Origin of the sequence: Gardnerella sp. KA00127 (assembly GCF_049244125.1) — a bacterium.
Classification (GTDB): Bacteria; Actinomycetota; Actinomycetes; order Actinomycetales; family Bifidobacteriaceae; genus Bifidobacterium; species Bifidobacterium swidsinskii.
This window is the reverse complement of record NZ_CP058377.1, coordinates 1,614,802-1,672,472: the sequence shown is the minus strand read 5'-3', so window position 1 is coordinate 1,672,472 and position 57,671 is coordinate 1,614,802. Positions and strand designations below refer to the sequence as shown.

The 57,671-nt window shown below is 41.7% G+C and carries 58 protein-coding genes and 1 tRNA gene (2 of these 59 only partly in view); 47 read left to right on the top strand and 12 right to left on the bottom strand.

Annotation, left to right across the window (positions count from 1 at the left end):
• Nucleotides 1–450: the final stretch of a transcription termination factor Rho gene (gene rho / locus HXT48_RS06960; protein ID WP_012913736.1), read on the top strand. It extends 1,521 nt beyond the left edge of the window; the window shows 450 of its 1,971 coding nt (coding positions 1,522–1,971); its start codon lies beyond the left edge, outside the window; its stop codon occupies nucleotides 448–450.
• Between the two features lie 96 nt (nucleotides 451–546).
• Here rho and HXT48_RS06955 read toward each other — a convergent pair whose 3' ends face one another.
• Nucleotides 547–1,752, bottom strand: a complete 1,206-nt coding sequence (locus tag HXT48_RS06955; protein ID WP_102155529.1) for a pyridoxal phosphate-dependent aminotransferase — start codon at nucleotides 1,750–1,752, stop codon at nucleotides 547–549.
• 282 nt (nucleotides 1,753–2,034) lie between these two features.
• On the opposite strand from HXT48_RS06955, the gene HXT48_RS06950 reads away from it, so the two are divergent.
• From HXT48_RS06950 to nucS, 24 genes are all read left to right on the top strand, one after another.
• Complete coding sequence (locus HXT48_RS06950; RefSeq protein ID WP_004105907.1) at nucleotides 2,035–2,496, top strand: Lrp/AsnC family transcriptional regulator; 462 nt, start codon at nucleotides 2,035–2,037, stop codon at nucleotides 2,494–2,496.
• Nucleotides 2,497–2,501: 5 nt separating this feature from the next.
• Nucleotides 2,502–2,843: a chorismate mutase gene (locus tag HXT48_RS06945; protein WP_004110050.1), complete on the top strand. Its 342-nt coding sequence runs from the start codon at nucleotides 2,502–2,504 to the stop codon at nucleotides 2,841–2,843.
• Nucleotides 2,844–2,989: 146 nt separating this feature from the next.
• The gene (fbaA, locus tag HXT48_RS06940) at nucleotides 2,990–4,045 is read left to right on the top strand and encodes a class II fructose-bisphosphate aldolase (protein ID WP_012913738.1); all 1,056 of its coding nucleotides are present in this window, start codon (nucleotides 2,990–2,992) and stop codon (nucleotides 4,043–4,045) included.
• A gap of 115 nt (nucleotides 4,046–4,160) precedes the next feature.
• A complete protein-coding gene (locus HXT48_RS06935; RefSeq protein WP_004110044.1) occupies nucleotides 4,161–5,462 on the top strand; it encodes an adenylosuccinate synthase in 1,302 nt (433 codons plus the stop codon).
• A 95-nt stretch (nucleotides 5,463–5,557) separates the two neighbouring features.
• On the top strand, nucleotides 5,558–6,061 hold the full coding sequence (locus HXT48_RS06930) for a fluoride efflux transporter FluC (protein WP_102155526.1): 504 nt from the start codon (nucleotides 5,558–5,560) through the stop codon (nucleotides 6,059–6,061).
• Nucleotides 6,061–6,471 carry a fluoride efflux transporter FluC gene (locus HXT48_RS06925; RefSeq protein ID WP_004110041.1) on the top strand — a complete coding sequence of 137 codons (411 nt, stop codon included), beginning with the start codon at nucleotides 6,061–6,063 and terminating at the stop codon, nucleotides 6,469–6,471. Before HXT48_RS06930 ends, HXT48_RS06925 begins: the two co-directional genes overlap by 1 nt.
• A gap of 39 nt (nucleotides 6,472–6,510) precedes the next feature.
• Complete coding sequence (locus HXT48_RS06920; protein ID WP_004110037.1) at nucleotides 6,511–7,878, top strand: ClC family H(+)/Cl(-) exchange transporter; 1,368 nt, start codon at nucleotides 6,511–6,513, stop codon at nucleotides 7,876–7,878.
• 123 nt (nucleotides 7,879–8,001) lie between these two features.
• On the top strand, nucleotides 8,002–9,177 hold the full coding sequence (locus HXT48_RS06915) for an ATPase (protein WP_033888545.1): 1,176 nt from the start codon (nucleotides 8,002–8,004) through the stop codon (nucleotides 9,175–9,177).
• Nucleotides 9,164–10,240, top strand: coding sequence for a CpaF family protein (locus HXT48_RS06910; protein ID WP_004110032.1), 1,077 nt, complete (start codon nucleotides 9,164–9,166; stop codon nucleotides 10,238–10,240). Before HXT48_RS06915 ends, HXT48_RS06910 begins: the two co-directional genes overlap by 14 nt.
• 29 nt (nucleotides 10,241–10,269) lie before the next feature.
• Nucleotides 10,270–10,845: a type II secretion system F family protein gene (locus HXT48_RS06905; protein ID WP_004110029.1), complete on the top strand. Its 576-nt coding sequence runs from the start codon at nucleotides 10,270–10,272 to the stop codon at nucleotides 10,843–10,845.
• A gap of 3 nt (nucleotides 10,846–10,848) precedes the next feature.
• Complete coding sequence (locus HXT48_RS06900; RefSeq protein ID WP_004110027.1) at nucleotides 10,849–11,496, top strand: type II secretion system F family protein; 648 nt, start codon at nucleotides 10,849–10,851, stop codon at nucleotides 11,494–11,496.
• A 138-nt stretch (nucleotides 11,497–11,634) separates the two neighbouring features.
• Nucleotides 11,635–11,910 (top strand): DUF4244 domain-containing protein, encoded by a 276-nt coding sequence (locus HXT48_RS06895; protein ID WP_033888546.1) that lies wholly within the window; start codon nucleotides 11,635–11,637, stop codon nucleotides 11,908–11,910.
• 29 nt (nucleotides 11,911–11,939) lie between these two features.
• Nucleotides 11,940–12,320 (top strand): TadE/TadG family type IV pilus assembly protein, encoded by a 381-nt coding sequence (locus tag HXT48_RS06890; protein WP_033888547.1) that lies wholly within the window; start codon nucleotides 11,940–11,942, stop codon nucleotides 12,318–12,320.
• Complete coding sequence (locus HXT48_RS06885) at nucleotides 12,317–12,721, top strand: Rv3654c family TadE-like protein (protein WP_004574187.1); 405 nt, start codon at nucleotides 12,317–12,319, stop codon at nucleotides 12,719–12,721. The genes HXT48_RS06890 and HXT48_RS06885 overlap by 4 nt, the downstream gene beginning before the upstream one ends.
• A 105-nt stretch (nucleotides 12,722–12,826) precedes the next feature.
• Entirely contained in the window at nucleotides 12,827–15,232 is a 2,406-nt protein-coding gene (locus tag HXT48_RS06880) for a DNA polymerase III subunit gamma and tau (protein WP_102155524.1), read from the top strand.
• A 6-nt stretch (nucleotides 15,233–15,238) separates the two neighbouring features.
• Nucleotides 15,239–15,847, top strand: a complete 609-nt coding sequence (gene recR, locus HXT48_RS06875) for a recombination mediator RecR (RefSeq protein ID WP_004105782.1) — start codon at nucleotides 15,239–15,241, stop codon at nucleotides 15,845–15,847.
• A gap of 129 nt (nucleotides 15,848–15,976) precedes the next feature.
• Entirely contained in the window at nucleotides 15,977–16,741 is a 765-nt protein-coding gene (locus HXT48_RS06870) for an aspartate kinase (RefSeq protein ID WP_004109991.1), read from the top strand.
• 63 nt (nucleotides 16,742–16,804) lie between these two features.
• Complete coding sequence (locus tag HXT48_RS06865; protein ID WP_004105778.1) at nucleotides 16,805–17,374, top strand: ACT domain-containing protein; 570 nt, start codon at nucleotides 16,805–16,807, stop codon at nucleotides 17,372–17,374.
• A 101-nt stretch (nucleotides 17,375–17,475) separates the two neighbouring features.
• Nucleotides 17,476–18,543 (top strand): aspartate-semialdehyde dehydrogenase, encoded by a 1,068-nt coding sequence (locus HXT48_RS06860; protein ID WP_004109990.1) that lies wholly within the window; start codon nucleotides 17,476–17,478, stop codon nucleotides 18,541–18,543.
• A gap of 52 nt (nucleotides 18,544–18,595) precedes the next feature.
• Nucleotides 18,596–19,216 carry a DUF5701 family protein gene (locus HXT48_RS06855; RefSeq protein WP_076002574.1) on the top strand — a complete coding sequence of 207 codons (621 nt, stop codon included), beginning with the start codon at nucleotides 18,596–18,598 and terminating at the stop codon, nucleotides 19,214–19,216.
• Nucleotides 19,217–19,325: 109 nt separating this feature from the next.
• Nucleotides 19,326–20,027, top strand: coding sequence for an ABC transporter ATP-binding protein (locus HXT48_RS06850; protein ID WP_004105770.1), 702 nt, complete (start codon nucleotides 19,326–19,328; stop codon nucleotides 20,025–20,027).
• A gap of 13 nt (nucleotides 20,028–20,040) precedes the next feature.
• Nucleotides 20,041–22,794, top strand: coding sequence for an FtsX-like permease family protein (locus tag HXT48_RS06845; RefSeq protein ID WP_421793051.1), 2,754 nt, complete (start codon nucleotides 20,041–20,043; stop codon nucleotides 22,792–22,794).
• 237 nt (nucleotides 22,795–23,031) lie between these two features.
• Nucleotides 23,032–24,465 (top strand): amino acid permease, encoded by a 1,434-nt coding sequence (locus HXT48_RS06840; protein WP_100066729.1) that lies wholly within the window; start codon nucleotides 23,032–23,034, stop codon nucleotides 24,463–24,465.
• Nucleotides 24,466–24,501: 36 nt separating this feature from the next.
• Nucleotides 24,502–25,209 (top strand): endonuclease NucS, encoded by a 708-nt coding sequence (nucS, locus tag HXT48_RS06835; protein WP_064621458.1) that lies wholly within the window; start codon nucleotides 24,502–24,504, stop codon nucleotides 25,207–25,209.
• Between the two features lie 97 nt (nucleotides 25,210–25,306).
• Here the strand turns inward: nucS and HXT48_RS06830 are convergent, their stop codons facing one another.
• Nucleotides 25,307–26,296: an FKBP-type peptidyl-prolyl cis-trans isomerase gene (locus HXT48_RS06830; protein WP_004109977.1), complete on the bottom strand. Its 990-nt coding sequence runs from the start codon at nucleotides 26,294–26,296 to the stop codon at nucleotides 25,307–25,309.
• 79 nt (nucleotides 26,297–26,375) lie between these two features.
• On the opposite strand from HXT48_RS06830, the gene HXT48_RS06825 reads away from it, so the two are divergent.
• The 4 genes from HXT48_RS06825 (at nucleotide 26,376) to HXT48_RS06810 (ending at nucleotide 30,918) form a co-directional block, all read left to right on the top strand.
• Nucleotides 26,376–28,172, top strand: coding sequence for a hypothetical protein (locus tag HXT48_RS06825; RefSeq protein ID WP_421793050.1), 1,797 nt, complete (start codon nucleotides 26,376–26,378; stop codon nucleotides 28,170–28,172).
• On the top strand, nucleotides 28,165–29,229 hold the full coding sequence (locus HXT48_RS06820; protein ID WP_004109972.1) for a hypothetical protein: 1,065 nt from the start codon (nucleotides 28,165–28,167) through the stop codon (nucleotides 29,227–29,229). Before HXT48_RS06825 ends, HXT48_RS06820 begins: the two co-directional genes overlap by 8 nt.
• Before the next feature lie 41 nt (nucleotides 29,230–29,270).
• Nucleotides 29,271–30,296, top strand: a complete 1,026-nt coding sequence (locus HXT48_RS06815) for a tetratricopeptide repeat protein (RefSeq protein WP_076002576.1) — start codon at nucleotides 29,271–29,273, stop codon at nucleotides 30,294–30,296.
• Nucleotides 30,297–30,579: 283 nt separating this feature from the next.
• The gene (locus tag HXT48_RS06810) at nucleotides 30,580–30,918 is read left to right on the top strand and encodes a hypothetical protein (protein WP_004109968.1); all 339 of its coding nucleotides are present in this window, start codon (nucleotides 30,580–30,582) and stop codon (nucleotides 30,916–30,918) included.
• A 735-nt stretch (nucleotides 30,919–31,653) separates the two neighbouring features.
• Here HXT48_RS06810 and HXT48_RS06805 read toward each other — a convergent pair.
• Nucleotides 31,654–32,202, bottom strand: coding sequence for a hypothetical protein (locus HXT48_RS06805; protein WP_231130963.1), 549 nt, complete (start codon nucleotides 32,200–32,202; stop codon nucleotides 31,654–31,656).
• A 77-nt stretch (nucleotides 32,203–32,279) separates the two neighbouring features.
• On the opposite strand from HXT48_RS06805, the gene HXT48_RS06800 reads away from it, so the two are divergent.
• Entirely contained in the window at nucleotides 32,280–32,402 is a 123-nt protein-coding gene (locus HXT48_RS06800; protein ID WP_255358933.1) for a hypothetical protein, read from the top strand.
• A gap of 408 nt (nucleotides 32,403–32,810) precedes the next feature.
• Here the strand turns inward: HXT48_RS06800 and HXT48_RS06795 are convergent, their stop codons facing one another.
• Together HXT48_RS06795 and HXT48_RS06790 are read right to left on the bottom strand one after the other, a co-directional pair.
• Complete coding sequence (locus HXT48_RS06795) at nucleotides 32,811–34,103, bottom strand: MFS transporter (RefSeq protein WP_076002578.1); 1,293 nt, start codon at nucleotides 34,101–34,103, stop codon at nucleotides 32,811–32,813.
• Nucleotides 34,087–34,581 (bottom strand): hypothetical protein, encoded by a 495-nt coding sequence (locus HXT48_RS06790; protein ID WP_009993953.1) that lies wholly within the window; start codon nucleotides 34,579–34,581, stop codon nucleotides 34,087–34,089. The genes HXT48_RS06795 and HXT48_RS06790 overlap by 17 nt, the downstream gene beginning before the upstream one ends.
• A 378-nt stretch (nucleotides 34,582–34,959) precedes the next feature.
• On the opposite strand from HXT48_RS06790, the gene HXT48_RS06785 reads away from it, so the two are divergent.
• A complete protein-coding gene (locus tag HXT48_RS06785; RefSeq protein WP_162861110.1) occupies nucleotides 34,960–35,325 on the top strand; it encodes a hypothetical protein in 366 nt (121 codons plus the stop codon).
• A 115-nt stretch (nucleotides 35,326–35,440) separates the two neighbouring features.
• On the opposite strand, the gene HXT48_RS06780 is transcribed toward HXT48_RS06785, so the two are convergent.
• The 4 genes from HXT48_RS06780 to HXT48_RS06765 form a co-directional block, all read right to left on the bottom strand.
• Entirely contained in the window at nucleotides 35,441–37,549 is a 2,109-nt protein-coding gene (locus HXT48_RS06780) for an LPXTG cell wall anchor domain-containing protein (RefSeq protein WP_231875305.1), read from the bottom strand.
• Nucleotides 37,525–38,841 (bottom strand): hypothetical protein, encoded by a 1,317-nt coding sequence (locus HXT48_RS06775; protein ID WP_064622092.1) that lies wholly within the window; start codon nucleotides 38,839–38,841, stop codon nucleotides 37,525–37,527. Before HXT48_RS06775 ends, HXT48_RS06780 begins: the two co-directional genes overlap by 25 nt.
• A 185-nt stretch (nucleotides 38,842–39,026) precedes the next feature.
• The gene (locus tag HXT48_RS06770) at nucleotides 39,027–40,085 is read right to left on the bottom strand and encodes a hypothetical protein (RefSeq protein ID WP_004109958.1); all 1,059 of its coding nucleotides are present in this window, start codon (nucleotides 40,083–40,085) and stop codon (nucleotides 39,027–39,029) included.
• 198 nt (nucleotides 40,086–40,283) lie between these two features.
• Nucleotides 40,284–41,117 (bottom strand): tyrosine-type recombinase/integrase, encoded by an 834-nt coding sequence (locus tag HXT48_RS06765; protein ID WP_033888551.1) that lies wholly within the window; start codon nucleotides 41,115–41,117, stop codon nucleotides 40,284–40,286.
• 159 nt (nucleotides 41,118–41,276) lie between these two features.
• Between HXT48_RS06765 and HXT48_RS06760 the strand changes: the two genes are divergently transcribed.
• Nucleotides 41,277–41,528, top strand: a complete 252-nt coding sequence (locus HXT48_RS06760) for a helix-turn-helix domain-containing protein (protein WP_116285258.1) — start codon at nucleotides 41,277–41,279, stop codon at nucleotides 41,526–41,528.
• On the opposite strand, the gene HXT48_RS06755 is transcribed toward HXT48_RS06760, so the two are convergent.
• Nucleotides 41,488–41,561: transfer RNA gene (locus tag HXT48_RS06755), tRNA-Met, on the bottom strand. The genes HXT48_RS06760 and HXT48_RS06755 overlap by 41 nt on opposite strands.
• Before the next feature lie 155 nt (nucleotides 41,562–41,716).
• Here HXT48_RS06755 and HXT48_RS06750 point away from each other — a divergent pair.
• The 13 genes from HXT48_RS06750 (at nucleotide 41,717) to HXT48_RS06690 (ending at nucleotide 54,167) form a co-directional block, all read left to right on the top strand.
• Entirely contained in the window at nucleotides 41,717–42,748 is a 1,032-nt protein-coding gene (locus HXT48_RS06750) for a homoserine O-succinyltransferase (protein ID WP_076002579.1), read from the top strand.
• 202 nt (nucleotides 42,749–42,950) lie between these two features.
• Entirely contained in the window at nucleotides 42,951–43,805 is an 855-nt protein-coding gene (gene atpB, locus HXT48_RS06745; RefSeq protein ID WP_421793049.1) for a F0F1 ATP synthase subunit A, read from the top strand.
• A 70-nt stretch (nucleotides 43,806–43,875) separates the two neighbouring features.
• Nucleotides 43,876–44,109 carry an ATP synthase F0 subunit C gene (gene atpE, locus HXT48_RS06740; RefSeq protein WP_004109950.1) on the top strand — a complete coding sequence of 78 codons (234 nt, stop codon included), beginning with the start codon at nucleotides 43,876–43,878 and terminating at the stop codon, nucleotides 44,107–44,109.
• A 55-nt stretch (nucleotides 44,110–44,164) separates the two neighbouring features.
• Nucleotides 44,165–44,707 (top strand): F0F1 ATP synthase subunit B, encoded by a 543-nt coding sequence (locus HXT48_RS06735; protein ID WP_004109948.1) that lies wholly within the window; start codon nucleotides 44,165–44,167, stop codon nucleotides 44,705–44,707.
• Between the two features lie 99 nt (nucleotides 44,708–44,806).
• Complete coding sequence (locus HXT48_RS06730; RefSeq protein ID WP_004574172.1) at nucleotides 44,807–45,388, top strand: F0F1 ATP synthase subunit delta; 582 nt, start codon at nucleotides 44,807–44,809, stop codon at nucleotides 45,386–45,388.
• 16 nt (nucleotides 45,389–45,404) lie between these two features.
• Nucleotides 45,405–47,066, top strand: coding sequence for a F0F1 ATP synthase subunit alpha (gene atpA / locus HXT48_RS06725; RefSeq protein ID WP_004574171.1), 1,662 nt, complete (start codon nucleotides 45,405–45,407; stop codon nucleotides 47,064–47,066).
• A 3-nt stretch (nucleotides 47,067–47,069) separates the two neighbouring features.
• Nucleotides 47,070–48,074, top strand: coding sequence for a F0F1 ATP synthase subunit gamma (locus tag HXT48_RS06720; RefSeq protein ID WP_004574170.1), 1,005 nt, complete (start codon nucleotides 47,070–47,072; stop codon nucleotides 48,072–48,074).
• Between the two features lie 6 nt (nucleotides 48,075–48,080).
• Complete coding sequence (gene atpD / locus HXT48_RS06715; RefSeq protein ID WP_421793048.1) at nucleotides 48,081–49,568, top strand: F0F1 ATP synthase subunit beta; 1,488 nt, start codon at nucleotides 48,081–48,083, stop codon at nucleotides 49,566–49,568.
• A 2-nt stretch (nucleotides 49,569–49,570) separates the two neighbouring features.
• Nucleotides 49,571–49,885: a F0F1 ATP synthase subunit epsilon gene (locus HXT48_RS06710; protein ID WP_033888552.1), complete on the top strand. Its 315-nt coding sequence runs from the start codon at nucleotides 49,571–49,573 to the stop codon at nucleotides 49,883–49,885.
• 737 nt (nucleotides 49,886–50,622) lie between these two features.
• Nucleotides 50,623–50,808, top strand: coding sequence for an antitoxin VbhA family protein (locus tag HXT48_RS06705; RefSeq protein WP_012913757.1), 186 nt, complete (start codon nucleotides 50,623–50,625; stop codon nucleotides 50,806–50,808).
• A gap of 18 nt (nucleotides 50,809–50,826) precedes the next feature.
• Complete coding sequence (locus HXT48_RS06700) at nucleotides 50,827–51,546, top strand: Fic/DOC family protein (RefSeq protein ID WP_102155513.1); 720 nt, start codon at nucleotides 50,827–50,829, stop codon at nucleotides 51,544–51,546.
• Between the two features lie 264 nt (nucleotides 51,547–51,810).
• Nucleotides 51,811–53,121, top strand: a complete 1,311-nt coding sequence (locus HXT48_RS06695; protein WP_102155511.1) for a Fic family protein — start codon at nucleotides 51,811–51,813, stop codon at nucleotides 53,119–53,121.
• A 23-nt stretch (nucleotides 53,122–53,144) separates the two neighbouring features.
• Nucleotides 53,145–54,167 carry an FAD:protein FMN transferase gene (locus HXT48_RS06690; RefSeq protein WP_174182821.1) on the top strand — a complete coding sequence of 341 codons (1,023 nt, stop codon included), beginning with the start codon at nucleotides 53,145–53,147 and terminating at the stop codon, nucleotides 54,165–54,167.
• Nucleotides 54,168–54,495: 328 nt separating this feature from the next.
• Here HXT48_RS06690 and HXT48_RS06685 read toward each other — a convergent pair whose 3' ends face one another.
• The gene (locus tag HXT48_RS06685; RefSeq protein WP_421793047.1) at nucleotides 54,496–55,905 is read right to left on the bottom strand and encodes a sensor histidine kinase; all 1,410 of its coding nucleotides are present in this window, start codon (nucleotides 55,903–55,905) and stop codon (nucleotides 54,496–54,498) included.
• A 6-nt stretch (nucleotides 55,906–55,911) separates the two neighbouring features.
• The gene (locus HXT48_RS06680) at nucleotides 55,912–56,613 is read right to left on the bottom strand and encodes a response regulator transcription factor (protein WP_174182794.1); all 702 of its coding nucleotides are present in this window, start codon (nucleotides 56,611–56,613) and stop codon (nucleotides 55,912–55,914) included.
• A gap of 139 nt (nucleotides 56,614–56,752) precedes the next feature.
• Between HXT48_RS06680 and HXT48_RS06675 the strand changes: the two genes are divergently transcribed.
• Together HXT48_RS06675 and HXT48_RS06670 are read left to right on the top strand one after the other, a co-directional pair.
• Entirely contained in the window at nucleotides 56,753–57,517 is a 765-nt protein-coding gene (locus HXT48_RS06675) for an ABC transporter ATP-binding protein (protein WP_102155503.1), read from the top strand.
• A protein-coding gene (locus HXT48_RS06670) for an ABC transporter permease (RefSeq protein ID WP_421793046.1) crosses the window boundary here: on the top strand, nucleotides 57,514–57,671 show its 5' portion. The gene runs 568 nt beyond the window's last position; the window shows 158 of its 726 coding nt (coding positions 1–158); its start codon is at nucleotides 57,514–57,516; the stop codon falls past the right edge of the window. The genes HXT48_RS06675 and HXT48_RS06670 overlap by 4 nt, the downstream gene beginning before the upstream one ends.

Sequence of the window (57,671 nt, the reverse complement as noted above, 5' to 3'; positions counted from 1 at the left end):
CTTTCCGGTGGTGTTGATGCTCAGGCGTTGTACCCACCAAAGAAGTTCTTCGGTGCTGCTCGAAATATTGAAGACGGCGGCTCTTTGACGATTATTTCTTCTGCATTGGTTGAAACCGGCTCTAAGATGGATGAAGTAATCTTCGAAGAGTTTAAGGGCACTGGAAATATGGAATTGCGTTTGAGTAGAGATTTGGCTGATAAGCGTCTCTTCCCAGCAGTAGATATTAATGCTTCTGGAACTCGTCGCGAGGAGTTAATTACTCCAGCTGCAGATTTGCCAGTTATTTATCGTTTGCGCCGTCTCTTTGGTGGTCTTGAGGCAGAGCAAGCGTATCAGACTTTGATTCCTCGATTGAAGAAAACTGCTTCAAACCGTGATTTCTTGGCTGCCATAACTCAACAAACTGGCACTGCTACGAATAATTCTTCTTCTACGACTATTGCGTAGTTCTTATTTCGTAAGGAATTAAAATTATTGCCCTTTGGATTATCTACCAAGGGGCAATAATTTTATTTATATTTATATTCGTTAATAACTAATATTTTATGCAGCATGTAAAGCTTGTTGCGCAAGTGCAAATTTGCTTATGCGCGCTACGCCTTCTTTAAGTTCTTCTGCTTTCCCAGCGTAAGATAGTCGCACGAATCCGCTTCCTTCTGCGCCAAAGGCTTCTCCTGGCACAACAGCAACTTTTTCTTCATCTAAAAGTTTTTTGCTAAATTCTTCTGAACTTAAACCAGTTGGTCGAACGTCAACAAAAACGTAGAATGCACCTTGAGGCTCTATAAGACGCAATGCATTGCAATTTGCCAATCCGTCTATAACAAGCTGACGTTTTGCGCGATATTCTTCTCTCATTTCGCGCACGTGATCTTGCGGACCTGTTAATGCAGCTACGCCGCCATATTGTGCGGTAGAATTTACAGAAGAATGCATCATTTCTGCAATTTTGCTGGTTTGCTCAATAACTTGACTTGGTGCAAGAATATATCCAATTCTCCAGCCTGTCATGGCGTAAGTTTTCGATAAACTTTCTACAATAATGGTTCGTTCGTGCATTCCTTCAGCTGCTGCAATAGATGGTGCTACAGCATTTCTGCAAGGTTCAGTTTCTGGATTGCTTGCGAATACGAATGGATGGTAGACTTCGTCAGAAATTACCCAAAGATCAAATTCTTGGCATAATTTTGCAATTTTTTCGAGTTCTTCTGCGGTTGTTACTGCACCGGTTGGGTTGCATGGAGAATTGATAATGATGGCTTTAGTGCGTGGTGATATAGCTTTGCGTATTTCTTCTGCATTAATATGCATTCCATGTTCTGGCTTAAGGGCTACAGTTACTGGAATTCCTTCGCACATTAGCACTTCTGCATCGTATGATGTGAAGTATGGAGATGGAATAATAACCTCATCTCCCGGATCTATTACTGATTTAATAGCTAAATATAATCCAATAGTAGCGCCGTCAACGGCTTGAATTTCTGTGTCTGCGTTGTAGTTTAAACCTTTTACTCTATTCGTATAATTTGCAGCTGCCTCGCGGAATTCTGGTATGCCTAAAACGTCTGTGTATTTTGTTTTTCCCTCTCGTAATGAGTTGCACGCGGCTTCAACAATGTGTGAGGAAGCAGTTTCGCCTGGTTCTCCTAGGCATAGTGAAATAGCGTCTGGTATTTGTTCTACACGGTCAAATACATCTCTAATACCTGAACGAGGTATTGAAATTGCATGTTTCGCTACTTTTGCCATGCTGTGCTCCTTTTTGATTGTTGGTTTTGATTTTATAAGAATAATCTTTAAAGGTTATAGGTTTCGTTTATACGCTTATTATGCGAATTGTACAACACTATTACGGCTGATGTTAAAAGAAAAAATTATTTTTAATGTAATAATTTGTATTTTTTATTATTTTTTGAATAAATTTGTTCTTTTTCTGTAAAAAATACTGTACCATAAAAGAGACTGCAATGTGGCGCTACATAGATTCGTTTTAGATTCTCAATTCAGCGTCGACTGGAGAATGGAGGACGTATGGCTGGAAATCCTCATAAAGCTGAAACTAGTATAGCTATGGATTCAACTGATGCAATCATTGTTGATATTCTCGAACATGATGGTCGAGCGACGTTAACTCGTTTGGCTAAGGCTTCGGGTTTGTCTGTTTCTGCGGTTCAATCTCGAGTGCAAAAGCTTGAGCGTAAAGGTGTTATTACCGGTTATCGCGCGTTAATTGACTATGAGCGTCGTGGTTTACCTGTAAGCGCATTTGTGTCTGTTACGCCACTTGATTTTGGGCAGGAAGCTACAATACCTAACAAATTGCGTGATATTTCTGGTATTGAAGCTTGCTATTCGATTACTGGTAGTCCAAGTTTTATGCTGGTAGTGCGTGTTGCTACGCCAAGCAAATTGGAAGAACTTATTAATACCATTCATCGCATAGTCCCTGTCAGTACAGAAACAACTATGGTTCTGCAAACATATTTCGATTAAATAATATGTGTGATTTTTCTGAAACAACGGTTGACGCGCGCGATACATCTCTTACGACATGTTGCAAAGTTGCTGCCGAAGAGATTATTGTGTTGCGTCAATCTGTTGATAATTTTGATAATGCAATAATTGCGCTGCTTGCTGAGCGGTTTAAAACTACGAAACGAATTGGTGAGTTGAAGGCTGAAGCTGGATTTGCTCCTGAGGATTCTAAAAGAGAGCAGCAGCAAATAGAAAGTTTGCTAAATATTGCGGAAAATGCCGGATTAGATTCTTCGATTGCGTTGAAATATCACGAGTTTGTTGTTACTGAGGCTAAGAAACGTCATCAGCAAATGCAGTCTTGAGATTAGATATTTCTGTTATTTTAATTGCGTTGAACTATGAATCACAATCAGTTTGTAGATTTTGAAAATAGATTTTCGCATATCGGTATGTAATGTTTTTGTGCATATGCGTGGCTATCTGAGTAATAAAGGCGGATAATACAAGTATGACTATTGCAACTGTTGAACGTTATGCGCATATGCTTGATGCTGCAAGTCGAGGTGGCTACGCATACCCTGCTATCAATGTTACTAGTACGCAAACTCTTAATGCAGCTTTGCAGGGATTTGCTCAAGCTGAATCTGATGGCATTATCCAAGTTTCTGTCGGTGGCTCTGCTTATTTTTCGGGTCAATCTCTCAATAATCGTGTTGTTGGTTCAATAGCATTTGCAAAATTTGCGCACGAAGTAGCAGCTCAATATCCTAATATCACTATTGCGCTTCATACAGATCATTGTGCTGAGCAATATTTAGATGATTGGATTCAACCACTAATTTCTTATGAAACAGAACAAGTCAAAAAAGGCGAAGAACCATTATTTCAGTCGCATATGTGGGATGGCTCAACGGTGCCTTTGCAACATAATCTAGACGTTGCAGAACAGTTGCTGGATGCTTCGCAAAAATCTCGCACAATTCTTGAAATTGAGATTGGTGCTGTTGGTGGAGAAGAAGACGGGCATCGTGCTGATATTGACGAGAGATTGTATTCTACGCCTGAAGATGCTTTGCGTGTTGTAGATAAACTTGGCTTGGGTGAACGTGGCAGGTATATGGCAGCGTTTACTTTTGGCAACGTTCATGGAGCCTATAAGCCTGGCGTTGTAAAACTGCATCCTAAATTATTGCAAGAAATCCAAAAAACTGTATATCAGAACTATCAAAATATTTGTGATACTCGCACCTTTGGCGCTTCTAAAAAGCCGTTCCTGCTGGTATTTCATGGCGGATCTGGCTCTACTGCTCAAGAGATTGCTGAAGCTGTGCGTTACGGCGTAATTAAAATGAATATAGATACCGACACTCAATACGCTTTTACTCGTGCAATCGCTGGTCACATGTTCAGCAATTATGACTCTGTTCTTAAAATAGACGGAGAAGTTGGCGAAAAGAAGTTGTATGATCCTCGATCTTGGGGTCGTGAAGCCGAAAAAGCCATGGCTCAGCGTGTAGCAGAAGCTTGTGTGCAGTTAGGTTCTGCTGGTAAAGCACTGAAATAGTAAATTTTTAATTTTATATATTTCATTTTCTTATTCGGTAGGGGCATAGAGATAGTCTTAACAGGTAAGGATTGTGCTTATTTGAGCAGCGTTAGCTCAAAAATGGAGGTGCGGCATGCCTGGTATTGTGCTTATTGGAGCTCAATGGGGTGACGAAGGTAAAGGCAAAGCAACAGATTTAATTGGTTCAAAGGTTGATATTGTCGCACGTTTTAATGGCGGTAATAATGCTGGGCACACTGTCGTTGTTGGCGATAAATCTTATGCATTACATTTACTTCCAAGCGGAATTATCAGCCCTAATGTTACGCCTGTAATTGGTAATGGTGTTGTTGTTGATCCAGAGGTATTGCTTGAAGAAATTGACGCTTTGGAATCTCGCGGTGTAGATTGTTCGCGCTTGCTTGTGAGCGAAGCTGCGCATGTTATTACTCCGTATCATCGAGTTATTGATAAAGTAACTGAGCGTTTTCTTGGCAAACACAAGATCGGCACGACTGGTCGTGGTATTGGACCTACTTACGCAGATAAAATTAATCGTGTTGGTATTCGAGTGCATGATTTATTTAATGCTGATCATTTGCGCGACAAAGTTGAAGCAAGTTTGCATCAAAAGAATCAAATGCTTGTAAAACTTTATAATCAACATCCTATTGATATTGATGCAGTTACTGCTCAACTTGTGGAGCTTGGCAAACGCTTGAAGAAATATGTTGCTGATACTTCATTAGTATTGAATGAAGCAATGGATGAAGGCAAAACTGTGCTGTTTGAAGGTGGACAAGCCACAATGCTTGACGTCGATCATGGCACTTATCCGTTTGTAACTTCTTCAAACCCTACTGCTGGTGGCGCTTGCACGGGTACTGGTGTTGGTCCTACTCGTATTACGCGCGTAATTGGAGTAGCGAAAGCGTATATTACTCGTGTTGGTGAAGGTCCATTCCCAACTGAACTTTTGGATGAGCAGGGTGACTGGTTGCGTGAGCAAGGCCATGAATATGGTGTTACAACTGGTCGTCCTCGTCGTTGTGGATGGTTTGATTCTGTAGTAAGCCGTTATGCAACTCGCGTAAATGGTTTGACGGATATTGTTCTTACTAAGCTTGACGTTTTGACTGGTTTGAAGGAAATCCCAGTTTGCGTAGCTTATGATGTGACTTTGTCTGATGGAACAGTTCAGCGTATGGAAGAAATGCCTGTAGATCAATCACTGTTTGCTTCTGCGAAACCAGTATACGAGATGCTTCCAGGCTGGAATGAGGATATTTCTCAAATTCATAAGTTTGAAGATTTGCCTCAAAATACGCAAAGTTATGTAAAGCGTTTGGAAGAGCTTTCTCATTGCCGTATTTCTGCTATTGGAACTGGTCCGCAGCGTGATCATATCATTAGTGTTCACTCACTAACTGACTGAAATTGTTTATTATTTTATGATCAACTTAGCAAAACGGCACTTCTCGATTGGGAGTGTCGTTTTGGTTTATGACGATAATTTCAAAAAGAGTGAAAATGAGTAAAATAAGCGGAAAAAATAAAAAAAATAATTGTCGATTATATTTTTTAGTTTTTATTGGTGGTACATGTGGAGCTTTCGTGCGTGCAGTAATTTCTTCTTATGCGCACACGATTCACCAAGTAGACGGACAATCATTTATATTTGGTCAGCTTACTTTAGGGACTTTTTTGTCGAATATGATTGCATGCTTTATTTTTGCTCTTGTTACTGCAATATCTGTTAAAGCTTTAACGCAAGAAAAGCAAACTTTGTATAAATATGCGCTAGGAACAGGCTTTTGTGGCGGATTGTCGACTATGTCTACTTTCGCGTTTGAAAGTGCAATGTCTTTTATGTCTCCACGCATGACGCTTGTTGTTTTGGGCATGCTTTTTTCGCTGCTTTTTGGCGTTTTTATGGCTTTTGTTGGTAATTGGGTTGGAACAGGAATTGCGAATTGCATGAACAAAAAGCAAAGTCAATCTGTTGCAGAAGCTAATACTAAGGTGATGAAGTGATGAATTCTTTATACGTTTTTATTATGTTTATTTTGCCTTGCTTTTTTGGCGGTTTAGGTGCTGTTTTAAGATGCGCAATGACTAAAAAAATTTCAGCTGCTCATAAAAGCGAAGTTCCAGTTGCAACGCTATTTATCAATTGCGTTGCTTCATTTGCTATAGGTGTTATGTCTAATGTTTTCATGGTTGCAGCCGCAATATGTGGAGTACGTTTTGCTTATTTGATGATTTTGGGATTTTTGGGTGGATTTTCCACGTTTTCTACTGCAATTTTTGAAGGTGTGGATCTTATTCAAAGAAAGCGCATAAAAGATGGAGTGTTCTTGCTTTTTGCAGAACTTATTGTTCCATTCTTTGCTGCTTCTGTTGGGTATATTGTTTCGCAAATATTGTTACTGTACGTAATTTAGTATTTAGAAGTTAAGTGTTGTGCGCAGAATCGAGTTGTAGTGAAGTTTAAGAATGCATTGAGCTTTTTGAGTAATAACTTAAAGCAAATATCAAAAACTTTTTGCCAGCTTCGTTGGAAAGTAATATTAGCTGGGATATTTGTCGGCGTTGTTTCTGGTTCATTAGTAGCTTCTTACAGGCTTGGTATTGAATACGGTACAGATTTTGCGCGTTGGATGTATTTACAAATCCGGCATAACGCATGGTGGATTTTGCCATGCTTAATTTTTGCTGTAATTGCAGGTTTAATTATTGGCTGGATGAGTCGTAAAGAAAGTATGGCTTCTGGAAGTGGTATTCCTCAAGTCGTGGGATATGTTAATCGCGGTTTGAATATGCGATGGCACACGATTCTGCCAGTGCGTTTTGTTGGCGGTTTACTTGGTTCTTTATTTGGATTGTCTCTTGGACGTGAAGGTCCATCTATTCAAATAGGTGCATGTGGTGCTCAGATGTTGTCTCGAATTTTTCGTAAAGGTAGGCGTGACGATATTAAAGAGCATTATGTGGTAACTGCTGGAGCTGCAGCCGGTTTATCTGCTGCGTTTTCTGCGCCACTTTCTGGAGTTATGTTTGCTATGGAGGAGATTCAGCACGGCTTAACTTCAATTGTTCTTATAGGAGCTGCTGCAGCTGCTTTATGTGCTGATTTTGTTTCGCAAACTTGTTTCGGGTTGCGTCCAGTTCTTGATTTTGGTCAGATTCCAGATTTGCCAATGAACTTGCATATTTGGATTATTCCTCTTGGTATTTTTGCAGGTTTTGTAGGTTCGATAATGAATCGTTCGTTACTTGGTTTGCAAACATTATACGGATATTTGCCAAAGTGGATGCCTGTTGCCATTGCTTGCTTAATTGCAATACCAGTTGGCTTGTTCCTGCCTGAAGTTCTTGGTGGCGGATCTAATTTAGTGCGACTTTCTGAATATGGAAAAGCAAGTCTTGCAATGCTTTGTTTGCTATTTGTGGCAAAAATGTTGTTTACTTCTACGAGTTTTGGTTGTGGCGCTCCCGGTGGTATTTTTATGCCTATTCTTGCAGTAGGTGCGCTCGCAGGTGGTGTTGCTGCGCGCTGGATTACTAGCGTTTCAGCATTTGGCATTGATACAAAATTTGTATCTGTGTTTGCAGTTTGCGTTATGGCTGGTACGTTGTCTGCATCTGTAAAAGCTCCACTCACTTCGATTTTGCTTACTGTTGAAATGTCTGGAACTATGATTCATACGCTTCCAGTTGCAGCTTCTGCATTTATCGCATTGCTTATTTCGGATATTCTAAAAACTAAGCCAATTTATGGTGAGTTACTTGAACGCTATATGAAAGTTAATAAAGATTTAGTATTGCCATCTGTAAATTCTGTAAAATAGATGTTTTTATAGATAATTTTTGTGCAATATTTGCTTATTCTTAATATTTCCTGAGCTTTTAACCACATTGCATGAATATTGTTGAAAACTCATTGCTGTATGCGTTTCAATAGGCGCATGAGTATGAATATGAGTGTAAGCAACAAATCAATTGGCGTTAAGCAGATTGATAAAAATTATAACAATGGCGAAGCTGTAGGCGCATTTAGAGATGTTAAACGTTATGTTTATCCTCCTCAAGTTGCAGATAAATCTATATACGAATCTGCGTCTAATGGTGTAAAAAGCACGCCTTGTATAGCTGACGATCATACTGTTATGACTCTTTTGCCTAAGAGTTCTCAAGATGTGGAGAGTTTTCAACACACTGAACGCTCACAAGATATTTCTATTAAGCATAAGTCTTGCATGTTTAATAATTCTGAAGAAGATAATCTTATTGCGCGTGATTCTTTAGATCCGTTGCCTAAAAATATTTTAGTTGGAATGTCTGCTGCAGATGGCATTGGGCTAAGCACTTCGCTATCTATTCTTTCGCGCTATATAAGTGAACAAGGTCATAGTGTTGCTCTTGTAGATGCTGATTTGACTCATGGTGGTTTAGACGTTCTGCTTGGTTTGGAATCAGATGAAGGCCGCAGGTTGCAAGAAGTTGATGCTTCTTTAGGTAAATGCGATGGCTATGTGTTACGCAATGAGCTATTGCATTGGGACAATGTGGATGTTTTAGCATTTTCTCCATGGCATGGTAAGTATCCTGAACCTTGGGTTTTAGAGGCTGCTATTAGAGGTTTAGCTGATGCTGTTGATGTAGTTATTGTAGATATAGGTTCTGGCGAGACTGCTATGAAGTCTTACCATAATATTCCGCAATTTATTGACAGTGCGACTCTTGCTGCTGTTGAGCTATCTGTGCTTGATTTAGCAAGGTTTAGAGCGTTGCTACAAAAATTAGATACTTTGTGTGATTCTGAAGTAAAGTTTAATAAATTTGCTGTTGTTGGATTGTCTCCTCGTGGTTTAACGCAAAAATCTTATGTTTTAAGTATCGATGAAGCTTCTGAATATCTATCAACTACATTTCTTGGTTCTTTGCAACACGATGCTCGCATGTACGCCGACATTATAGGGGGATATGGTATTCGAAATGTGCCATCTTCAATGAAGGAAACCATGAAACGCATAAATAATTGGCTTATCGGAGATGTTATATCAAATACAAAAAATGCTGTAACTAAATATCGTCGTTCGCAATATCGTCGTTCGAAATACTCAAGAGGTAAATATGATCGTAAATAATATTCGTGATATCGATTTTGGAATTCTGCAGGAATTTGCCAATGATGTAAGAGTTACAGACATGGTTGTAAGTGAGTCCGGTCGTGTGTGGGTAGATTGTGGGCAAGGTCTCAAGGAACGCGCAACTCGAGTTCCGCTTAACAACCCTGCTTTGTTAAGAGAATATGCTGTATGGCTTTGTGCACAATTAGGCAAAAGACTGGATGATGCGTGTCCTATTGCTGATGCTTCAAGTACTTCTGGCATTCGCATACATGCTGTTTTAGCACCACTTGTATCTCAAGGAGCAGCATTGTCAATTCGTTTTCCTTCAGTTAATCGTTATGATCTTGTTTCTTTAAGCGATCAAGGCATGTTTCCAAAAGAATTGTCTTGTATTCTAAGCGTTTTAGTTAAAAAGCGAGCAAATATAATGATCACTGGAAGTACTGGATCTGGGAAAACCACACTTATGAAGGCTTTGTTGGCTGCTGCTGATTGCGAAGATCGTATTGTATCTGTTGAAGAAATTAGAGAGCTCGGCGAGTTGACACAAAATCATGTTTCGTTAAGTGCGCGAGAAGCTAATGTAGAAGGTGTAGGAGAAATTGGCTTATCTCAATTAGTAAAAGCAACATTAAGAATGCGCCCGGATCGCATTATTCTTGGTGAATGTCGTGGGGAAGAAATTGCTGATTTGTTGAGAGTGTTTACTTCCGGGCATAAGGGTGGAATGACAACTCTTCATGCAGATGAAATAGAAAAAGTTCCCGCTCGTCTTATGGCATTAGGGTTATTGGCTGGGTTGGAGCCTGCAGCTTTATGTGCTTTAGCTGCTGGAGCATTCGATGTTGTTATTCATGTAGAGAGATCCTCTAACGGGCGTCGAATGATCAAAGAACTCGGTATTTTGCAATACGCTTCTAGCGCTTCGTTGCTGTGTGGCATTCCAGTTTTGCAATTATCTTGTGGAATTGACGGCAGTATTGTCATGAAATTTTTGCCTGCATGGGTTAAGTTTTCAAATTATTGGAATCTTCCCGAAAATATGGCCAACATATGTGTTGACAGTTCAAATAATTAGTAGTCGATTGTGTTGCTTGGAGCGTAAAAATGGATATTGAAGAAGTTCTTGCTGGAATGATTGCTGCATTACGTTCTGGTTCTACTTTTGCAATGATTGTTCACAGTGACTCTAAGTCTCAACAATGTATTTGCAGTAGTGCAGTTAATACAAAAATTATTTATAAATGGCTTTATGAACGTTGTTTTCCAAAGAACCGCAATATGAATAAGAATCAACGTCGTCAGCTTGAAAAACATATGCATACTGTTTCTGAAAGTCTTATGGCTTCATATGAATTGAGTAATACTCTTGGTTGTGCTATGGCAGAATGTGTGGAAGCTACGGCAGCGTCATATCATGCTCAGAAGCGTGCAGAAGATTTACGTGCTGACGTAGCTGCAATGCCAAAAGCAACAATAAAACTACTTACTGCTCTACCTATTTTGGCTCTTTTTGCTGGTGAATTATTAGGTGGGCACCCTATTTTGATGTTAATTACAACAGTAAATGGATGGATTTTATTAACAATAGGTGGAATATGTTATGGATTGGGTTTGGCATGGGTTAGTTCTATGTTGCAAATATCTCAGCATGCAATGGATGCTGCTTCGCTGGAAGGATGATTTATGGAATCCACAAAGCAGCTTTTGTTTATCATCCCATTGTTTGTGGTAATTGTTTGGCAATGGGTGAGTTTGAAATTAGAGTGCGATTCATTAGATAATCGTATGCGTTTTAACAGTAAAATTATGCTAGTTAAATACGAATGGCGTAACTCCAAAGTTTCATATGTAGATCCTCTTCTTGGTTTACATATGATTATTGTTTCACTTCGTAGTGGTGTTGCTATTACTAGGGCTCTTAGTGCTGTTGGAGAAGTGTTTCCTTGTGGTCAAGGCATGTGGCTTTGCTCTGTTTCCAATGCTTTACTTGCAGGAGATACGTGGCATGAAGCATGGTCTTCTACTTATACTAAACAAGATAATTTTGAATTAGAAAATAAATCAAAATTTACTAATCGTAAAAACTTAGATTCTTCAGAAATATTAGCTAGATGGTTAATGACATCTTTAAAAGAATCATGGTGTTATGGTTCATCTCCAGTTCCTGTATTGTCTGCACTTGCTCAACATTATGAGATAAATATGGCCAATATTGCTAGACAAGAAAGTTCTAAGTTGTCTGTGCGATTGCTGCTTCCTGTTGGATTATGTTTTTTGCCGTCTTTTATATGCATAGGAATTTTGCCAACAGTTATGTCGCTTATGCGCTAGCTTTTTAAAAATAAATTTTTAGAAAAATAAATTAGCTTTTATCCACAATGCAATTTTTTTATTTTCATTCGCAAAACAAGTTGTAATAATATTTCTATCCGAAAATTTCGGATAGTTTGAAGTGAAAGGTACAAGATGATGGTTGGGATAATGCAAAAACTTGTTGCACGATACGCTGTGTCTATGCTTCAAGTAAATGAACAATTAGTGAATATTGAGTCACGTTTGTGTCAAAAAAGAAAACTGTACGCTGAAGGTCTTAAAAATAAGGATTCTGGAGCTGTAACAGCTGAGTATGCAGTAGTTATTATTGCTGCTACTGGTTTTGCTGCACTGCTAGTTGCTATTTTGAAATCAGATACGGTTCGCACAACGTTGACAGATTTAGTGAAAAAAGCATTGAAAATCGGCTAACGGCATGTTTTAGCAGATGAAATGAGCTTATGATGCGGAAAGTTATTGTGTGCAAAAGATTGTTGCGCAAAATTAGTGATTATGACAGAGGGACGGTAACTGCTGAATTTTCTATTGTTTTGCCTTGTGTATTAATACTGTTATTTGTATTAATTGGCATAGGTAGAGCAGTTGTATGTACTATGAATTGTCATGATGCTGCTGCGCAAGTTGCGTATTATCTTGTGACTCATAAGGACGATAAAGCTGCCGCAAGTATTGTGCAGTCGGTCGCAGGTCAAGGAGCGTCGGTGAAAATAAGTCGTAGCAATAATATGGCGAATATTGTTGTTAAATGTCCTCTTATTCCCGATCCTCTTCATATTTTGCCGCCTCTAGTGGAAAGTCATGTAAGCCAGGTTTTAGTATGAGTAGGCGCAAGAATTTTGTGAAGCATTCAATAAATTTCATTCATAAGCGATGTAAGGGCATTGACTGCGGTTCTGGCACTATGCTTGGCATTATGCTAGTGATCGCAGTCTGCTCAATACTAGTGCTTTCTGCTATTTTATGTAATGTTCTCGGAGCTAAACATCAAGCTTATGCTGTTGCAACTTCTGCTGCTTTATCTGGTGCTTCTGCGTTGCAAAGGATGGAGGATAATGCGTGTGAGGTTGTTGCGCGTACTGTTGCTTCAAGCAATGCTTTTTTGAAATCTTGCAACTCTACTAGTAATGATGTAACTGTTCGTGTTTCTGTTGGGCTAAATATTCCATTTGCTTCTAACGTGGAAGTTTCTGCTAGAGCAGGACTAGAAGATTGCAATAAGTAGTAAGTAGCAAAAACGAATATAAATATCAGCAGTCGGGTGGCGGCTGCTGATAGTCTTAACTAAGATATATCGGGGAAATAGTTAGGTCGCGGTAGGTTAGGAAACATGGCACTTGCACTGTATCGTAGATATCGTCCTGACACGTTTGATGGTGTTATTGGGCAGGATCAGGTTACCATACCTTTGTCTAGAGCATTAGACCAAGGAAAAATAACGCATGCATATTTATTTTCTGGGCCGCGTGGATGCGGTAAAACAAGTTCTGCGCGAATTTTAGCTCGCTGCATTAATTGCGAAAAAGGGCCAACTTCGCACCCATGCGGAGAGTGCCAAAGCTGTAAAGATTTAGCTACTGGCGGTGCCGGTTCTATCGACGTTGTAGAGATTGATGCTGCAAGCCATAACGGTGTCGATGATGCTAGAGAGTTGCGTGAGCGTGCTGGTTTCGCTCCTGCTCGTGACCGTTATAAGATTTTCATTCTCGACGAAGCTCATATGGTTACACAGCAAGGTTTTAATGCTTTGCTTAAGATTGTAGAAGAGCCGCCTGAACATGTAATGTTTATTTTTGCTACCACTGAGCCGGATAAAGTTATTGGCACTATTCGCTCGCGTACACACCATTATCCTTTCAGACTTGTGCCTCCAGAGGTAATGTCTCCATATCTTGAAGATATTTGCAAAAAGGAAGGTATTCTGCCGCAGCCGGGAGTTCTTCGCCTTGTTATGCGCGCTGGTGCGGGATCAATGCGAGATACGTTATCTGTGCTCGATCAGCTTATGGTGGGTGCTGTTGATGGTTCAATTTCTTTGGATTCTGCGGTTGCTTTATTAGGTTTTACGCCTAATTCATTGATTAGCGAATTCATTGACGATCTTATTAATCATGATGGTGCTTCGATATACGATGTAGTTCGTCGCGTTATTGTTGGAGGCTACGATACTCGTAAGTTTGTAGAAGATTTATTAGGTAGAGTTCGTGATTTGTTGCTTATGGTATCTGCAGGTCCTAAAGCGGCTTCAAGCTTACTTAATGATGTTTCTCCAGAAGATTTGGAAATATTGAATAAGCAATCTGCAAGCATGACATTGCATGATTTAGCACGTATGGCTCAAACAATTAATGATGCTTTAAGTGCAATGGCTAGTGCAATTTCTCCTCGCATGAATTTGGAAATTTTAGTTGCTCGTTTGCTTGCAGACAGCGAAACTTCAAATACTGTTGCAACTAATTTGCGCATCAATAACGTGCAGCAACAAAATATTTCAACTTCTAAGCAGAATATTCAAAATAAAGTATCTTCTGGTGCTCATTTCGTAGGTTCTACAAGCAATAAAAAATATGTTTCTGCAAATAGTGAGAATAATAGTACTTCAAATTCTTCGCTACCTTCTGAAACTACGGCATCTCCTATTGCTAAAGCAGAAACGCAATCTGCTCCACGCACAAAAGAAATGGAATCTAAAAAAGCGTTTTTGAACGATGCACATAATGCTAATTCAAAGAATGATTCCATGGATACTGATGCAATGTGGGATAAAGTAGTTTCAAAATTGCCTGATGACGTACGTGAATATGTAACTCGTGAGTATGTTCCTACAGTGCAACTTACTCCAGCACAATCAGGTCGACAGCGTCTTATTTTGACTTTTAATGAGCCTATGAGTCAACATGCATTTGCGCTCGCAGTATGCACTACTTCTCCATATGATGGGCAAAAAGTGCCAAAAGTAGTAATGAATGAAGTGCATGAGATATTTGGAGCGCAAGTAATGATTGCTCCTGCACCAGTTGCTGCTAATGGTGAACAAGTAGAATCTGTTGCTCGAATGGATCCGCAAAAGCTTGCCAAAGTTAAGCGAGATATTTTATTACGCAAAACTGGCCTATCTGCTGGATTTAGTAATAAAACTGATTCTGATGGCAGCAGAATAAATAAAAATCCTACTAAAAAAGAATCTTCGGGTTTTAGTGGCGCTGATGGCTCCGCAGCATCAGTAGCTTCTGAAAATACTGCGGATGAGTTAAGTGATGTTGCGAATGCGGATGATGATGTTTGGGCAGATATGTCGTCTATGCCTATGTCGGATGTGATTGCAATGCCAGAAAACTCTTCTTCTGAAGAGTCTTCTTCTAAAGACTCTTCTATTGAAGATGAGCCTATGAATCATGATGACGAGATTACAATACAGAAGAGTTCGCATTCTCATAACCAATCTGAAGCTATTTCTGGTGTCTTGGATCAAGCTAAACTACACTCTCAAGTTCAGAATGCAACTAATACTTCAGAATTGTCTACTGAATCAATTCAGACTACTGTTTCTCCTACGAATGGAGCTACTGCTGACGAATGTTCGATGGATGATGCTTCATTAGAATCCGCAACGTCTGTAAGCACTGATGAGCTTAAACAAATTTTTGAAGTTAAATCTGTTGAAGAATTTGCTTCTACTGATCCTAAAAATCCTAAAAATGCGATTATGAGCGTTAAGAAAAAGCAAGAGGAGTAGTTTACAGTGCATAATTCATCGTCATATGATGGAGCAATTGGTCGCTTAATTGAAGCATTTTCAAAGCTTCCAGGGATTGGACCTAAAGGCGCTCAGCGTATTGCGTTTTACTTACTTTCTTCCTCGGATAAAGATGTTCAAGAGCTAATAGACGCAATTAATAACATGAAAGAAAGTGTGCGTTTTTGTGATGTATGCGGAAACGTATGTGAGCAGAGCCCTTGCATAGTATGCGCAGATCCTCGGCGTGATCATAGCAAAATTTGTGTAGTTGAAGAACCTAAAGACATTATGAGTATTGAGCGAACTCATGAATATTCAGGTGTTTATCATGTTCTTGGTGGTGCAATTAACCCAATGGCAAATGTTGGGCCTGGGGACTTAGCAATTACGCAATTACTTGAACGTCTTAAAGATGCAAAAGTTCAAGAAATTATTCTTGCGCTTGATCCTGATATAGAAGGTGAAGCGACTGTTACGTATTTGGCTCGATTGCTCGATCCTCTAGGAATTAAAGTTACTCGCTTGGCAAGTGGATTGCCTGTTGGTGGAGATTTAGAGTATGCGGATGAGATCACTTTAGGTCGTGCATTTTCTGGTCGTCAATCTGTGTAATTTTGAATATTGTTTTTATGAGCACAAATCATTATTAGTAAATAGGGCATAGTTGGTAGTCTGATATTGAAGCCATTATTTGGCATATCCTGTGCGTTTATCAATATTGACATGAGCAAGGGGTAAAAATTGTCGCTTATCGTACAGAAATACGGTGGTTCTTCTGTAGCGGATACGGATTCCATACAACGTGTTGCCAAACGCATTCTTTCTACAAAAGCAGCAGGCAATGATGTTGCTGTTGTAGTTTCAGCGATGGGAGATACGACTGACGATTTAATTGATCAAGCAATGAGTGTAAACACTCATCCTCCTGCTCGCGAAATGGATATGCTTATGACAGCAGGCGAACGAATTTCTATGAGTTTGCTTGCAATGGCTATTCATGCTCAAGGATCTCATGCTTATTCTTTTACTGGTTCTCAAGCTGGATTTATGACAGATACTCAGTTTGGAGCTGCGCATATTCGTGCGGTTAAGCCTGATCGTGTCAGAAGAGCTCTTAGCAAAGGCAGTGTTGCAATTGTTGCCGGGTTCCAAGGAATTAACGAAGTTGGAGATGACACGACTCTCGGTAGAGGCGGTTCGGATACTTCCGCTGTAGCGCTTGCGGTTGCTTTAGGTGCTGATGTATGTGAGATTTACACGGATGTAGATGGAGTATTTACTGCGGACCCACGTATTGTGCCAACTGCAAAACGTATTCCTGTAATTGATTATGATTCAATGCTTGAAATGTCATCTTGCGGCTCGCGCGTGCTTGCGTTGCGTTGTGTTGAGTACGCTCAGCGTTTTGGTATGCCTCTTCATGTTAGAAGTTCATTCTCACATAGGAACGGAACGCTTATAGTTCCAAATAATATTAATCCGAACGATTTGCCTAATCTGAGTTAGAAAATACAAAACTAAATATTAATAGATAATGTCAAATAATCTTCGAGCTTAAAGGCGGTAACAATGGTAAACCACGATATTCTTTCGACTATGGGCGATTTATTTCCTGATTTAGGTCCGGAAACTCCTGTTATCTCTGGCGTTGCTCATGATCGCAGTGAGGCAATGATTACGGTTCGCGGTATTCCAGATATTCCTGGTATGGCTGCGAAAGTATTTACAACTCTTGCAAAAGCAAATGTAAATATTGACATGATTGCGCAAGCAAGTGCTTCTACTGGTACAGCAGATATTTCTATTACTGCTCCAGGAGCATCAATGGAAGCAGTCCGTAAAGTTCTAGAAGAAGCGCATGATGAATTGAAATTTACTTCTATGGATGTCGTTCCAGTAGTAGGAAAAGTAGCTGTTGTTGGCGTTGGTATGAAAACACATTCAGGCCTAGCTGCTACCTTCTTCACTGCGCTAAGTGAACATGGTATAAATACTTTGATGATTTCTACTTCGGAAATTCGTATTGCTGCCATGGTTCCTGTTGAACAAATTGATGAAGCTGTTCGCGCTTTGCATACTGCTTACGGTTTGGACGCAAGTCAGGTTGAAGCAGTAGTGTACGGCGGAAGCGGGCGCTGAAGCAATTTAAATTATTAAATTATTAAATTAACTAAATTATTTAAATTGTAGAATTGTAAAAACTGTAGAAATTATACGTGCTTACTTTTAAGGGAGTCTCGATGACAATTATCAACGAAAAAGGCGTGAACGTGGCAGTACTTGGCGCAACTGGCCAAGTTGGTATGGTAATGCGTCGAGTGCTTGACGAGCGTGATTTCCCAATAAAAGATTTACGTTTTATGGCTTCTGCTCATTCTGCTGGCACAGTTTTGCAATATCGTGGCAAAGACGTAGTTGTAGAAGATGTAGAAAAAGCAGATTTGCACGGAATTGATATAGCTATTTTTTCTGCAGGCGGCGGAACTTCAAAAATTTGGGCTCCGGAATTCGCTGAAGCTGGCGCAATTGTAGTAGATAATTCTTCGCAATGGCGTATGCATAACGATGTGCCTTTGGTAGTTGCGGAAGTAAATCCTGAAGATTTAGATACTATTCCAAGAGGAATAGTAGCAAATCCAAATTGCACAACTATGGCTTGCATGCCTGTATTAAAGCCGCTTGCTGATGCTTTTGGATTAAAACGTTTAATAGTTTCGTCTTATCAAGCTGTTTCTGGTGCCGGTCGAGCCGGTGCTTTGCAACTCATGAATGAGGCTCAAGCTGCATTAAACCAAGGAGCAGATAAACTCGTTTTCGACGGTAGTGCAATAGATTTCCCTGAGCCTACAAAAGTTGCTCGTACTATTGCTTTTAATGTAGTGCCTTTTATTGGTTCAATAGTTGATGACGGATCTGAAGAAACTGACGAAGAACAAAAATTGCGCAATGAAAGCCGTAAGATTTTGCATTTGCCAAATCTTGCAGCCTCATGTACTTGTGTGCGAGTAGGTGTTTTCACTGGTCACGGCATGAGTGTAAACGCTGAGTTTGAGCATGATGTAACTCCAGACATGGCTCGCGAAGTATTGAGCAATGCTGAAGGAGTTGAACTTAACGATATTCCTACTCCTCAGCTAGCAGCCGGAAAATCTGCAAGTTATGTTGGCAGAATTAGGAAAGATCAAGCAGTAGATGGAAATAAGGGATTGGCACTTTTTATCACTAACGATAATTTGCGAAAAGGTGCTGCATTAAATGCTGTGCAATTGGCGGAAATTATTGCTAAAAAGCGTAATTTCCTAAACTAATTATGGTTATATTGCGCTCGCGATTATGTAAGATTTTGCGTAAACTGGAATTATGTCAATAGCATCTGAAGAAATACAGCAGCAACTCGATCGTATAGTGGCACTTGGGTATCCAGATGTGGCTGATATGAGTGCCAATGCTTTTCGTAAGTTGGCAAATCCTATATTATGTGCGCTTGAAAATAGTAGTTTAGGTGCGAATATTTTATTGATTCCTACGCGTGAATTAGTTTCGCCTGAATCGTTGATTTCTCGGACGAGTATTAATCGCATGGCTGGATTCACTACTATGCCTCCGCGAGATATCATAAGTTTTCTTCCTAAAGACGGGTATGAGTTTCCTAAAGGCCCGTTCTATATAGTCGTCGATCCACATACTGGCTCATCGTATTTGAATCGAGAGCCTGATGTTGCTCGTAAGCTTATTGATTCTGATGAACGTTTGCCTCTTACGCTGGAAGAAGGGCTTGCTATTGCAACACAGCATCCAGATTGGCTTGAAAGCAAGAATGGATTTAATTTGCTTGGTTCGCAAAGCGCAGATGGGCGTGTGCCAAGTATATGGATGAGCCAATGTGCTCCGCGTTTAGGTGCTGTCTGGCCAAATTCTCGTCATACTTGGCTTGGTAATGCGTATTGTATGGAAAGATGTGGAGTGTCGTCGCTGAAGTAAGTTAGCGAATTTTGTGCTCATTTAGTAAAATGGTACAAAATATAACGGTAGATAATACAAATAAATAGAAGTTGAATTTTTATAGTTTCTCATATTGTGAAGGTGCGTTGTGGCATATATAACTTTTGATCATGTAGTGAAAGAATACCCATCAGGTTCTGGTGCTGTGCGAGCTTTAGATGATGCCAGTTTTACTGCACAGAGCGGTGAGCTTACAGTAATTTTAGGTGCATCTGGCGCGGGAAAAACTACAGCATTAAATATTTTGGGCGGTATGGATACTGCAACAAGCGGTCGTGTTGTTGTTGGCGATTGCGATGTTACTAAGCTAAAAGGTCGTAATTTGGTTCGCTACCGCAGAGAAGACATTGGTTTTGTTTTTCAATTTTATAATTTAGTTCCAAATTTAACTGCTCTTGAAAATGTAGAGTTAGCTTCGCAAATTTGTGCAGATCATTTTGACCCTGCTCAAACGCTTATTGATGTTGGCTTGAAAGAAAGGCTACATAATTTCCCAGCGCAACTTTCTGGTGGTGAGCAGCAACGCGTATCTATTGCGCGCGCTCTTGCTAAAAAACCTAAATTATTGTTATGTGACGAGCCTACTGGTGCCTTGGATTATGAAACAGGTAAGGCAGTATTGCAATTATTGCAAGATATTTGCCGAACTGAAGGCATGACAGTGCTGATTATTACTCATAATGCTGCCATTGCTCCGATGGCTCACAAAGTTGTTCGTTTCCGTTCTGGAAAAGTTGTAGACGAAACTGTGCAAGAACATCCTATGGCTATAGCCGATATTGAGTGGTGATTAGGTGGTTGTTATGCGGAAAGTAGCAGCAGTTTCAAAGCAATCTGATAATAAAAACGCCGATAATGGCAGTGAAGGTAAGCGCACGCACTCATTGCTGCCAATAGTATTTATTAGCGCAATTAGAATGTGGGTTCGCGAATGGCGTCGCTTCTGTGTTCTTGCGGTTATTGCAATGCTTGGTGTTGCTGTTATGACTGGTATTTATGCAGGCTGCAACGACATGTTTCTCGCTACTAACGATATGTATGCGAAATTGCATGCTTATGATTTGCAAATCGTATCTACTCTTGGTTTAACTAAAGACGATGTTGCAGCGTTACGCGCGTTGCCAAGTGTGAGTGAAGTTGAAGCAGAGCGTTCTTGGAAAGCAACAGCGCACGCAACAGATGATGCAAAGTCTTCATACGCAATGAATTTCGTGCATTATGTAGAATCGCAAAAAAATCTTAATCGTTTGCATTTGCTTAAGGGCAATATGCCTAAAAATAATAGTGAAGCTGTTGTAACTCAGCGATTTTTACACGATAGTGGCTTGAGCATTGGCAATGTGATAATAGTCAACATGCAGCAAAATGTGGGCGTTGGAAGTCTTGATTCTTCTAATTCAAAGTCTAAAACTTATCGTTTGCGCATAACTGGTAGCGTGCTAGATAGCAACGATTTAAACAATCCTGATGGCTATCAATCTAAAGCATTTCGTAACTCTGTGACGTCTAGATACCCAATATTTACTTCTGCTGCTCCTGATAACGTGACTAGCTTGCCGTATACAGCAATATCGGTGCGTTTGAATGATGCTCAACGTGTCAATGTTTTTTCTAAAGATTATCGTGGCATCGTCGACGATGCGTCTGAACAGATTCAAGAACGCGTGCAATCTAAGCGAGAAACAGCTCGACGTAATCAAATTATCGACAACCAAGTTAACTCAGAATTAAAAAACATTATTGCAAACGATCCTAGACTTCAGCGCGCTCCAAATTTTGTTAAAGAGCAAGCAAAAAAGCAAATTCGTAAACAAATTAAGTCAGAGATTCAAAAACGTGTTCCTCAAGCTCAATGGCATATATCTACTCGTATAGCTAACGATAGTTATGCTAGTTTGCGTTCTGACGTTGCTTCAATACAGTCACTTGGATACGCTTTCCCGGCAGTATTTCTTGTTGTAGCAATGATGATGAGTTTAACTGCTATGGCTCGTATGGTTGAAGAAGAGCGAGGGCTTATTGGCACATACTTAAGTTTGGGATACGGTCGTTCTACTGCAGTAACAAGACATGCTTTCTTCGCAATATTTGCGTGCTTTGTTGGCGGCGGAATTGGCGATATTATGGGTTTTCTTGCAATCCCTTCACTTTTACTAAAAATCTTGCGTGGTTTATACGCCGTTCCAGACGTTAGGTTGAAGTATGACTGGCTATATGGCTCTTTGTGTGTGCTAGCATTTGTGATTCCTGTTGCAATATGCACAATCGTTGTTAGTTGGCGAGAAACAAAGCAAGTTCCTGCAGCTTTGTTAAGACCAAAAGCTCCAAAAGCTGGTTCTCGCGTTCTTCTTGAAAGGTTGCCTTGGATTTGGAAGCGAATGAGTTTCTTAAATAAGGTTACTGTTCGCAATTTGGCGCGATTCAAAGGCAGATTGTGCATGACTATCGGTGGAGTTGCCGGTTGCACAGCGCTTATTGTTTGCGGTCTTGCTTTGAACGATACTGTTGCGACCTTGGGTATTCGCCAATACGAGGGAATTTATCGATACGATATGATTTCTATCTCGGCTCCAGGATCTTTCCAAAATATGAAGAAAAGCGTTGAGCGAGACAAGTCAAATAATAAAGTAGAAACTATACTTCCAGCTTATGTGGGCTCTGGAGAAATAGCTAAAAATCAATCAAATAAGTCGCATAGTCGTCATGTTGAGGATGCTGAAAGCGTGCAGTTGATTGTTGTAAAAGACACAAAAGCTTTGTCTTATCTTGTAAATTTGCAGGATGTGGGCAATAATTTGCAAGCTATTAAACTTACGGATGAAGGTCCGTTGCTTTCTCAAAGTGCTGCTGCATCTCTGGACATTACTCGTGGTAGTGAAATTAATGTGACGAATACTAGTTTTAAACGTGCGAAAGTTAAAGTTAAAGCTATTGTTCGTAATCTTATTGGTTCTAATATTTACATGACTGAACGTTGCTACGAACGCTTATTTAATGGAGAAAACAGTAAGCTTTTGAAACATAATGCGTTAATTTTGCGTTTGCGAGGTAGCGATAATAATAAAATTAAATATGCCGACAAGGTTTCTGAACGTGACGGTGTGCTTGCTGTTATGAATATTACGCGTATGAAGCATGCTTTTAGTTTTGATCTTATGAATGCTGTTGTTGCTTTAATCGTAACTTTGGCTGCTGGCTTAGCTTTAGCTGTGCTTTTTACTCTTGCAAGTACTAATATTTCGGAACGTACTCGCGAAATGGCTACGCTAAAAGTTCTTGGTTTTTATCGTAGAGAAGTTCATTCCTATGTGCATAAAGAAATGCTTACTTTAACTGTTATCGGCATTGCAGTTGGATTGCCATTAGGAAGGCTTATTGCAGGATTGTTGACTAGCGCGCTTCGTATGCCGTCTTTGTATTTTGAAGTTGAAGTAGCTCCTTTAAGCTATTGCATTGCTGGCGTTGCAACACTAATTTTTGCGTTAATTGTGCAATGGGCTACCAACCCAGCTTTGGATCGCATAGATCCAGTAAGCTCACTTAAAAGTGTGGAATAGTTGCGCGAATTGTGGAATGCGTAATGAATAGTTAAGGGTTCCTATAAAATTAGAAATTCGTGGCTATTAAGGAACGGAGTTGTAATAATGAGTGAGACTGTGAATAGTGACATTAATGTAGGTTCTAAACAAACAGAATCTGCAGAGACGCACAATAGCACATCTTCTCATAATCAATCTTCAAACCAATCTTCTCGCGTATCTGCGCAAGAAAATGCAAGTAGCAATACAAACCAAATGGAGCGTAGTCTTACCAAGCGTCATGTGCAATTTATTGCTATTGGCGGCACAATTGGAACAGGTTTGTTCCTTGGTTCTGGAAAATCAATTAGCTTAACAGGTCCGAGTATTGTATTCGTTTACATTATTGTGGGCTTGATCATGTTCCTGCTGATGCGTGGCATTGGTGAGCTAATGTACAAGGATCCAAACCAGCATACTTTTATTAGTTTTATTACGCGTTATCTTGGCAGAGGTTGGGGTAATTTTGCTGGATGGTCGTATTGGTTTGTGCTTGTACTTATTGGTATGAGCGAAATTACGGCAGTTAGTACGTATTGTGTCACATTCTTCCAAACTTTCGATATTGACGTAAGTCATTGGAAATGGCTGATAGAAGTAGTATTTTTAGCGGCTTTAGTGTGCATAAATTTGGTAGCTGTAAAGCTATTTGGGGAAACTGAGTTTTGGTTCTCAATGATTAAAATTACGCTAATTGTTGCTCTTATTGTTACAGCCGTAGTTATGGCTTTAATTGGTTACCATTACTCTGCAACTCCTTTGCATGGTGGTGTAATGAGTCCTGCTGGTCACGCTGGATTAGATAATATTTTCAACAATTTCTCGCTTATGCCAAATGGCTGGCTTTCCTTCTTAATGAGCTTCCAAATGGTGTTTTACGCGTACCAGCTTATTGAGTTTGTTGGTGTGACTGTTTCGGAAACTAAGAATCCTCGCCAGGTTTTGCCAAAGGCTGTTAACGAGATTATTGTACGCGTTCTGGTTTTCTATGTTGGTGCTCTCATAGCGATTATGCTTATTGTGCCGTGGCAACAGTTTAGGGCTACGAATGCGGAAGGCGTATTTATGTCACCATTCATTATGGTGTTCCAATACGCGGGATTGCATTGGGCTTCTGCGCTTGTGTTCTTTGTGGTTATTACAGCTGCTTCTTCTGCGCTTAATTCTTTGCTGTATTCTGCTGGTCGCCACATGTATCAGATTGCGCTTGAGTCACCTTCGCCTCTTTTGGGTAAGTTGCGTAAGGTTTCACGCACGAAGGTTCCTGCTCGCGCGATTTTGTTCTCGTCTGCTTTGATTCTTCTTTCGCCAATTATTAATTCGATCCCTGGTATTCATGGTGCGTTTATTTTGTTTGCTTCGGCTTCTTCGGCAGTGATAATCATGATTTATATTTTGATTATGGTTACGCATCGTAAATACCGTGAATCTGCTGATTTTATGCCAGATGGCTTCGTTATGCCGCATTATAAGCTTTTGAATTCTCTTACTATAGCGTTCTTTGCTTTTGTGTATGTGACTTTGTTTATTAGCGACGATACGCGAGCTTCTGCAATTGGCGGACTAGTGTGGCTCGTATTGTTCGGCGGATACTGCGCCTTACATCAACATTGGCAGAATCGCGATTTAGCTGAAGCTTTGGGGAAGTAAGGTACTTCTTTACTTGATTTCTGTTATGCTTGCTGTGTGCGAATTATTGTTGCAGATTGCAGTGCAGAGTATACAGGTAGGTTAAATGCCACGCTTCCTTTAGCTAAGCGAGTGTTGCTTATTAAAGCAGATGGCAGCGTACTTATTTTTTCTGAGCTTGGTGCATATAAACCTCTTAATTGGATGGTAGCTCCTTGTAGTATGCGTGTTTTACGTAAAGAAGATAGCGGCGAATCCGATGCTGGCGTTGTTGTAGATGGCTGTATTTTGCGTGTTGCTGCCGCTAAAAGCGATGATTTGCTTATGGTTTCGCTCGAGCATGTTTATAGCGATAATACTTACGATTTGGGTGAGGATCCTGGCTTAATTAAAGATGGTGTTGAGGATCATTTGCAACGTTACTTGGCTGAGCAGATTGAACGAATCGGCGATGGTGCAACGTTGGTGCGCCGTGAGTATCCTACGGCTATCGGCCCAGTGGATATTATGGCTCAGGACGCGGATGGTGTACATGTCGCTATTGAGATTAAGCGGCATGGCGGTATCGACGGCGTTGAGCAACTTACGCGTTATTGTGAGTTGCTGAATAGAGATCCGTTACTTAAGCCGGTTAGAGGTATTTTTGCTGCGCAAACTATTAGTCCGCAAGCTCGCGTTTTGGCTGAGGATCGTGGATTTACTTGCTTAATATTGGATTACGATGAAATGCGTGGAGTCGAGTCCAACGATCTTCGTCTGTTCTAAATATGTGTTCTAAATATGTAAAAACCCCTCGGGAAGGAGGGGTTTATTATTTATGAATCGCTAGTTAATTTTGCAACAGTTTGCAAAATTACAAATCTCACGAAGCATAGAGAATATCGACTACAAAGTACAGCGTGGCATTTGCAGGAATAGTTACGTTTCCGCGCGCGTCCTTCTTTTCTTCTTTACCATAGCCATCTTCTGGTGGGATTACCAAAAGAACTTGGGAGCCAACTTTCTTTCCAGTTAAGCCTTTAGTCCAACCAGGGATTACTCCTCCAGCAAGTTGGAAGTCTGCAGGTATGCCACGAAGCCAAGAAGAATCAAATTGATGCAATTTGCCGTCTTTATCAGTAGTCCAGCCAGTGTAATGAGCAGAAACTGTGTCTTTTGCAGTTACTTTTTTGCCGGTTCCTTCAATCAAAGTCTGAGAAACAAGCTTTCCGTCTGGAACGTAGTTATTTTTATCTAAGGTTGGTGCTCCAGATTTATCAAGAGTTACCTTCGGCAAATTTGCGGGAATATTCGTAACAGCCTTGCCCGTTGCTCTAGTTATAGCCTTTGATCGCGAAACCATTGTAAGAACCATAACATATGAAGGATTTTTATATCCTTCACTTACGCCAAAAGCAATAGTTGTATTAATTTTCTTGCCTTTAATCAAAGCGTAATATGGGCGGCTTGTAGAATTTTTATTAATGTAAATCGAGCAATCAGCTTTGCCTTTTTCCCAAGTATTCATAAGCTCTTTGCCGGTTTTGGAGTCGAACACAATGCCCTGAGAGCATACGCGATCGCCTTCTTTAATTGTTTCTCCGTTGCCTCGTTGCAAAACAGCATAAGTATTTTGCTTTACTTTTACAGGCGTTTTCAGTGTTATTTTAGGCTTTTTCCCAAGTGCTCCAGATGCGCTTACGCCTTCCAGCAACTGCATTCCAGCTTTTTGAGCGTTCTCATCAGTTAAATTGTTTTTGTTGTTGGAACTTTCTCCGCATGAAGCGAGTACTACACACATTGCCACTGCACTAATAGTTGCAAAAGTGCGAAGCAAAAAGGATTTTTGTTCTAATGTTTTGATTTTTTTCATAGCCTCACATTACCGCTTGACACTGATTTTTACATCAAAACATGCAAGTAATATTAAAAGACTGTAGAATGGTATCGTTATGACAAATATAGAAGATGCTTCTGATATAGAAGGACGACCAATGCGACGACCAATGCGACGGCTCACTTTGCGCAGTAAAATCATGCGCGGCGTTGTAGCTCCATTTTTTGCTTTGCTTGCAGTATTAAGCGTTGTTCTTGGAGTTGCTAACGCAACATTTTGGAAGCCTAGCAACGTTGTTATTGCGTACGCTAACGTATCTGGAACTCGTTATATTGTCACTGATCCTGGTGTTTTGAATCTTGTAGATAACAGGGTTCGTATTAGTGTTGCTGCTTTGCATACGCGTAAGCCTATTTGTGTTGCTGTAGGTTTAACGAAAGACGTAAGAGGCTGGGTGGCAGGTTCTCCAGTACAAAGAATTACTGGTTTGCGTGATTGGAATAATCTTTCAGTTTCTGAAGTGTCTGGTAAAACCTCTGTGCAAGCGGGTGACTCTGTGGACATTAAGGATCCTGACGTAAAATTCCAAGAATCTAATTTATGGCCTATAGTTACATGCCAGCTTGGTTTAGCGAAATTGGCAATAAATACTGCAGATTATGTTCAATCTTCTGGTTCTGCGTCGTATGATCATGCTGTTGCAAGCGGCACAATGCCTAAATCGGGCACTCGCGCTAGTAAGTCAAATAGTCATGATGCGTCTTCTTCTTCACTGCGCTCGCAGGCTGCTAGACGTGTTTTGCTAATTGATTTGGGGGATAATGTGCCGGAAGCTTCCGTAGAATTGCGGTGGCGTCGTAATCAAGTTCCAGATTTCGCAACACCTTTATATTTTGTAGGAGTGCTTTTTGCAGTATTAGCTATACTTTCTGCAACTATTTTTGCAATGGCTCCGCATCGTCGTCGTAATAAGCAATTAATAGCTAGCCGTTCAGGAGTGTTGGCAGTAAAGTCTGCACAGCGTGACGAAGTCACCTTTGCTGAGGCGATTTCTGGAACCATGTCTGGTATTTTTGGTCACAAACGACACAAGAAGGATTCTGGAAGCCACGCAAGGCATGGAGATCATGCGCGTCGTCGCAAAGATTCAATGCAAAGCGGCGACTCAAATGGTATGCAAACTCGAATTGCGTCTGCTTCTACAGCGGTTGCATCTACTGATTCTTTGGCTGAAACTACTGTTATTGCGCAAGATGAAATGCTTGCGTTTGCCACGCGCTTTATGCAGCAACATGACGATAATTCTTATTTAGATGATTTAGACAATGCTGATGATGAATTTAATGATTTGCACAATCAGGATGCTGCGGCAAACGGAGAAGATTTAGCAAATGCGGAAGATATAGGAAATGCGAAATATTCTGGAAATTCAGCAGAATCAGCAAATTCAGAAAATAAGCAATATAAGCGGAATTCTCAGAATATTAAGACTCCGCGAAATAAGAAAAAATCTTACGCAAGCGCGTCGGATGGCAATAGTCTGAACGATTATAAGAATAAGCGTCAGCAGCAAAATAAGTATGCACAGCAGAATAACAAGAGGCGTAATCGTCAGAACGATAGAAATAATGCTAATAATTCTGAAAAGTTTGCAAAGAAACGTTTAGAAACGGTCAAGCCTTCAGATAGTAATAGCAAGATTTCACATGAATCTAGTAAGAAAAAGCTTAATGAGCACGAAAACTATCGCAACTCAGAATCAAACAAACGTCAAAATTCGTCTAAAAATAGCAACGATAAGCAGTCTCGCATAAAACGAAATGGGTTTAGAGGAGACGGCGGTAACGGTCGCTACAGAAAAAATGGGAAAGGCTACCGCGGTAATTCTTCAAGTGAGCGAGGAAATGAGTAAAATGCGTAATAGTAATGTCGATATTCACCGAGTAAAAAGTAAAAATAGAGGCGTATTGCGCAACAACGTAGTCACATTAATAGCATGTGTTGTATCAACGGTTATGGTAACCGGATTATCTGCTTGCGATGGGCAGGTGCCGAAACCTGCTGAAGCGCGTAGTAATCAAGAGTTACCTAATGTGACTATGCTGCAAGAAAAAGATATCCGCTTGGGGTTGCTTCGCACTCTAGAAAAGGCAAACGACGAAAAAGATGTGGATTCATTATCTCAAGCAGTTTCTGGACCTGCTCTCGATATTCGTACGAGCGAGCTTACGATTGCAAACAAAACTGGAAACTTAGATCCTAAGGCCACTATTCCGCGTGAAGCCGCGCAAACTATTGTGCCAACTAATTCTGGTTGGCCAAGAGATTTAATGACTATTACAACTACTACTAAAGATCAGCAGTCAAAACGTTTGCTGGTTTTACGTCAACAGAGAGCGCGTTCGAATTATAAACTTTGGGCTGTTGCGCGCTTATTCCCTGGAGTGCATCTTCCTAAATTTGCTGTGCCAAGTATTGGTTCTTCAATGGGTAAATCTAACGATACTGGTTTGGTGATGACTCCAGATGAAGCGGTAGCTGCGTACGCTGACGTTTTACAAAATGGTGAAAACAGCAAGTACGCAAAGCATTTTGCTGACGATTATTTGCGTAAAAAGTTAGTTGAACTTTCTAAAGCAGTGCAAGCTGGAATGGAGCGAAATAAAGGCTCTCAAGAACAAGTCTTTACACCAAATCTCAAACAAATAAGCATTATGCGTTCAAGCGATGGAAGTGATTTGGTTGTTGCGCGCATAGATTCTGTGTGGACTCGTAAAGCTGGTGAAGGGCGTGAATCTCGTCCTGCTTCTGATGAAGAAAAAGCATTATTTGGCGACGGTAAAGCAAAAGGTACTATGCGAGTAACTTACGTAAATGTTATTGCTCTAGTAGTTCCTCCAGCTAGTTCTCATATGAAGATTATTCCTGTTGGTGCTGAGCGTCAGCCTATTAAGGTAGAAGCTTTATAAATTTTGTAAGTGCAATGTAGTGTGCTTGGAAAAGAGGAAAAATGGTGAGTAGCAAAGCGCAAGGCATGAATCCTGGCGGATTTTCGCTTGCTGGGGCTGTAGATTTAGAAGGCGTAAAGCGTCGTGTAGAAGCTCAAGCTAAGCAAGCTGCTAAAGCTGCATCGGGTTCTACTGGTTCTTCTGCTCCAAAAGCTGGCGGCTATGTAATCGATGTTAATGAGCAGTCTTTTCAGGCGATGGTGCAAACGTCTGTAAGTTTCCCAATTGTTATTTTGCTTTGGCAAGCTAATGACGAGGCCTATTATGATGTGGCACAGAAATTAGCGGATGCTGTTAACGCGCTTGACGGTCGTATGCAGTTAGCTCGTATCAACTCTGATGAAAGCCCAAGTATTGCTCAAGCATTGCAAGCGCAGCAGCTTCCTGCAATTTACGGTTTAATTGGCGGACGCCCTATGCCTATTGCGCAAGGTTTACCTAGCGATGAGGAATTACAGCAGATTTGTGGCACTATTTTGCCGCAATTGGTTCAGGTTGCTGAACGCTCTGGTGTTGCTGGAACTGCTCCTTTTGTGGAATCCTCGGTTGAGAAAAAGTCTGAAACGTCTAAAGACTCAGATCAAGATAGTTCCGAGAATAATTCTGTTGAGAGTGTTCCACCTGCTCATGAGCAAGCTCATTCGCTTGCTATGAAGGGTGATTATGAAGGTGCTGCACGTGAGTATGCAAAAGTAATGGAAGCGGATTCTCATGATGTGCTCGCATCGCGTGAACATGCAAAAGCTTTGTTGCTTTCGCGTAATACTAATACTGATGTTGCTGCGGTTAGAAAGGCTGCTGGCGATAATAAGGATGATTTAGATTCGCAGCTTGCAGTAGCAGATGTAGATATGATTGACGGTCATATTGATGACGCTTTTGGGCGACTGCTTGACTTCCTTGCATCTGGTCATAAGAGCGATGCGGATGCTATTCGTTCTCGTATGCTTGAGTATTTTGCCATACTTCCTGCAGATGATGAGCGTCTTGCGCGTGCTCGTCGCCGTCTTGCAATTCTTCTTTATTGATTCTTATGAAGATGACTTGTATTTTGGCGATTGCAGATTGACTGACTTATGCGTTATTAAATAAAAAAGCCAAGAACCACAACAATCGTGAGAAATTCGTGTGATTCTTGGCTTCAGTAGCGGGGCATGGATTTGAACCATGGACCTCTGGGTTTCCTAACTAATCTCTTACAAAGCCACAAATTTTAATATCTTTCCTTTCCTAAAAATTAAGATAGCTCAGAGCAATACCTCTGAGCTATCGAATAAGCCTTTTCATCAAGAAACAATGCGGAGTCTTTTGATGAAAGTACTTAATATTTTAACCAACCCAGATGATAACGTCAACGATCTTGTAACGTTTAATGCTCCTTCCGCAGCTCTCCAGTTTGACGAGGAAAAACGGGAAGAGATTCGCTCTCTTAATCCTGATGCTCAAATGAATTGGGCACATACTACTACGCAACAGTTGCGCGAAAAACTTGTCACAACGATTGATAGCGTAGAGCTTGCTAACAATAATGTTGCAGACTTCTGCATTGCATTAAATACGGCGCTTTCTGGTGAAGCATGGGCTATTCTTGGAATAAGGCGGGCTCTAGTTGGGAGACATAGTCTTTATCGAGTGTCCAGTTGTGGATGAAGCGTAGGTCGCACGAGTTTTCGTATGTGTTTTCAAGCTCGCTTATGGGGTGGATGGTGTATCCGGTTTTTTGCGCGTCTTGCTCATCTTGTGTGTTTTCGCAGATGTAGATTTTGTGGCATCCGTCGTATGCGAAGCTTGTGCCGGTGACTGGCTTGCTGTTAATTTTCATTCTTGTTTTCCTTTCTACTTGTATATGATTTTTCTTATGGTTTGGTTTTATATAAAAACCCTGGTGTGATTATTTTTCGTTCGTGTTGTTGAACACTGGAAGGGACAAAAACGGAATGCGCTGGAGCCAACCCCTTGCGGGCCCTAGCTTCGCGCGTGTCCGTAACGCGAGTGGAGGACGCGGGGAAGTTGGCGGAAGTGACCCGTTTTTTAGAGTGGGAAGTGTCAAGAACACGTCATAAAAAGCAAAAAATGAGAGTACACCGCAGGTGTTCCATGCGATGATAATGGGTCTGCCGCCATGATAGTGGTGGCAGATTCTTTGTTCTGCTGGTGGCGGCTGGTTCACACATCTTTGTGTGAACTTATGGAAGCATAGTAGCCACCCTTCTCGCGTGGTAATAGCGCGGCTTGCTCCTGGGGGTAATGCCCTAAAATTTATGGAATTTTGTTCAGGGCATGCCCTAGGGGTAAGACGCGCCCCGCGCGGGAGGGTGGCTGCGATAAGCCACCAGGGGCTGGCAGAAAAAGTTGCGCTTCTTTTTCTGCCAGCAAACCCTCTGCTTACTTCTGGCACCAGTGGGGTGTGATGTGGTGAAGGAGCGCTGTAGTAGTGATGCGTGCAAGCCAGTACTTCTCGTCTATCGTGAGTGCTTTCTGGGCTGTGATACGAGCGTTTGTCGTGTCATTTTTCAGCCAATACAAGTATGACAGTGTGCCATAGACTGTGACAGTTTCCCTCTGACTTAATCCTTTAAGTTCCAGCATGGTGGTCAGCAGTGCTATTGCACGATGGATGCGCCGTGTGTCGAGGGTGAAATTGTCATCTCTAAAAACCAGGTCGAGGCTTGAACGCACATAGTGGACAGTTTTCTCAGCGAATGGGTGCTCAACGTTATCGAGGAAGTCTTGCATGGTGCAGCCATGGAAACTATCAATAAGGAACATGTCACGCACGATGAGGAGACTGCTTAATGCTTGGATACCGTAGCGTAGTGTGTTCTCGTCCAATCCTTTCGTGGTAAAGCCTGCTAGGTAGTTGTGGAATGCTACGAGAGCTTCTACCTCTCCTATTAGGAGTGTGACCGTGTGGTCGCTGTTGATGGTAACCATTTTTTTATCCTTTCCTTGTGTGTTGGTAGTTCCAGGGCAGGCACACCCGTAAACCCACAAGAACACTCCCAGTCCTTGTGCGACGCTCCAGGCTCGACTCCGGTCAGCCCGTGGAACATGTTGTGGAATGGGCTGGCAGGGGTGAGCTTGTTGGGTGGCGTGACAAGGCTGGCGTGTGGTCTTTGGACTGGGTGTGCTAGCCTCTGGGCTACCAACACGAGAAAGTGGGGGCGGCGACCGGTGGCAGCATTCTTGCTGCGCCACAACAGTACAGTCTCCACGAGTGAAACTCGTGGAGACAATAGCCGCCCAGACTTTTTAGTGGATCCGGGTATGGTGCTGATATTTCTTTTAATTCTCATGATGTTAGTCAAAAGAATTTACAGACGGGACATCAGTTATAAATATCCTAGATATAGATGTTGGTGCTATTTGCTCACGGCACAAATGAACACTCTATGACAGATAAAGTATGGTTCACTCGGTTAACTTAGATGTCTGAATTGAAAGCGTTCTAATTTAAAAATAAGCTGCGCTGTGAAACTTCTGTAGTGAACTTTCACAGCGCAGCTTGTAGTTGTGCTCGTATTTACAATATTTATTGCATCTTATTCTGCTTTAATTGAACGCAATCGCTTATCGAATATGCAGATAAGCACCAGTATAAAGTGGATAAGAGCAGCTATGACAATTATTCCTGACTCTGCATGTAGAGATGGAATGGTCATGTGGGAATAAGCGTAATCCCATAGCGGATAGCTTACTGCTCCTATAGCGGCAACAACTGAGATGAATACAGACATTACCTGTCCAACGAGATTATCATCTACTGCATGAATAAATACTGTTTGGAATGGTGGATTTACTACTCCTTGGAAGAAAGCAAAAAGGAAACCAAACACGGCTGCTGCTATAGCGTTAGGCGCTAATGCCAGTCCTATTATAGAAAGAGTCACTAGTATATGTGAAAGAGTGAGTAGCATAGAGAAGGACATTTTGCTGGACACTTTTGGCGCGATGAGATAGCTGAGGGCATACCCAAGTGACATTGCGCTTAAATACCAGCCATATCCTTCTGCACTATGTAGAACCATTGAGAATAAGAGGACTCCAGCAAAGCTTATGCCAGTAGATGCGATAGCTTCGAGTATTGCAAATGGAGCTAAAGTCCTGTACGTTTGGTTTTTTACAAATGTTGCCATTCCCCTAGCCCAAGTTGCCAAAAAGCCTTGAGAATATTCTGGATTTTCATCTGCGACGTCTGAAGTATAAATTCCGGTTCTAACTGCATGCTTGTAAATAAAATAAATAAAAATTATTATTCCTGCTAATGCGATAGTTTCTGTAAATAGAATTGGAATGTATAAATATTTACTACTCGCAAAACCTGCAACTGCTGGTCCTACTAATGTACCCATGAGGCTTGTAAAGCGAAGAAGTGAAAGAACATTAATAAGATCATCATTTTTTGTTACACGATTAACAAAGGAAGTAATAGCAGGAAAATAGAAAGTATCACATGCTGTCGTAACCATTACAAGTATACAAACACACCAAAATAGGAGCAACTTGTTAGCAGATGGGGTTGAGAAGGATACCGATACAATTGCGATAATACATAATCCCGCAATCATTCTTGCTAAGCATGCAGCAACTGTTGTCCTGAAAATTCCTACATGCTCAGCTAGTGCTCCTGAGAAAAGGCCTGCTACTAATTCACTTATTGCAGTGAGGGTGAGGTAAAGCGATAAATAATGGCTTGACTGCTGAAAACCGATAAAAAGTGAGTTCAATAGCCATAATTGAATAGTAGTTGAGGCTAGTGTAGTTGCATAGTTAGAAAGAAAATCACTAGCTGCTAAACGCAGATATCCGCGGTAAGGTTTAAATAGATTCGTCAAGGTTTGCTCGTTTCGCGAAATTACATTGCCAAATTATTGCTTGAGAGATGCTATCGGCACTAGTAGTGAAGTATGTTGTAAAGTCGTCGTTATCCCAAATCTGTTGCTGTAGGTTCTTGTCATCACGCACTGTGCTAAAGAGTTGAATAATCTGCTCGACGCAAGATAATGTTTTCTTTATATAGAAGTATTGTTGTGCGAAATCGACTTCTACTTGCTCTCCAGGGATAGTCGTATGTATTTCTTGGAATGTCCGTAGCAAATCAATTGTTTTAATAAGCGATATTTTACATGTCTCGAAATATTCTTGTATTGAATGGATGGTGGATGTTTTCGCTGTGTTTGTACTGACGATAGTGGCTTCAAGTGCAGCATTTGCTTTGAAAAAATATTCTGTTGCTTCAAATAGAGAAGCGCAATATGCTGCACTTGATTTCACATACTCATCAAACATTTCTTCGTACGAAGTCATGTTCATTATTAACCTTTGGTGTGAATATGTGCGGATAAACTATGCCTAAATCATATGAGGATATGGTCGAGGTCGTGGGTTGATTCCGCCGCGCTTGCTATTCTTGTTCATCTTTGCCTCCTTTCATAAGAACAATGCTGTATCTTATTTGCATATTCATCTATGAAGATACAAATAATCCTAATACAGGATTCGCATTCTTTCCAAGTGTGTCTCTTATTGTGGAATAATTTTATATAAAAATTAGTAGTACATTATTAGACCTTAACTATTTACCAGTCTCAGCTCGTAGTACGTGTTTTCTGATATCCCTACTGTTTGGCAGAGTCCGGCTATTCGTATGTCAGGATTCTTTCTGTGGAATTGGTGGATAAGGTGTAACGCTTGGCTTCAATCAAAACCCTCAACTCTGCTCGCCATCTGGTCGAGGAATATGCTGACTTGCTTGTGTACTTGTTCTGGCATGCCGGACTGTGTGTAGTCGGTGTTTTCCCGCCTGTTGATGCAGCGTTCAATCCTTTTGCTCCCGATGAGGGTGGACGGCATTCCAGCCTGTGCAAAAATAACAGACGGTCTGACACCGTTATCGTATTGCTGGACAGCGTCTTTGTGGAATTGGCTTGTGTAGTAGATTCGTGTGGCTGTCGCGTGTTTGATAGCTGGAAGACTGTTGAGATAAGCACGTTGACTAGGGGTAAAGGCTGTGTCTTTTCTACTCATGAGTATGAACCGTTACGTGTGAAAGATTAATAAGAAATCAATAGAGGAAGAAGAAAATATAGAGTGAGGGGCCACACCATTGCACGGAGATAGTCCCGTGTGCATGTGCGACCCCTCGCCAGTTAATACTAAGCGTGTTTACGGGTTAATGCTTACGAGCATTTTCCTTGTTACGCTTAGTGATCATGATGCTTGCTCCTGCGCCCAGGGCTGCAAGAGCAGCGATAGCGATAGACACGACCGCGCTACCAGTCTGAGCCAATGGTGCAGCAGTAACACCGTTCCAATCATCAGAATCTTCGACTGGAGTGTCATAGCACACACCCGTATTACCACCATTACCATTATCTCCACCGTTTGGGTCGAATGGGTGATCGTTATGGGATGCGCATGGCACGATAGGTGTACCAGTCGTGTGACCACGGTCGGTATGATTCATCGTGTTCATACCAGTCAACGTGCCCTTGACTTCTACGTATTCGCCAGGCTTTAATACCAGGTTAGACCAGTTTGCTGGATACTCCAGATTAGTTACCGTACCGGAGCCTGCGATAGTCTTATCATCTAACGTGATCTTGGTCAGGTTGACTTTACCGGTGTTGATGATACGGAACACAATCTTGGTGCCGTTCTTGGTAGACTTCAAGGCTTCGCTTGGTGTGTTACGGTCTCCCGCTTCAAGACCAGATGCTGCGTCGTACTTGATGAGTTTAATAGCAGGGGTCTGGTCTGGGGTCTTGGTCCACACCATATTGGATTCGCGTTCAACATCATTCATGGTTTCCACGAACGTGTTTTCTACGCGATCGCTTACGCCCAAACGGGTCATTTGCACGTACGCTGTCCAGGACAAGTCACTATCCATAGCAGATGCAATATCAAGGAACTGTTGTGTTGCCTCTACAGTAAACGCACCATTAGCCTCGGTGAAAGTGAAATATCCGGCATCAACACCGCTACCGTCGATACGGCTACCCTTGGAGATCACAGTGCCGTCAGCGAGCTTAATGTCGTTGTTGACATAGACTGCCCACTGGCCGGTTAGCTTGTCAAACTTTTCATCATAATCATCCACGATGCGCCAATTCTTGATCTGCTTGTAGGCACGGTTACCAGCGATCTTGGAGCTATCGAGACGATACAAGAACTGATGATCCTTATAAATACTCTTACCATTCGCACTTTCGCCATTAACCTTAACAGTCACATCCTTCTTCGGGTTAATAACCTTTAACGGGTTAGTTACCGTGTTCGTTACATCCTTGCGATCGTTTGTAATCTGGGTGGCAGTGTTCTTCACTACATACCCGTCCTTGACCTGCTTGACTGTCATAGGAAGCACGATGGTGTAATCCTGACCAAGGAGAGACTGGTCGATTGCAGGATCCTTTGTCACATCCAATACCTTGCCAGCGTAGGCCTTTAAATCTGTTGGTTGTGGATCCCCTGGAAGAATATCTCCGAGATACTCCGTGTCTACGGTCTTAGCGAACACGTAGACGACACCATCCTTAACCTGGATATTGAACTTGTTGGTGACGTCCTTACCGGCTGCGTCTAGGATTTCGATATTCTTGTCATTGAGCTGCAAGTACTCATCATCATAGTCATCGATCATGCCGAGACGGTGAACCTTATACGCAGTGTCCTTCAACGTGGCTGCGCTTAAAGTGAGACGGTAGTAAATATCGTCTCCTACGTATGCGGTCTTGCCATCAATATTGATACCAGTCTTGGTTTCATCCTTCTTTTCAGGCTTTGGCTCTACCGGCTTATTCGATACCACGTTAGACGAGGTCAAACTATTGTTGAGTTTCAAACCCCACTGATTATCCACACTATGGTCTGTTGGAGCGTTCTTGGATACCGTGCCTTCGAAACGAACCTGGAAACGATGCTTAGATCCCGCGGTCATATTCGCTGTCACGTAATCCTTGTTGAGTTCGATAGTAAACTCATGCTTCTCGGTATCTGCAGTAAGCGTGTAGTTCTTCTTACTGATGGTGCGACCGGTTTCAAGGTCACGCAGCTCGATAGTCTGCTTGTCAAGCTCAAGATACTGGTCATACGTGTCAGTGAATGCAACAGACTCGATAGCATAACTCAGGTTGTTTGGAATGGTTGGTTCGCTAGTGAGTTCGTATTCCAGCTTCTGTCCTGGCATGACACTCTTACCATTAATATCGTCCTGGTCACCACCCTGAGAGGCCTCAGATATGACTGCCTTTGCTACTGGTGGAACGTAACCACACACGTATGGTTCGTTCGTAGTCTTTGTCTTGCCGCGGCAGACTCTGAGCCTTTATTCTTCAAACCATGAGAATTGAGGGCTGCGCCTGTGGTTGGATCAGCACAAAACTCGACTTCATCCGTAGCTTTTTTGCCTGCGTCAGCGCGTACCTGGGCTGCACCCTTACCATTTGCATAATTCGCCTTGCCTCCGATAAGCAGCGTGTATTGCATAGGGGTAGCAAGACTACGTGCAGCAGCAAGAGCTTGACTGGTCATGGTAGCAGTAATGGTCGTGCCAGCCTGTTGGATAGTGAACTGGCTTGTCACGTCAGTACCCTTAGTGATGATGTCATCGACTGAGGAGACGGTAGTTGATGCCTCAGGGATTGGAGCAGCATACACATGCACATCACTCATATCTGGATCCCACAAATAGTCAGCAGCCGTGTAATCATCAGACAGGGTGAATGTGTCGAGGCTATCTCCCAGGTTCTCGCCCAAGCTACCGTTAACCACAGAGCCGAGCTTGTCACCATCAAGGATGGTTTGGGTGTCTGCACCGGTGGTGTTGGTATGCTTCGCATCAATAACGGTTGCCCATTTGCCGTTAGAGTATTTTACCCAGGACTTATCAGGGGTAAAGTCCCACAGTTTAGGCTGGTCTTTTGCAAGAACGATAACAATCAAATCAGTATTTGGCGTACTCATACCCTGAGCAGCGAATGAAGCGAGTGTATTAGCTGAATCAATATCATCAAACACTGTGTATTCGCTACCGCCGTGATTATATTTTCTGGTACCGTTCTGTGTTTCGTTGTTCCATGCTGATAACCATTGAGCGCCAGTTGCTTGCGCGCTAGAAGTATTGTTATATTCCGGTTTTGTGATTCCTGGTCCTGCTGTTGTTGCGGTGAAGCCTACACCCCAGATGCGGCAGTCTGCCGAACCAGTGCCACCTCGCGCAGTATACTCTGTTTCACAATCACCGCGAGCCTTGGATAATGCAGCGTTAATTTGCGCTCTAGCTGCTGCTTCGCGGGTAGCAGAGCTACCGATGGCTACACCTTCTGATTGGATAGCGCGCACCACTGCTTCATTATCTGATGCGGAACCTAGGTTATCATCGGTAACCCAGAATGTATTCGATTTATATGTGCCAGATCCGCCAGTGTTTCCACCTGTCCATCCGGCACCGCCAGCGGCAAATGCGGATCCTGTCAACATTGTTGATGCGACAACGATACCAGCAAGAGCGCGATGTGAACCTTGTCGGATCTTGTCTCTCATACTTTTATGCTTAGCGAAAAGCGACATAAAAGTCTCCCTTTTTCAAATTGCTTATTATGAAATGCGAAACCAAAAAGTTTCACATTCAGTAATGAGAAAATGAAAAAATTTTATTTTATATCAATAAAAATTTGGTATTGATAAAAATGGTTGGTTTTAGAAGTCGTCTAAAACCAACCACTATGTAAAGGGAAAATGAGTAAAGATGGAAACTATTTGCTATTAGTTACATCACCGTCACCATCTGGTGTTCCATCGGTATTCCATCCAGTGCCACAGCGATAGATATATCGACATTGATTAGGTGTTCTATGTAATTCATTATATGCTTTCCCGTCAGCAAGGTATTTATCCCAGTCGACCGCACCCGAATTCTTATTCTGTGCTGGCGCACTATAAGAAGACCCACCACGAGTACTTGAACGAGGAGCTCCCGAGCTAGTACGAGCCGCAGACTGGGAACGAGCCTGCGGAGCTGCTTGCGCCGCAGCCGCTGCGGCAGCGTCTGCCTGCTGCTTCGCTTGTATACTTGCGTTTACACTGTCGATTGCGCCTTGGACTGGCTCAAGAGCCTTAGTCAAAGACTCGACGGTTGCTTTCTTATCATTCAACGCTGCGGTAAGCGTGTTTATCTGGTTTTGCAGGTTATCACGAGTAGCATTATCAGCCACTTGACCGTCTGATGAGGAGAGCAGATTATTCATCTCATCAAGCTTCGCCTTCACCATATTCTTAGCATTTTCAAGATCCTTCACATTCTTCGACTTTGTGACCTGAACGACTGAGTTTTTCAGAGCCTTAGTGGTCTTATTAAGCTGTGCTGTAGTCTTATCAAGACTAGACATGGTCGCGTTGAAAGCCTGAGTGTAGGAGATAGCACAATTCAAAGACTGCGCCTTACTTACCTTTTTACTCTTAGCATGCTGGGCTGTGAATGTGGTGTAGGTTTTAGCGTTTGCAACCTGCTCCACACTAGTCACAGTCTTAGCAGTTTCATCAGCATCCTGGCGTGTCTTCTCGTACTGTGCCCACGCTTTGGCGTACGCACTGTTTGCCTGGATGCACGCTTGAGTCTTGGAATCTCTTAAAGACTTCACACCCAGCATACTCGCAACCAGCAAAGCTATAACTACAACAACCGCAGTAGCAATGATGATAAGCTTACGCTTCTTCTTGCTCCCTGGCTTCTGGTCACCGCGACCAGAAATAGCATCTAGTCTCGTAATCTCGGTTTCTTGTTTAATAATCTGATTTTTATCCATATTAGCCATAATTATCCTTCGTCTTTCTATCTATGTTTTTACTATACGTAAATATTCAGGTGAAAGATATATACATACTTAGTGTCGTTCTAATTTTTCTTTCCTAATCTCGATAACTTTTGCTTTATACATAGTAGTGAGAATACGATTGGCAACTTTTTGATATAAAGTCAATATGCTCGTGTGCTCCCCTCATATTGTCTTGTTTTAGAGGCGAACAGCTTCTGTAATGGCACTGCTATCAGGGAATGTGAGACTGATATATATTTGAGTGGTTTCTACACTAGCGTGGCCAAGGAGTTTAGATACTAAGAGAAGGTCGTGTGTACTTTCATATGCCTTAGTGTCATATCGATGTCTGAGACTATGTGTGGAGTATCCGTTACCAAGAAGCTGAGAGATGTGATGCGCAATATAGGATGCTTCGACGTGACCGGTCCATCTGCCAGGAAACATGTATCCATGCTTGTTGGCGATGATTTGTGCGAGATCTGGCGCGATGGGGACAGTGCGTTCTTTGCGTCCTTTACCGTGTACAAGAAGCTGGGGATGAGTATTAAGCATCATAATATCGGATGAAGATACTTGTGCTATCTCACTACGTCGTAATCCACATTCTGCCCCGAGCCTGAGCATGGCTTCATACTCCTTGTTACCTCTAACTCGGGCTAAAGCACCACGAATGATGTAATCAGGACATGGATGAGGTATTGCGTATTCTTTACGAATTTTAGGTAACTTTACTGTTGGATTGACATCAATAATTTCTTCTTCAATCATGTATGAGTAAAACGAGCGTATTGTTGAAGAATAACCTTTGCGCGTTTCTCGTTTCCAGTCTTGGTGTGCAAAAAGCTCAACAAGTTGTTGTCCTGTAATATCTTCTGGTGGCTGATTAAGTAGGCGTGCAAGCCGACTGATTTTGTAGTAGCGGCATCTAATCGTATCTTCTGTATATCCACTTGCTTCAAGATATTCCAGCCAATGTGTAACATATGTTTCCCAACTATTAGGGAGTAGTTTTCTTTTGATTTTTAACATAAAAACATAGACTAGAATACGTAGAGAAAAGATTTTACGTATTGTTTCGTTACACGGTTTCAAGTCCGTTTTTTTTACAAATACATAATATGTGATATACTATATATGTAACTAACCGATAGGATGAAAAGGCTAGTTGGTTTTAGGAAAGAAAGATGAATGATAATGGATTTGACATTGAATCAGATTGTGACAATGAATATTCGTATGCTTTTGGCGGGTCAAAGACGTACGCAAAATGAATTGGCGGAAGTATTAGATATGACACGACCGTCGGTCAATATGAGATTAAATGAAGCCACTCCATGGCGTGTTCCGGAAATAGAAAAGGCCGCAGAATTCTTAAAAGTAGAACCTACGACCTTATTCGTAGCGGGGCATGGATTTGAACCATGGACCTCTGGGTTATGAGCCCAGCGAGCTACCGAGCTGCTCCACCCCGCGTCGGCTACTTTTAGCAGCTCTATCTACGATAGGTGCAAATTTAAATTTGTCAACTTTCGGGCGTGTCTCGCTGTATTTGGTTAGAATTTTACGATTCGTGCACATGCGTGACATAGGCACAATAAACATAAACAAGTGTGGAGTATAATAAACATATGCCTATTAAGATTCCTGAAGGATTGCCAGCGCGAAGCATATTAGATGCTGAGCGAATTTTTGCATTGGAACGCCCAGAAGCAGAACAGCAGGATGTTCGACCACTTCGTTTGTTGATTTTGAATCTTATGCCCAAAAAAATCGAGACAGAAACTCAGCTTTTGAGACTCATTTCTAAGTCTCCTTTGCAAGTCGACGTCGATTTTATGAAAACTTCTACGCATGTATCAACGCATGTTAGCACTGATCATTTAGTAAAATTCTATGAAAATCTTGACGCACTTCGTAACAACTATTATGACGGATTTGTTGTGACGGGCGCTCCTGTTGAGCATATGGAATTTGAAGATGTCGACTACTGGCACGAATTTACGCAAATTCTTGACTGGGCATCAACACACGTTTTCTCAACAATGTATTTGTGCTGGGGTGCAATGGGTGCGCTTTACTATCGATATGGCGTAAAAAAGCATGTTCTCAGCAAAAAAGTTTTTGGTGTGTTCCCGCAATATTTGCAGGATGAGTACTGTTTCCTTACAAATGGTTTTGATGAAATCGCTTTACAACCGCATTCTAGAATAGCGAGTGTTGATGTTGACAGCATTTCTGCAGATCAGCGTTTGCAGATTCTTACGTATGGTCCCGAATCTGGTCCGGGCTTAGTTGCTACGCGTGATTTTTCTGAAGTTTTTGCCCTAGGGCATTGGGAATACGGCAAAATGACTCTTGCGCAGGAATATGAGCGTGACATGTTAAAAGGTTTGAGCAACGTTCCATTTCCTTACAACTATTTCCCTCATGACGATCCAAAATTAGAGCCATTATTTTCTTGGCGCGCGCACGCGAATTTGCTTTGGCGCAACTGGCTTAATTGGGTGTACGAAACTACGCCTTACAATCTTTCTGATATTCCTCATTTAAGAACTGCTGGAAGGCTTGGAACTGAACGTTCTATAAGACATGAGCCAGCTTCTCCGCGCTCCGATAATTTTTATCCATTTGACGGAGTTAAGTACGGTATGAATAAATAAATTTTGACGTTGCGTAATTTTATGTACAAGCAAAGAGTACAATCAGCAATTAGATATATTTTTCGTTTCGTGCCCCGCGCCTTACGAAATATGAAACATATGATCTAGTTTGATATATATGCCGCGAGAATGAATGAATTGAGTATGTGAGTGAGCGGCACTGAATTGAGGCGTGTGAACGAATTGCTATAAGGAGGCACTTATGGATGTAATGGTTGATGTTTTACAGAAGACCACAACTGTAGCTTCTACTGTAGCTTCGAATAAACCAGAGCTACCTAATATTAGTGAGTTTTTGCCTCCAGAAATTTTGTTCCAAGGCACTCCATTTGCCATGAATCGCATTATTTTGGTGCGCTTACTTATGGCAGTAGTAGTAATGATTATTTTTGGAATTGGTGCTATGCGAGCAAAGGTGGTTCCTGGCAGATTCCAAAGCGTGCTTGAAATTTTGATGGATTTTGTGCGCTACAACATTGTTTACGAAATGATTGGCGAGGAACGCGGCAAGCGCTATGTGCCAATGATGTCCACATTATTCCTCACTATTTTCTTCTTTAATCTTTGTTCTGTGATTCCAGGATTAAATATGGCTGCAACCGCAACCATTGCTTGTCCGTTGGTATTTGCTTTGTGGGTTGTTTGCCAATATCTTATTGCTGGCATTCGCGAAAAAGGTTTTTTGCGATTCTTCCGCGAAGCATTGTTCCCAGCGGGTGTGCCATGGCCGATTTACTTTATTCTTTTGCCATTGCAGCTCATAGAATTAATAATTGTGCGACCACTTTCGCTTACAATTCGTTTGTTTGCGAATATGATTGCTGGCCATTTGCTGGTGGCCACTTGTTTAGTATTCACCAATTTCTTCGTGGTGGATTCCAGCAATAAACTCCTTGCCTTAGGCGGTGCTTTGTGGCTGCTTGGTGGCATTCTGTTTACCCTATTCGAAATTATGGTAGCTGGCTTGCAGGCATTTATTTTTACAGTGCTTGCTTCAGTCTACATTTCGGAAAGTTATCCGGAAGAGGAAGAAAAGTCTGCTGTTGTAGCTGCTTAATAAAAGTAGTTTCAGATTTTACATATCTTACGGGTTTATACTGGTTACTGTTTCAACAGAAAGGAAACCAATGAATAGTATCATCGCTCTTGCAGGTTTGACCGGCAACCTGAGCATTCTTGGCTTTGCTGTAGCAACTATTTCCCCTGCACTCGGCATGGCAATAGTAGTGTCTAAGGCTATGGAATCTACTGCACGTCAGCCAGAGGTTGGCAACCGCATTCAGCTGTTTATGTTCGTCGGCTTGGCATTTATTGAGGTTTTGGGCTTGCTTGGCTTCGTTTCCTACATTATGGGAGCCTGAACAAAACTTACAATGCACAACACGAATAGTGTTGAAAGAATAGAAAGGACAAGCCATGGCATATGCAGCCGGAAGTAATAAGTTGGCGTTGTTCTTGCCTGAGCCTTATGACGTACTGTGGTCATTAGTAGTTTTGGTAGTTCTTGCAGCGTTTTTCTACAAGTTTGTTATGCCTAAATTCCAGGCAATTCTCGACGAGCGTGCAGAAAAAATTGAAGGCGGAATGGCTAAGGCTGCTAATGTGCAGCGTGAAGCAGACGAGTTGAAGAGCCAGATTGAAAACGAACTTTCTCAAGCTCAAACTGATGCTGCAAAGACTCGTGAAGAGGCTCGATCGGAAGCTTCAAAAATTATTGGCGAAGCTAGACAACGCGCTGAAAAGGATGCTGCGAAGATTATCAGTGAAGCGCAGCATTCTATTGAGGCTCAGCATAAGCATGCCATGTCCAGCCTCCAAGGAGAGGTGTCGGTTCTTGCAGCAGCTTTAGCTGGCAAGATTCTTGCATCCAAATTGGATGACGATACCGTCAGCTCCAAGATTATTGATCATGTGATCGATGAAGTTGGAGACACTAAAAATTCGGATCAAAGCAAGTAAAGTAATGTACAAAACTGAATAATCGCAAAATAAAATTACGGTTATTTCATTTTGTATTATTTGCATTACTTCGTTTTTTACAGAAACGAGGAGGTAAGAATGCCAGAAAAGGCATCGCGAGCAAACGATAGTTTGTCGCGTTCTTCGCTTGCTCAGGCCATCTCAGATGCGCACGATGAAGCGCAGCGCATTTCAGACGAGCTTTCGTCAATGATGGACATGATTGATAAGTATCCTGAGCTTTCTGATGCGATTACTGATCCGAATAGGTCTTCGGAAGATAAGTCTCGCCTTATTGACGAGCTTATTGGAGGTAAGGCGCACCCTGTTGTATTGCGCATTATGCATTATCTAGTAGGAACTTGGCACGGAGGTGCCGAAAGCGGTAAAACCGGTAGCTTCGGTGGTGCTTGGTCAGGATTTGAGCGTGAAGCTGGCGAAACATTGGTTACAGTCACTACTGCTCAGCCGCTTACAGATAAGCAAATTAAGCGTTTGATTGAAATCTACAGCAATAAGTTGGGTCATCGTGCATACATTAACCCAATTGTGGATCCAAACGTGCTTGGTGGTATGCGTATACAAATCGGTGATCAAATAACCGATCGCACCATGTTGATGCAGCTTAAGCAGTTGCAGCGTTCTGCGCGAAATGGTGCTTGGACACAGGCAGTGAAGTAGTAAATTAAGGAGAATTATGGCGGAACTATCTATTGATCCCGCCCTGATACGCAAAGCGCTCGACGGGTTTGTTGACTCGTATAAGCCTACCGACATGCCAACGCAAGAAGTTGGCTATGTTGTTACGGCTGGTGACGGCATTGCGCACGTAGCTGGATTGTCCGGCTGCATGGCAAACGAGCTGCTCACATTCGAGAACGATACCTTGGGTCTTGCGTTCAACCTTGATGCGCACGAAATCGGCGTCGTTATTCTCGGCGATTTTACAGGCATTGAGGAAGGGCAGGAAGTATACCGCACAGGCGAGGTGTTGTCTGTGCCGGTTGGTGACGCTTATCTTGGTCGTACTGTGGATCCGTTGGGTAATCCAATCGATGGTTTGGGTGCGATTGAGTGCAATGAGCGTCGTATTCTTGAAGCCCAGGCTCCAGACGTTATTCACCGTCATCCAGTCGATGAACCATTGTCTACTGGTTTGAAGGCTATTGACGCAATGACGCCAATAGGTCGTGGTCAGCGCCAGTTGATTATTGGTGACCGTCAAACAGGTAAGACTGCAATCGCAATAGATACGATTATTAACCAGCGTGCTAACTGGGAAACTGGAGATCCAAAGAAACAGGTTCGCTGCATTTATGTAGCAATCGGTCAAAAGGGTTCTACTATTGCTTCAGTGCGTCAAAGCCTTGAAGAAGCAGGAGCTATGAAGTACACCACAATCGTGGCAAGTCCAGCTTCTGATTCTGCAGGTTTTAAATACATTGCACCTTACACTGGTTCTGCAATCGGTCAGCACTGGATGTATAACGGCAAGCACGTTTTGATTGTTTTCGATGATCTGTCGAAACAAGCAGAAGCATACCGTTCAATTTCCTTGCTTTTGCGTCGTCCACCTGGGCGTGAAGCTTACCCAGGCGACGTGTTCTACTTGCACTCTCGTCTGCTTGAACGTTGTGCTAAGCTTTCTGACGATTTGGGTGGCGGTTCTATGACCGGTCTTCCAATTATCGAAACCAAGGCAAACGATGTTTCTGCATACATTCCAACCAACGTGATTTCTATCACCGATGGTCAGATCTTCTTGCAGTCTGATTTGTTCAACGCCGGTCAGCGTCCAGCAGTAGACGTTGGTATTTCCGTGTCTCGTGTTGGTGGTGCAGCTCAGGCTAAGGCTTTGAAGAAAGTCTCCGGCATGTTGAAGATTTCTTTGGCTCGTTACAAGTCTTTGGAATCCTTCGCAATGTTCGCTTCTGATTTGGATGCAGCCTCAAAGGCGCAGCTTACTCGTGGTGCTCGTTTGACTGAGCTACTTAAGCAGAAGCAGTTCTCTCCTCGAGCAATGGAGCAAGAAGTTGTTTCTGTGTGGGCTGGTACTCATGGCAAGCTTGACGATATTCCTGTGAAGGATGTGTTGCGTTTCGAAAGCGAATTGTTGGATTACTTGGATAAGGGAACCGACATTTTGCAAGTAATTCGCGATACTGAAGACTTCACTAAGGAAACTGAAGCTAAGCTTGATGCAGCCATTGATGATTTCCGTAGGACGTTTAAGACATCTGCTGGCAAGCCTTTGATTGTAAAGGATTCTTTGCCGCCGGCTGAAAACCCTGCTCCTGTTGAGAAGGAACAGCTCGTAGCTAAGCCGAAAGCAGACAGTCGCGAGCCTGAGGGGAAGTAGCGTATGTCCTCCCAACTTGCATTGAAATCGAGAATTATTTCCACACAGTCTTTGGGTAAAATCTTTAAGGCTCAGGAAATGATTGCGTCTTCTCATATCGCTAAAGCGCGAGATATTGCGCTTAATGCTAAGCCTTATAGTGACGCAATTTTCGATGCCGTGCAGGCGTTGGTAGCTCATCACGAAGCAAATATTAAGCATCCTATTTTTGGTAAAGAGCATGCTGGCAATCGTGTAGCAGTTTTAGCTCTTACTTCTGATCGTGGTATGGCAGGTGCGTTTACGTCTTCGATTATTCGTGAGACTGAAGCACTTCTTGCAAAACTCGATGCAGAAGGTAAGCATGCAGAACTGTACGTGTACGGTCGACGCGGTGCAACTTACTACAAGTATCGCAATCGCGATGTGGCAGGTACTTGGGAAGGTTCTACTGACCACCCAGACGTTACTATTGCTGAAAAGATTTCCGATACTTTAATGGACGCTTATATGACGCCGGAAGCAGAAGGCGGAGTTTCGGAACTGTATATTGTGTTCACTGAATTTATAAATATGGTGAGGCAAAAAGTTCGTACGTTACGCATGCTGCCAGTTGAGTTGGTTCCTTTGAAGGACGGTGAAGAGTTTTCTATGCATCGTCCTGACTATGAAGCAGCTTCTGGTCCTTCAGCAGCATTGTCGTCTACGAGCGCAGTTTCGGCTCGTGAAGAAGCAGTGAGCCGCAGCAATCCAGAAGCTGTGGAGTATTGCTTCGAACCAAGCCCGGATGAAGTATTGGATGCTGTTTTGCCGAAGTATATTCAGTCTCGTATTCACGAGTGCTTACTTACTTCTGCTGCTTCCGAAACGGCAAGCAGACAGAACGCTATGCATACGGCTACAGATAACGCCCGCAATTTGGTGGATGATTTGACAAGAAAGCTTAATGCTTCTCGTCAGGCATCCATTACTCAAGAACTTACCGAAATTATCGGCAGCGCTGATGCGCTGAATAATGAGGAGGATTAGGAGCATATGGCTGAAAATCAGACCACAGCGCCTCCAGAAGCTGAGCAGGAGGTCGATCCAACAGCTGGTCGCGTAACCCGCGTTCAGGGTTCCGTGATTGACGTTGAATTCCCGGTCGGCTATCTGCCGGATATTTACAATGCTCTCAAAGTCGATATCAACACCGTTGGAAACACCGAGGGAGATACCGTCCACGAGATTACGCTGGAAGTTGAGCAGCACCTTGGTGATTCGACTGTGCGTGCAGTTGCTTTAAAGCCTACTGACGGTTTGGTTCGTGGTGCTTTAGTGCGAGATACTGGCGGCCCAATCTCTGTACCTGTTGGTGATGTTACTAAGGGTCACGTGTTCGATGTTACAGGCAACATTTTGAATGCTAAGCCTGGCGAACACATTGAAGTAACTGAGCGTTGGCCAATTCACCGTAACCCACCTGCTTTTGATCAGCTTGAGTCTAAGACTCAGATGTTCGAAACTGGTATTAAGGTTATCGATTTGCTTACCCCTTACGTTCAGGGCGGTAAAATTGGTCTGTTCGGTGGTGCAGGCGTTGGTAAAACTGTGTTGATTCAGGAAATGATTCAGCGCGTTGCACAGAATCACGGTGGTGTGTCTGTGTTTGCTGGCGTTGGCGAACGTACCCGTGAAGGTAACGATTTGATTGGCGAAATGGCTGATGCTGGCGTTTTGGAGAAAACAGCGCTTGTCTTTGGTCAGATGGATGAGCCTCCTGGGACTCGTCTTCGCGTGCCTCTTACCGCTTTGACTATGGCTGAGTACTTCCGCGATGTGCAGAATCAGGATGTGTTGCTGTTCATCGATAACATATTCCGCTTTACTCAGGCTGGTTCTGAGGTTTCCACGCTGCTTGGTCGTATGCCTTCCGCAGTTGGTTACCAGCCAAACTTGGCAGATGAAATGGGTGCATTACAGGAGCGTATTACTTCTACGCGCGGCCATTCCATTACGTCACTTCAGGCTATTTACGTTCCTGCAGATGATTACACTGATCCTGCACCTGCAACAACCTTTACGCACTTGGATGCAACTACTGAGCTTTCGCGTGATATTGCAGCTAAGGGTATTTACCCAGCTGTGGGTCCTTTGACTTCTACTTCTAGAATTTTGGATCCGCGTTACGTTGGTCAGGCTCATTATGATTGCGCGAACCGCGTTAAGGCTATTTTGCAGCGTAACAAGGAGCTTCAGGACATCATCGCTTTGATTGGTATCGATGAGCTTGGTGAGGAAGATAAGACTACTGTCAGCCGCGCTCGTAAGATTGAGCAGTTCCTTGGTCAGAACTTCTATGTGGCTGAAAAGTTCACTGGTCGTCCAGGTTCTTATGTGCCAGCAGACGAAACCATTGAGGCATTCACTCGCATTTGCGATGGTGTTTACGATGAGATTCCTGAGCAGGCATTCTCTGGTATCGGTGGCATTGATGATCTTGAGCGTCGTTGGCACGATATGCAGCAAGAGTTTGGTGCGTGATTATGTCGGAGAAGCAAGTAAAATCGCTGCACGTTAGTGTGGTGGCAGCCAGGCATCCTGTTTGGGAAGGTGACGCCAAGTTTGTGGTTATTCCTTCTGTGAATGGCGCAATGGGCGTGCTTCCTGGACATGAGGCTGTGCTTGCGTTGATTGATCACGGTTTTGTGAAGGTTGACGATTTGAAAGGCGTGCGTCACGTTTTTAAGGTGACGGATGGCTTCTACTCGGTTGACTCTGACAATATTACGATTGCTGTTGAGCATAGTTGTAACGTTGATAAAGACGGCAACGTGCTGCCTAACGCTAAGGTGATTTAAGGTTGCTTTTGTTGCTTATGTAAGTTTGTTGCTTTTGTAAGTTTATGAACTTGTGTAAGCAAGGTAATCTCTTCTAAGGCAGGAGTTTGGGATATTCTCAGGCTCCTGCCTTTTTGTTTTTATAGCGCGTTTGTAAAGAAAATAGATCTCAGAGGCGAAGCACTGTTACTAACTCAGCTAACGAACTGAGAAAGTAACGGTGATTGGCAAAACACTGTTAAAAACTCAGTTAGCCGACTGAGAAAGTAACGCTCACAAACGAAACGACGTGTTTGTTTCGAGCAGCCATTGCGCTATGTCTATTACGCGGATTCCTTCAATGTCGTAAGAATCGTGGCGAGTGTTTGCAAGCAGATTCGCACTTTCACTTTCAAAACTGTAAAATTTTTTCACTTTTGAAAGTGAGTGCCTATTTGCGTTCGTGTGCGAAGGCTCTTTCTTTTCGCATCTTTCGATCGCGTTCTGTTTATTGGGTTCTTCGGCTTGTGCGAATATCGTTTCATTTCGCAAAATTAAAAAATTTTCAAATTTGCGAAGTGGAGTTTGCTTAGTTTCTCGAAATTGATTTTGCCTGGCATTAAAGCGTGTAAATCATGCTACGCCGAAACGAGTGGCTGTATCTTGCCTATGCTGGATTCGTCAAATCGCAAAATATGCTGTAATCAAAATGCATTGCGAATAGTAAAATAGTACGTAGTTATTTTTGATTTTTGAGCGGGTTCTGGCAGGGAGAAGAAATGATTGATAAAGAAACGCAACGTAGGCGTCAAGAAAATTTGGGTCTTGCAATAGCTTCAGGCAAACTTGAAGGCAATTCGCCTTCAAAAGAGTTTCTTTATGACGCAAATCAATATGCTAATGGTCTTATAAGTAGCAATGAATTTGTTGCTAGAATGCGTTCTAGATATGGCGTGATGGATTAAGTTATTGGGTTGTGTGTCGTGGAAACAGTTTTTGACCCTTATCTTATTCCTCACACAAGGGTATTGAAGAACAAATCTAATATAAATAATCAGATTGAATTAGATAAATATGAGAACGATGCTGTTCTCACAAGATGTTCTATTTTGTACGAAAACTTGCCACATGTTGAAGGAACTGTTAAACAATTGCAGTGGATTCATCATTATCTTTTCCAAGATGTTTACGATTGGGCTGACCAGATTCGCACTATAGACATGACTAAAGGCGGCGGCGAACCGTTTCATCCGCTTGAATACATGGGTGTTGGGATTTGTTACTGTGAGCAAACGCTTAAAAATGATAATTTATTGCAAGGTTTATCTATTGATGAGTTTATTAGTAAGCTAAGCGTAAATTACAATAATTTTAATGTTTTGCACCCATTTCGTGAGGGCAATGGTAGAACACGGCGCGTTTTTTGGGATATAGTTGCGAGAGATGCTGGATACCATTTTGATTGGGGATTAATAACTCAGCGCGTTAACGACGAAGCTTCAATCCAGGCTAAAGATGCTAACGATACGAAGCTTCTTGAGGATATGTTCCACATTATTACAAAGCCTTTGAATGTTGAGCTTTTAGCTCAGCAGCAGTTTGCGCATCTTGTTGAAGAAGAATACGAATATGCGCCGAATGTGGCTAGTGTTTTGCAAGATAAGGATTACGCGGCGTATAAAACGCGTTACGGCATAGATTGAATTTAGTGAATACATGTTTCTATAGTGCGTTTTTGCAAAAATGTAGGTATATATATGAGTATTTTTTGCGTGCTATGCCTTCATTTTGCCAAAATGTCGGTATAGAATAGACTTTTATATTAGTTATGCAATCATTTTGTGATAAATGCATTATTTGCGTATAGGCAAAGATATCGCAAGCAAAATATTGCAAAACAATACTACAAAATCTTCAATAACGTAAACGCAATAACGTAAACGCAATAATGTAAATGGAGTCGCATTATGGATTACAAAACAATACGCAAAATAGTTGCAATGTCTAAAAGTAATGCAAAACCGTGCGATATTGCGGAAGAAGAATATCGATCGCGCATTGATAATCCTGCGACGTATCGTTCTGGAATCGTATTTGATAATCATGAGATTTTTGCAATGTGCGTAACGGATCTTGTAACGCACATAGATGATATTATGTGCACTGAAAAAGTCATTGAAAAAACATGGAGCATGCTGCCGCGGTTTGCTCAGCGTGAGTATTTAATGCAACTTATTGCAAAAGAAGTGCAAAATACAAACATTATTGAGGGTGTTCACAGCACTAGAAAAGAGCTTTCCAAAGCGCTTGCTGCTGCGAGTGAACAGAATAAGCATACGCGTTTTAGTGAATTTACCAAGCTTTTTCTTGAGCTTGCAGATTCTAAAGAAAAGTCTGTTGCGGAATCTGTTGCGGATTTGAATGTAAAGTCGGTTGCCGACTCCGATGAGTATGGCACTTCAATTCCGCAAATATTACAAGATATACGAAAAATTTACGACAGCATTATGCAAGGCGAATTAGAAGAAAAAGACATTCCAGATGGTGAGATTTTTAGGAGTGGGAAAGTAAGTATTCGTGATGGTGCAAATAATGTAGTGCATGATGGCGATGCAACGGAAGTAGAAATTCAAAATCATTTAATGCAGATGTTGAGATTTATGAATATCAGCAAAGTCCCAACGCTTATTAAGGCGTGCATGTGCCACTATGCTTTTGAGAGCGTGCACCCATTTTATGATGGGAACGGCAGAACTGGGCGATTTTTGCTTGCTTTGCAATTGCATGATCAGCTTTCGATGCCAACAATTTTGAGCTTAAGCTCTATAGTTTATGCAGAAAAATCTGGATACTATGCTGCTTTTTCCAAATCGCAGGAGCTATTTAATTGCAACGATTTAACTATGTTTTGCTGCACAATGTTGGAATATATTAAAAAAGCGCAGAACGAAGTATTAGACAATATTATTTTGCAAGCAAAACAGATTATTTACTGTATGGATAAGCTATCCGAGTTTTCTAAAAAAACATCGATTTCTAAAGTGCAGCACGAAGTGATGACCATTTTGTTGCAAAATAAGCTTTTTTCTTATAACCCAACTCCCATGACTCGCAAGCAATTAAGTGAATACGTTGGCAATGCAATTGATGAGAAGATTGGCGAGCGAAAGATTGTGAGTGCGCTTAACGGTTTGATTGATTTTGGAATGATTGACGTGGTAGGTGAGCGTCCTATTCGGTATGAGCTTTCTAAAAAAGCGAATGAAATGTTTGAGTGAAGCAAGCGATGTTTAGGAATGTAATGGCGTTTGAGCGCGCGCTTGGAACGGGAATTATTATTTCTAGCAGCAAACCGATTCCGCAGCGAGTGCAGAAGAAGATTCGTGCTTTTATTGAAGAGTATGAGCGTACACTTTCTAGGTTTCGTGCGGATTCGCTTGTTTCGCACATGGCTCGTGCGGAGCATGGCGGCGAGTTTGAGTTTCCAGCATGGGCTCAGCCTCTTTTTGCTCTTTATAGCGAGTTTTACGCTGCTACTCGCGGAGCTTTCGACGCGTGCATTGGTGCGGATCTGCTTGCGCTTGGCTACAGCAATTCTGTTCACTTTATTCCGCAATCGGCAGCTGGCTCAGGTAAGAATGAGAATAGTAGCAGTGACAGTTGGTCTAACTATCGCCGCGCTTTGCAAGTTACGTGGTCAGATATTTCGCAAGGTGGCGGCGGCACAACGCTTTGCACAAATCAGCCAGTGCAGCTTGATTTTGGTGCAGCTGGAAAAGGCTATTTTGTAGATCTTGTAACGCAGATCATTAAAGAGGAGCTTAGCGAGCAGCTTCATGCGGATTTTGATTTTTTGGTAAATGCCGGCGGCGATATGCGCGCTTGCTTTAGCGAAGAAAATAGCCAAATAAAAGTGGCTCTGGAAAATCCGTTTGACACAACTCAAGCGGTAGGTGTGGTATCAATTGCAAGCGGAGCGCTGTGTGCATCGTCTAGTGCAAGAAAGCGTTGGAAAGTAAAAGACGCAAGTTATTTAGGAAAAGATGCAAATGGCTTTGAGTCTAATTTAATTGCGACTCACTTGATTAACGCTTTAGATGGAACTCCTGCGCAAAAACTTTCTGCAAGTTGGACTTACGTTCCTGCTAAAACTTGCGCTTTTCCAACTGCTTACGCTGATGCGCTCGCAACTGCGTTGTTCGTATCGCAAGAAAGCGATTTGCAAAAAATCGTGCAAACTACCGGCTCTGAGTTTGCTGTAATCTCGCCAAATCATGCGCTTCGCAAAACGCGCGCATTCCCAGCGCACTTTTTTGCTGGATAATGCCGAATGGTGTTGACTAATGCAGGATAATGCCAACTAATGCACAATAATGACTATGCGAGCTAGCTTGCCTGCACAAAATCGAAGCTAGACGCAAGCAATACGGTAGTGTTGCAATCAACTTCCACTTTCAAACGTGAATAGTAAAATTGTAAAATAAATTTTACTGTAAAGTAAAAAATTGCAGAGAAGAAGATTGTGTGTAATGTCTTATAAAACAGTTGATTCTTTAATGCGACATCTTAGAGATAGCGTCTTAATTATTTCTGGTAGTGTACAAAAAAGACAACTAATAAATACTGGATATTTGGGTTATAGACCAAAAGACCTATAACTCAAATTTTTTACTTGGCACTGTTAACTCAACCTTAAACCCACCGTATTTGCTTCTACTTATATCAACTGTTCCACTATGAGCGCCAATAATCTGCTGAACAATCAGCAAACCCAAACCATGCCGTTGCTCTGCAGTACTTGTATCGCAAATCATATAGTGCGGTGCATGATTAAGCTTTTCGATTTTTTCATCTGAAACACCTATACCGTTATCTTCAACACAAATAATACAATTATTATTATTTGCAGCAACGGATACATAAATCGTACACCCATTTTCATTATGAGATATGCTGTTCTGAATAAGATTAGATATTGCTCGTTTTAATAAATCTTTGTCTACATTAATATTGCAAACAGTCAATTCTGCGTCCGTTTCCCATTTAATCGAAAACTCATCTTGCATACCCATATTCATAAAATCCACAACAACTTGCCTAACAACAGCAACAACATTTTCTTCTTTTTTCATAATTGGTTGCATATTGTATTCAAGTTTTGAAGCCAGATTAAGGTCATTAATCAAATTTTTCATTCTGACACTTTGCTTAATAATCATCGTTGCTTTTTTACGATCTTCTTCCAAAATATGGAGAGAATTTTCTAACTGTCCCGCATATCCCATAACCATAGATAACGGCGTACGAATATCATGCGAAACCCCAGCTATCCAATTTGCTCTTGCAGTCTCTCTTTTCCTCAATTGTTCTTTTTGTATTTGCAAAATATCGGAAGCAGAATTTATATTAGATGAAATTTCTGAAAGCGCTCCTGTTTCTGGAATATGCACGCTTTCTCCACTAGATAAACGTTGTATCCCTTTTGTAATCGGATTAATTGATTTTAGTAGTTTTATATTAGCTATTAAATAAATTCCAAGAATCAGCAAAATGTTGATAAATAATACGCTTAAAACAATCTGCGGAAAATTTAAGATTAAACTGTAGTTCCAACTTGGTCGCGTATGTTTCCAAAAGCTGTTGTGCGGAAATCCGACTACAACAACTCCATCCTTATTTTTGCCAGTGTAAGTTGGATAACCATCAATGTAACCAACGCTCAAATTAGCTATATCAGACAAAGTATAGTTGTTTGGAATATCTGCAGGGACATTTTCTGTTTTCCATACGACTTTCAACGTATTATTATCAATCAAAATTGCCCATGCGCCAGAATTTGTCAATTTGGAAGACATATTTTTTGATAATGCATAATCCCCACTTGCGGATAATTGTAATGCTTCTCCCGTCTCTTTTGCTATGCTATAAGGAGATATCTCTTTATCGGGAGCGTAATTTCCTATAAGTACAACAAACGCAATAATATTCATTAATACTATAAGCACAGAGCTTAGTAGAAAAATACTTATGAAGCGTTGTATTAGTTTTGGTATGCTTTTCATTCTGCTTTACTCCACAATCAGCTTATATCCTAAGCCTTTAACTGTTATTAAAGAAACAGGCTGCGATGGATTGAGTTCTATTTTTTCTCTGATACGACGTATATGTGCCATTAAAGAATTTTCATATCCAAAAGGATTAGCTCCCCATGTAGCTTCACATAACGCGTCAATTGTTACAATGCATCCAGCATTTCTATAAAGTGCAGAAAGTAAATCATATTCTTTGGCTGTGAGTTGAATATGTTCGTTATTTTTTATTACTTGGGCAGAAGAAAAATCAATCTGACTATTTTTCAGTTTAACAATGGGATTTTCGCTCTTGTAGCTTCGTCTTAAAATTGCCATAATGCGAAACGTTAGCTCTTTTGGAAGAAACGGTTTTACAATATAATCGTCTGCTCCTAAGCCAAATCCCTTAAACTTATCTTCATCTTCACCGCAAGCAGTAAGGAATAAAATAGGACAATCACTATATTGTTTTATCTGCTTCATTAGCTCAAACCCATTACCGTCGGGGAGCATAACATCAAGGATTGCTAATTCTGGACGTAATTTTTGTGTTGCTTCTATGGCATCTTTTATACTTTTTGCAGTCGTTATATTATAAAAACCGTATTCGTTTAATATGGACACGACCATATCTAGAAGTTCCTGCTCATCATCAACAAGCAGCAGATGCTTGTTCAATAAATAATCATTCAGATTCATGGAGAGCCTCCTAACATATATTATGCCATGTGAATATTCATTTTTTGACCTCGCATAAAAATGTAAGGTAGATGTAAGGTGAAGAGAATGTTGTAGAAAGGTTGACGCAATATCATAAATCCTGAAAGGAGATATTGCCATGAACAATATTGTTACAACAGAACATTTAACAAAAAAATATAAGTCATTTATTGCTGTTAATGATGTTTCACTTCATATTCGCAAAGGTAGTATTTACGGCTTTCTTGGGCCAAATGGAGCTGGAAAATCTACAACAATGAAAATGCTCCTAGGGCTTACGGCTCCAACAAAAGGTGTATTTACAATCGACGGAAAACAGTTTCCTGCCGACCGCATACCTATTTTGAAAGAAATAGGCTCGTTTATTGAATCGCCATCTTTCTATGCAAATCTAACAGGTAGAGAAAATCTTGACATTATACGTCGCATTTTAGCGCTACCTAAGAGTGCAGTTGATGACGCATTAGAATTAGTGGGTCTTTCTGAGTTTGGAGACCGTCTTGCAAAAAAATATTCGCTTGGCATGAAGCAAAGGCTTGGTCTTGCTGGAGCATTGCTTGGTAGACCACCTATTTTGATTTTAGATGAGCCAACAAATGGACTCGATCCATCTGGCATACACGAAATCCGAAATCTGATTAAGTCGCTGCCAGACCTTTACGATTGCACGATTCTTATTTCTTCTCATATGCTATCCGAAATTGAGCTTATTGCAGATGATATTGGAATACTTAATCACGGACACTTGTTATTTGAAGGTAGTTTAGATGAACTACGACAGTATGCTTTACAATCTGGTTTTGCTTCCGACAATTTGGAAGATATGTTCCTATCCATGATTGATGAAGACAATAAGATCAGGAAGCAGAGTGCAAGACTATGAAAACGCTTGTAATCGAACTAAAAAAATGCAAGAGAACTGGCTTTATAGCTCTTATGATTGCTATTGGCGTTATGGGAGCAGCATACGCTTTTGTGAATTTCATTGTACGAAAAAATACATTATTAAACCTGCCTTTAGCTCCTATGGATATTCT

Bases quoted from the DNA above. Each gene is read 5' to 3' on its own strand.
- HXT48_RS06680 (WP_174182794.1), bottom strand. From the start codon at position 56,613: ATGAATCTGAATGATTATTTATTGAACAAGCATCTGCTGCTTGTTGAT.
- HXT48_RS06760 (WP_116285258.1), top strand. From the start codon at position 41,277: ATGATAATGGATTTGACATTGAATCAGATTGTGACAATGAATATTCGT.
- HXT48_RS06935 (WP_004110044.1), top strand. From the start codon at position 4,161: ATGCCTGGTATTGTGCTTATTGGAGCTCAATGGGGTGACGAAGGTAAA.
- HXT48_RS06945 (WP_004110050.1), top strand. From the start codon at position 2,502: ATGTGTGATTTTTCTGAAACAACGGTTGACGCGCGCGATACATCTCTT.
- atpE (WP_004109950.1), top strand. From the start codon at position 43,876: ATGAATAGTATCATCGCTCTTGCAGGTTTGACCGGCAACCTGAGCATT.
- HXT48_RS06825 (WP_421793050.1), top strand. From the start codon at position 26,376: ATGACAAATATAGAAGATGCTTCTGATATAGAAGGACGACCAATGCGA.
- HXT48_RS06895 (WP_033888546.1), top strand. From the start codon at position 11,635: ATGGTTGGGATAATGCAAAAACTTGTTGCACGATACGCTGTGTCTATG.
- HXT48_RS06925 (WP_004110041.1), top strand. From the start codon at position 6,061: ATGAATTCTTTATACGTTTTTATTATGTTTATTTTGCCTTGCTTTTTT.
- HXT48_RS06840 (WP_100066729.1), top strand. From the start codon at position 23,032: ATGGAGCGTAGTCTTACCAAGCGTCATGTGCAATTTATTGCTATTGGC.
- HXT48_RS06685 (WP_421793047.1), bottom strand. From the start codon at position 55,905: ATGAAAAGCATACCAAAACTAATACAACGCTTCATAAGTATTTTTCTA.
- HXT48_RS06705 (WP_012913757.1), top strand. From the start codon at position 50,623: ATGATTGATAAAGAAACGCAACGTAGGCGTCAAGAAAATTTGGGTCTT.
- atpA (WP_004574171.1), top strand. From the start codon at position 45,405: ATGGCGGAACTATCTATTGATCCCGCCCTGATACGCAAAGCGCTCGAC.
- HXT48_RS06905 (WP_004110029.1), top strand. From the start codon at position 10,270: ATGGATATTGAAGAAGTTCTTGCTGGAATGATTGCTGCATTACGTTCT.
- atpB (WP_421793049.1), top strand. From the start codon at position 42,951: ATGGATGTAATGGTTGATGTTTTACAGAAGACCACAACTGTAGCTTCT.
- atpD (WP_421793048.1), top strand. From the start codon at position 48,081: ATGGCTGAAAATCAGACCACAGCGCCTCCAGAAGCTGAGCAGGAGGTC.
- HXT48_RS06885 (WP_004574187.1), top strand. From the start codon at position 12,317: ATGAGTAGGCGCAAGAATTTTGTGAAGCATTCAATAAATTTCATTCAT.
- fbaA (WP_012913738.1), top strand. From the start codon at position 2,990: ATGACTATTGCAACTGTTGAACGTTATGCGCATATGCTTGATGCTGCA.
- HXT48_RS06820 (WP_004109972.1), top strand. From the start codon at position 28,165: ATGAGTAAAATGCGTAATAGTAATGTCGATATTCACCGAGTAAAAAGT.
- HXT48_RS06930 (WP_102155526.1), top strand. From the start codon at position 5,558: ATGAGTAAAATAAGCGGAAAAAATAAAAAAAATAATTGTCGATTATAT.
- HXT48_RS06765 (WP_033888551.1), bottom strand. From the start codon at position 41,117: ATGTTAAAAATCAAAAGAAAACTACTCCCTAATAGTTGGGAAACATAT.
- HXT48_RS06675 (WP_102155503.1), top strand. From the start codon at position 56,753: ATGAACAATATTGTTACAACAGAACATTTAACAAAAAAATATAAGTCA.
- HXT48_RS06865 (WP_004105778.1), top strand. From the start codon at position 16,805: ATGGTAAACCACGATATTCTTTCGACTATGGGCGATTTATTTCCTGAT.
- HXT48_RS06915 (WP_033888545.1), top strand. From the start codon at position 8,002: ATGAATATGAGTGTAAGCAACAAATCAATTGGCGTTAAGCAGATTGAT.
- HXT48_RS06720 (WP_004574170.1), top strand. From the start codon at position 47,070: ATGTCCTCCCAACTTGCATTGAAATCGAGAATTATTTCCACACAGTCT.
- HXT48_RS06890 (WP_033888547.1), top strand. From the start codon at position 11,940: ATGATGCGGAAAGTTATTGTGTGCAAAAGATTGTTGCGCAAAATTAGT.
- HXT48_RS06805 (WP_231130963.1), bottom strand. From the start codon at position 32,202: ATGGTTACCATCAACAGCGACCACACGGTCACACTCCTAATAGGAGAG.
- HXT48_RS06845 (WP_421793051.1), top strand. From the start codon at position 20,041: ATGCGGAAAGTAGCAGCAGTTTCAAAGCAATCTGATAATAAAAACGCC.
- HXT48_RS06710 (WP_033888552.1), top strand. From the start codon at position 49,571: ATGTCGGAGAAGCAAGTAAAATCGCTGCACGTTAGTGTGGTGGCAGCC.
- HXT48_RS06880 (WP_102155524.1), top strand. From the start codon at position 12,827: ATGGCACTTGCACTGTATCGTAGATATCGTCCTGACACGTTTGATGGT.
- HXT48_RS06815 (WP_076002576.1), top strand. From the start codon at position 29,271: ATGGTGAGTAGCAAAGCGCAAGGCATGAATCCTGGCGGATTTTCGCTT.
- HXT48_RS06790 (WP_009993953.1), bottom strand. From the start codon at position 34,581: ATGAACATGACTTCGTACGAAGAAATGTTTGATGAGTATGTGAAATCA.
- HXT48_RS06910 (WP_004110032.1), top strand. From the start codon at position 9,164: ATGATCGTAAATAATATTCGTGATATCGATTTTGGAATTCTGCAGGAA.
- HXT48_RS06770 (WP_004109958.1), bottom strand. From the start codon at position 40,085: ATGGCTAATATGGATAAAAATCAGATTATTAAACAAGAAACCGAGATT.
- HXT48_RS06775 (WP_064622092.1), bottom strand. From the start codon at position 38,841: ATGTCGCTTTTCGCTAAGCATAAAAGTATGAGAGACAAGATCCGACAA.
- HXT48_RS06830 (WP_004109977.1), bottom strand. From the start codon at position 26,296: ATGAAAAAAATCAAAACATTAGAACAAAAATCCTTTTTGCTTCGCACT.
- HXT48_RS06695 (WP_102155511.1), top strand. From the start codon at position 51,811: ATGGATTACAAAACAATACGCAAAATAGTTGCAATGTCTAAAAGTAAT.
- HXT48_RS06750 (WP_076002579.1), top strand. From the start codon at position 41,717: ATGCCTATTAAGATTCCTGAAGGATTGCCAGCGCGAAGCATATTAGAT.
- HXT48_RS06855 (WP_076002574.1), top strand. From the start codon at position 18,596: ATGTCAATAGCATCTGAAGAAATACAGCAGCAACTCGATCGTATAGTG.
- HXT48_RS06810 (WP_004109968.1), top strand. From the start codon at position 30,580: ATGAAAGTACTTAATATTTTAACCAACCCAGATGATAACGTCAACGAT.
- HXT48_RS06955 (WP_102155529.1), bottom strand. From the start codon at position 1,752: ATGGCAAAAGTAGCGAAACATGCAATTTCAATACCTCGTTCAGGTATT.
- HXT48_RS06690 (WP_174182821.1), top strand. From the start codon at position 53,145: ATGGCGTTTGAGCGCGCGCTTGGAACGGGAATTATTATTTCTAGCAGC.
- HXT48_RS06900 (WP_004110027.1), top strand. From the start codon at position 10,849: ATGGAATCCACAAAGCAGCTTTTGTTTATCATCCCATTGTTTGTGGTA.
- HXT48_RS06860 (WP_004109990.1), top strand. From the start codon at position 17,476: ATGACAATTATCAACGAAAAAGGCGTGAACGTGGCAGTACTTGGCGCA.
- HXT48_RS06735 (WP_004109948.1), top strand. From the start codon at position 44,165: ATGGCATATGCAGCCGGAAGTAATAAGTTGGCGTTGTTCTTGCCTGAG.
- HXT48_RS06730 (WP_004574172.1), top strand. From the start codon at position 44,807: ATGCCAGAAAAGGCATCGCGAGCAAACGATAGTTTGTCGCGTTCTTCG.
- HXT48_RS06950 (WP_004105907.1), top strand. From the start codon at position 2,035: ATGGCTGGAAATCCTCATAAAGCTGAAACTAGTATAGCTATGGATTCA.